This window comes from Pantoea sp. AN62 (genome assembly GCF_050432985.1).
Taxonomy (GTDB): domain Bacteria; phylum Pseudomonadota; class Gammaproteobacteria; order Enterobacterales; family Enterobacteriaceae; genus Pantoea; species Pantoea brenneri.
On the sequence record NZ_JBNPYB010000018.1, the window covers coordinates 56713 to 114383 of the forward strand.

At 55.3% G+C, this 57671-nt stretch carries 54 protein-coding genes (1 of these 54 running past the window's edge); 27 read left to right on the top strand and 27 right to left on the bottom strand.

Features of this window, described 5'->3' with window-relative positions; genetic code table 11:
• The first annotated feature begins 187 nt into the window (after nt 1–187).
• Nucleotides 188–1384 carry a glycine C-acetyltransferase gene (locus FHW04_RS19705; protein WP_031375591.1) on the top strand — a complete coding sequence of 399 codons (1197 nt, stop codon included), beginning with the start codon at nt 188–190 and terminating at the stop codon, nt 1382–1384.
• Nucleotides 1385–1394: 10 nt separating this feature from the next.
• Nucleotides 1395–2423, top strand: coding sequence for an L-threonine 3-dehydrogenase (gene tdh / locus FHW04_RS19710; RefSeq protein WP_069729266.1), 1029 nt, complete (start codon nt 1395–1397; stop codon nt 2421–2423).
• A 30-nt stretch (nt 2424–2453) separates the two neighbouring features.
• Here the strand turns inward: tdh and FHW04_RS19715 are convergent, their stop codons facing one another.
• The 4 genes from FHW04_RS19715 to envC form a co-directional block, all read right to left on the bottom strand.
• Nucleotides 2454–3365 carry a hypothetical protein gene (locus FHW04_RS19715; protein ID WP_089562339.1) on the bottom strand — a complete coding sequence of 304 codons (912 nt, stop codon included), beginning with the start codon at nt 3363–3365 and terminating at the stop codon, nt 2454–2456.
• A complete protein-coding gene (locus FHW04_RS19720; RefSeq protein WP_069729268.1) occupies nt 3358–4587 on the bottom strand; it encodes a glycosyltransferase in 1230 nt (409 codons plus the stop codon). Before FHW04_RS19720 ends, FHW04_RS19715 begins: the two co-directional genes overlap by 8 nt.
• Before the next feature lie 103 nt (nt 4588–4690).
• Nucleotides 4691–5602 (bottom strand): divergent polysaccharide deacetylase family protein, encoded by a 912-nt coding sequence (locus FHW04_RS19725; RefSeq protein ID WP_031375595.1) that lies wholly within the window; start codon nt 5600–5602, stop codon nt 4691–4693.
• Nucleotides 5603–5605: 3 nt separating this feature from the next.
• Nucleotides 5606–6907 carry a murein hydrolase activator EnvC gene (envC, locus tag FHW04_RS19730; protein WP_089562338.1) on the bottom strand — a complete coding sequence of 434 codons (1302 nt, stop codon included), beginning with the start codon at nt 6905–6907 and terminating at the stop codon, nt 5606–5608.
• 253 nt (nt 6908–7160) lie between these two features.
• Here envC and FHW04_RS19735 point away from each other — a divergent pair, with 253 nt between their 5' ends.
• From FHW04_RS19735 to cysE, 5 genes are all read left to right on the top strand, one after another.
• A complete protein-coding gene (locus FHW04_RS19735; RefSeq protein WP_031375596.1) occupies nt 7161–7592 on the top strand; it encodes a rhodanese-like domain-containing protein in 432 nt (143 codons plus the stop codon).
• A gap of 20 nt (nt 7593–7612) precedes the next feature.
• Complete coding sequence (gene grxC / locus FHW04_RS19740; RefSeq protein WP_008926942.1) at nt 7613–7867, top strand: glutaredoxin 3; 255 nt, start codon at nt 7613–7615, stop codon at nt 7865–7867.
• A 38-nt stretch (nt 7868–7905) separates the two neighbouring features.
• Nucleotides 7906–8376: a protein-export chaperone SecB gene (gene secB, locus FHW04_RS19745; protein ID WP_031375597.1), complete on the top strand. Its 471-nt coding sequence runs from the start codon at nt 7906–7908 to the stop codon at nt 8374–8376.
• Nucleotides 8376–9392, top strand: a complete 1017-nt coding sequence (gene gpsA, locus FHW04_RS19750; protein WP_179420101.1) for an NAD(P)H-dependent glycerol-3-phosphate dehydrogenase — start codon at nt 8376–8378, stop codon at nt 9390–9392. Before secB ends, gpsA begins: the two co-directional genes overlap by 1 nt.
• Before the next feature lie 68 nt (nt 9393–9460).
• Nucleotides 9461–10282, top strand: coding sequence for a serine O-acetyltransferase (gene cysE, locus FHW04_RS19755; protein WP_046289519.1), 822 nt, complete (start codon nt 9461–9463; stop codon nt 10280–10282).
• Here the strand turns inward: cysE and trmL are convergent.
• The 3 genes from trmL to cpxR are packed head-to-tail and all read right to left on the bottom strand — an operon-like array spanning nt 10279 to nt 12862.
• Nucleotides 10279–10752, bottom strand: coding sequence for a tRNA (uridine(34)/cytosine(34)/5-carboxymethylaminomethyluridine(34)-2'-O)-methyltransferase TrmL (gene trmL / locus FHW04_RS19760; RefSeq protein WP_031375599.1), 474 nt, complete (start codon nt 10750–10752; stop codon nt 10279–10281). The genes cysE and trmL overlap by 4 nt on opposite strands.
• 35 nt (nt 10753–10787) lie before the next feature.
• Nucleotides 10788–12167, bottom strand: coding sequence for an envelope stress sensor histidine kinase CpxA (gene cpxA / locus FHW04_RS19765; protein ID WP_031375600.1), 1380 nt, complete (start codon nt 12165–12167; stop codon nt 10788–10790).
• Complete coding sequence (cpxR, locus tag FHW04_RS19770) at nt 12164–12862, bottom strand: envelope stress response regulator transcription factor CpxR (RefSeq protein ID WP_031375601.1); 699 nt, start codon at nt 12860–12862, stop codon at nt 12164–12166. The genes cpxA and cpxR overlap by 4 nt, the downstream gene beginning before the upstream one ends.
• Nucleotides 12863–13010: 148 nt before the next feature.
• On the opposite strand from cpxR, the gene cpxP reads away from it, so the two are divergent.
• The 6 genes from cpxP to FHW04_RS19800 all read left to right on the top strand — a co-directional run bounded on the left by cpxP (nt 13011) and on the right by FHW04_RS19800 (nt 18491).
• Nucleotides 13011–13520 (top strand): cell-envelope stress modulator CpxP, encoded by a 510-nt coding sequence (gene cpxP / locus FHW04_RS19775; protein WP_031375602.1) that lies wholly within the window; start codon nt 13011–13013, stop codon nt 13518–13520.
• 452 nt (nt 13521–13972) lie between these two features.
• Nucleotides 13973–14128, top strand: coding sequence for a general stress protein (locus tag FHW04_RS19780; protein WP_031375603.1), 156 nt, complete (start codon nt 13973–13975; stop codon nt 14126–14128).
• A gap of 234 nt (nt 14129–14362) precedes the next feature.
• Nucleotides 14363–15265 carry a CDF family cation-efflux transporter FieF gene (gene fieF / locus FHW04_RS19785; protein ID WP_031375604.1) on the top strand — a complete coding sequence of 301 codons (903 nt, stop codon included), beginning with the start codon at nt 14363–14365 and terminating at the stop codon, nt 15263–15265.
• A 208-nt stretch (nt 15266–15473) separates the two neighbouring features.
• On the top strand, nt 15474–16436 hold the full coding sequence (pfkA, locus tag FHW04_RS19790; protein WP_046289520.1) for a 6-phosphofructokinase: 963 nt from the start codon (nt 15474–15476) through the stop codon (nt 16434–16436).
• 143 nt (nt 16437–16579) lie between these two features.
• Nucleotides 16580–17569, top strand: coding sequence for a sulfate ABC transporter substrate-binding protein (locus FHW04_RS19795; RefSeq protein WP_031375606.1), 990 nt, complete (start codon nt 16580–16582; stop codon nt 17567–17569).
• A gap of 148 nt (nt 17570–17717) precedes the next feature.
• Nucleotides 17718–18491 carry a CDP-diacylglycerol diphosphatase gene (locus tag FHW04_RS19800; RefSeq protein WP_094106103.1) on the top strand — a complete coding sequence of 258 codons (774 nt, stop codon included), beginning with the start codon at nt 17718–17720 and terminating at the stop codon, nt 18489–18491.
• Nucleotides 18492–18520: 29 nt separating this feature from the next.
• On the opposite strand, the gene tpiA is transcribed toward FHW04_RS19800, so the two are convergent.
• Together tpiA and FHW04_RS19810 are read right to left on the bottom strand one after the other, a co-directional pair.
• Nucleotides 18521–19288, bottom strand: a complete 768-nt coding sequence (gene tpiA, locus FHW04_RS19805) for a triose-phosphate isomerase (protein WP_031375607.1) — start codon at nt 19286–19288, stop codon at nt 18521–18523.
• Between the two features lie 120 nt (nt 19289–19408).
• Nucleotides 19409–19999: a DUF1454 family protein gene (locus FHW04_RS19810; RefSeq protein ID WP_031375608.1), complete on the bottom strand. Its 591-nt coding sequence runs from the start codon at nt 19997–19999 to the stop codon at nt 19409–19411.
• A gap of 100 nt (nt 20000–20099) precedes the next feature.
• Here FHW04_RS19810 and FHW04_RS19815 point away from each other — a divergent pair, with 100 nt between their 5' ends.
• On the top strand, nt 20100–20534 hold the full coding sequence (locus FHW04_RS19815; RefSeq protein WP_089562336.1) for a DUF805 domain-containing protein: 435 nt from the start codon (nt 20100–20102) through the stop codon (nt 20532–20534).
• Here FHW04_RS19815 and fpr read toward each other — a convergent pair.
• Complete coding sequence (gene fpr, locus FHW04_RS19820; RefSeq protein ID WP_031375610.1) at nt 20525–21271, bottom strand: ferredoxin--NADP(+) reductase; 747 nt, start codon at nt 21269–21271, stop codon at nt 20525–20527. The two genes, FHW04_RS19815 and fpr, sit on opposite strands and share 10 nt — an antisense overlap.
• A gap of 273 nt (nt 21272–21544) precedes the next feature.
• Here fpr and emrD point away from each other — a divergent pair, with 273 nt between their 5' ends.
• The gene (emrD, locus tag FHW04_RS19825; RefSeq protein ID WP_089562335.1) at nt 21545–22738 is read left to right on the top strand and encodes a multidrug efflux MFS transporter EmrD; all 1194 of its coding nucleotides are present in this window, start codon (nt 21545–21547) and stop codon (nt 22736–22738) included.
• Here emrD and glpX read toward each other — a convergent pair.
• The 3 genes from glpX to FHW04_RS19840 all read right to left on the bottom strand — a co-directional run bounded on the left by glpX (nt 22728) and on the right by FHW04_RS19840 (nt 26231).
• Nucleotides 22728–23738, bottom strand: coding sequence for a class II fructose-bisphosphatase (gene glpX, locus FHW04_RS19830; protein WP_031375612.1), 1011 nt, complete (start codon nt 23736–23738; stop codon nt 22728–22730). The genes emrD and glpX overlap by 11 nt on opposite strands.
• Nucleotides 23739–23834: 96 nt before the next feature.
• Nucleotides 23835–25346 carry a glycerol kinase GlpK gene (glpK, locus tag FHW04_RS19835; protein ID WP_046289522.1) on the bottom strand — a complete coding sequence of 504 codons (1512 nt, stop codon included), beginning with the start codon at nt 25344–25346 and terminating at the stop codon, nt 23835–23837.
• Between the two features lie 30 nt (nt 25347–25376).
• On the bottom strand, nt 25377–26231 hold the full coding sequence (locus tag FHW04_RS19840) for an MIP/aquaporin family protein (RefSeq protein ID WP_031375613.1): 855 nt from the start codon (nt 26229–26231) through the stop codon (nt 25377–25379).
• 405 nt (nt 26232–26636) lie between these two features.
• On the opposite strand from FHW04_RS19840, the gene zapB reads away from it, so the two are divergent.
• A complete protein-coding gene (gene zapB / locus FHW04_RS19845) occupies nt 26637–26876 on the top strand; it encodes a cell division protein ZapB (RefSeq protein WP_031375614.1) in 240 nt (79 codons plus the stop codon).
• A gap of 54 nt (nt 26877–26930) precedes the next feature.
• On the opposite strand, the gene rraA is transcribed toward zapB, so the two are convergent.
• The 6 genes from rraA to priA all read right to left on the bottom strand — a co-directional run bounded on the left by rraA (nt 26931) and on the right by priA (nt 34049).
• Entirely contained in the window at nt 26931–27416 is a 486-nt protein-coding gene (gene rraA / locus FHW04_RS19850; protein WP_009088032.1) for a ribonuclease E activity regulator RraA, read from the bottom strand.
• A gap of 156 nt (nt 27417–27572) precedes the next feature.
• Nucleotides 27573–28910, bottom strand: a complete 1338-nt coding sequence (gene hslU / locus FHW04_RS19855; RefSeq protein ID WP_031377652.1) for an HslU--HslV peptidase ATPase subunit — start codon at nt 28908–28910, stop codon at nt 27573–27575.
• Nucleotides 28911–28920: 10 nt separating this feature from the next.
• A complete protein-coding gene (gene hslV, locus FHW04_RS19860) occupies nt 28921–29451 on the bottom strand; it encodes an ATP-dependent protease subunit HslV (RefSeq protein WP_031377651.1) in 531 nt (176 codons plus the stop codon).
• 89 nt (nt 29452–29540) lie between these two features.
• Entirely contained in the window at nt 29541–30500 is a 960-nt protein-coding gene (ftsN, locus tag FHW04_RS19865; RefSeq protein ID WP_089562541.1) for a cell division protein FtsN, read from the bottom strand.
• A 153-nt stretch (nt 30501–30653) separates the two neighbouring features.
• Nucleotides 30654–31691, bottom strand: a complete 1038-nt coding sequence (gene cytR / locus FHW04_RS19870; protein ID WP_031377649.1) for a DNA-binding transcriptional regulator CytR — start codon at nt 31689–31691, stop codon at nt 30654–30656.
• 162 nt (nt 31692–31853) lie between these two features.
• Nucleotides 31854–34049: a primosomal protein N' gene (gene priA, locus FHW04_RS19875; protein WP_031377648.1), complete on the bottom strand. Its 2196-nt coding sequence runs from the start codon at nt 34047–34049 to the stop codon at nt 31854–31856.
• 225 nt (nt 34050–34274) lie between these two features.
• Here priA and rpmE point away from each other — a divergent pair, with 225 nt between their 5' ends.
• Nucleotides 34275–34490, top strand: coding sequence for a 50S ribosomal protein L31 (gene rpmE, locus FHW04_RS19880; RefSeq protein WP_003851227.1), 216 nt, complete (start codon nt 34275–34277; stop codon nt 34488–34490).
• Between the two features lie 96 nt (nt 34491–34586).
• Here the strand turns inward: rpmE and FHW04_RS19885 are convergent, their stop codons facing one another.
• From FHW04_RS19885 to metJ, 3 genes are all read right to left on the bottom strand, one after another.
• Nucleotides 34587–36191 (bottom strand): filamentous hemagglutinin N-terminal domain-containing protein, encoded by a 1605-nt coding sequence (locus FHW04_RS19885; protein ID WP_089562540.1) that lies wholly within the window; start codon nt 36189–36191, stop codon nt 34587–34589.
• Nucleotides 36192–36263: 72 nt separating this feature from the next.
• Complete coding sequence (locus FHW04_RS19890) at nt 36264–37985, bottom strand: ShlB/FhaC/HecB family hemolysin secretion/activation protein (protein WP_227021975.1); 1722 nt, start codon at nt 37983–37985, stop codon at nt 36264–36266.
• Nucleotides 37986–38285: 300 nt separating this feature from the next.
• Nucleotides 38286–38603 (bottom strand): met regulon transcriptional regulator MetJ, encoded by a 318-nt coding sequence (metJ, locus tag FHW04_RS19895; RefSeq protein WP_003851225.1) that lies wholly within the window; start codon nt 38601–38603, stop codon nt 38286–38288.
• Between the two features lie 270 nt (nt 38604–38873).
• On the opposite strand from metJ, the gene metB reads away from it, so the two are divergent.
• From metB to metF, 3 genes are all read left to right on the top strand, one after another.
• Nucleotides 38874–40034, top strand: coding sequence for a cystathionine gamma-synthase (gene metB / locus FHW04_RS19900; RefSeq protein ID WP_089562538.1), 1161 nt, complete (start codon nt 38874–38876; stop codon nt 40032–40034).
• A 2-nt stretch (nt 40035–40036) separates the two neighbouring features.
• Nucleotides 40037–42472 carry a bifunctional aspartate kinase/homoserine dehydrogenase II gene (locus FHW04_RS19905; protein WP_089562537.1) on the top strand — a complete coding sequence of 812 codons (2436 nt, stop codon included), beginning with the start codon at nt 40037–40039 and terminating at the stop codon, nt 42470–42472.
• A 211-nt stretch (nt 42473–42683) separates the two neighbouring features.
• Complete coding sequence (gene metF / locus FHW04_RS19910; protein ID WP_089562536.1) at nt 42684–43583, top strand: methylenetetrahydrofolate reductase; 900 nt, start codon at nt 42684–42686, stop codon at nt 43581–43583.
• Nucleotides 43584–43670: 87 nt separating this feature from the next.
• Here metF and ppc read toward each other — a convergent pair whose 3' ends face one another.
• A complete protein-coding gene (gene ppc / locus FHW04_RS19915; RefSeq protein ID WP_046289526.1) occupies nt 43671–46322 on the bottom strand; it encodes a phosphoenolpyruvate carboxylase in 2652 nt (883 codons plus the stop codon).
• A 355-nt stretch (nt 46323–46677) separates the two neighbouring features.
• The gene (argE, locus tag FHW04_RS19920; RefSeq protein ID WP_089562535.1) at nt 46678–47826 is read right to left on the bottom strand and encodes an acetylornithine deacetylase; all 1149 of its coding nucleotides are present in this window, start codon (nt 47824–47826) and stop codon (nt 46678–46680) included.
• 167 nt (nt 47827–47993) lie between these two features.
• On the opposite strand from argE, the gene argC reads away from it, so the two are divergent.
• The 4 genes from argC to argH all read left to right on the top strand — a co-directional run bounded on the left by argC (nt 47994) and on the right by argH (nt 52495).
• A complete protein-coding gene (gene argC / locus FHW04_RS19925; RefSeq protein WP_031377642.1) occupies nt 47994–48998 on the top strand; it encodes an N-acetyl-gamma-glutamyl-phosphate reductase in 1005 nt (334 codons plus the stop codon).
• Nucleotides 48999–49012: 14 nt separating this feature from the next.
• Complete coding sequence (gene argB / locus FHW04_RS19930) at nt 49013–49789, top strand: acetylglutamate kinase (RefSeq protein ID WP_031377641.1); 777 nt, start codon at nt 49013–49015, stop codon at nt 49787–49789.
• A 24-nt stretch (nt 49790–49813) separates the two neighbouring features.
• A complete protein-coding gene (locus FHW04_RS19935) occupies nt 49814–51031 on the top strand; it encodes an argininosuccinate synthase (protein ID WP_031377640.1) in 1218 nt (405 codons plus the stop codon).
• 90 nt (nt 51032–51121) lie between these two features.
• Nucleotides 51122–52495: an argininosuccinate lyase gene (gene argH / locus FHW04_RS19940; protein ID WP_089562534.1), complete on the top strand. Its 1374-nt coding sequence runs from the start codon at nt 51122–51124 to the stop codon at nt 52493–52495.
• A gap of 119 nt (nt 52496–52614) precedes the next feature.
• Here the strand turns inward: argH and FHW04_RS19945 are convergent, their stop codons facing one another.
• Nucleotides 52615–53349 carry a glutathione peroxidase gene (locus tag FHW04_RS19945; RefSeq protein WP_089562533.1) on the bottom strand — a complete coding sequence of 245 codons (735 nt, stop codon included), beginning with the start codon at nt 53347–53349 and terminating at the stop codon, nt 52615–52617.
• Nucleotides 53350–53474: 125 nt separating this feature from the next.
• On the opposite strand from FHW04_RS19945, the gene oxyR reads away from it, so the two are divergent.
• A complete protein-coding gene (oxyR, locus tag FHW04_RS19950; RefSeq protein WP_031377635.1) occupies nt 53475–54392 on the top strand; it encodes a DNA-binding transcriptional regulator OxyR in 918 nt (305 codons plus the stop codon).
• Here the strand turns inward: oxyR and sthA are convergent.
• Nucleotides 54375–55775 (bottom strand): Si-specific NAD(P)(+) transhydrogenase, encoded by a 1401-nt coding sequence (gene sthA, locus FHW04_RS19955; protein WP_031377634.1) that lies wholly within the window; start codon nt 55773–55775, stop codon nt 54375–54377. The two genes, oxyR and sthA, sit on opposite strands and share 18 nt — an antisense overlap.
• Before the next feature lie 192 nt (nt 55776–55967).
• Here sthA and fabR point away from each other — a divergent pair, with 192 nt between their 5' ends.
• Together fabR and FHW04_RS19965 are read left to right on the top strand one after the other, a co-directional pair.
• Nucleotides 55968–56615 (top strand): HTH-type transcriptional repressor FabR, encoded by a 648-nt coding sequence (fabR, locus tag FHW04_RS19960; protein WP_003851200.1) that lies wholly within the window; start codon nt 55968–55970, stop codon nt 56613–56615.
• A gap of 14 nt (nt 56616–56629) precedes the next feature.
• On the top strand, nt 56630–56983 hold the full coding sequence (locus FHW04_RS19965; protein ID WP_031377633.1) for a YijD family membrane protein: 354 nt from the start codon (nt 56630–56632) through the stop codon (nt 56981–56983).
• Nucleotides 56984–57028: 45 nt separating this feature from the next.
• On the opposite strand, the gene trmA is transcribed toward FHW04_RS19965, so the two are convergent.
• Nucleotides 57029–57671: the 3' portion of a tRNA (uridine(54)-C5)-methyltransferase TrmA gene (trmA, locus tag FHW04_RS19970; RefSeq protein ID WP_089562532.1), read on the bottom strand. The gene runs 461 nt beyond the window's last position; only the last 643 of its 1104 coding nucleotides appear in the window; the start codon falls outside the window, past its right edge; it ends in the stop codon at nt 57029–57031.

A 57671-nucleotide genomic window follows, 5' to 3' on the forward strand; every position in this document is an offset into this window, starting at 1 on the left:
CACGAATACTTCACATCATAACATTTCATCAGGGTGCAGACAGCCAGATGACTCTGTAACGATTTGTGCGGTATCCGCCATGGCGTGAACTATGCTGCAAAAATGACATTCTGTTGGGTGATTTATCGTGGTCAGGCTCGCTGTTCAGTAAGATGTGCCAAATTTTTGCCATCTGAGGAGAGCAATAATGCCCGCGCAATTTTATCAACAACTTCGTCAGCAACTCGATACTGCCCGTCAGGAAGGCCTGTTTAAACAGGAGCGGATTATCACATCTGCCCAGCAGACGGAAATCGCCGTCGGCAGCGATCCGGCGGTGATCAACTTCTGCGCCAACAACTATCTGGGGCTGGCTAACCATCCCGCCCTGATCCAGGCGGCAAAAGAGGGGATGGACTCGCACGGATTTGGCATGGCATCAGTGCGCTTCATCTGCGGCACCCAGGATAGCCATAAGCTGCTGGAAAAACGGCTGGCGGAATTTCTGGGAATGGAAGATGCGATCCTCTACTCCTCCTGTTTCGACGCCAATGGCGGACTGTTTGAAACTCTGTTTGATGCGCAGGACGCCATCATTTCTGACGCCCTGAATCATGCCTCGATCATTGACGGTGTCCGGCTGTGTAAAGCGCAGCGCTATCGTTACGCCAATAACGATATGGAACAGCTGCGGGCGCGTTTACAGGAGGCGCGTGCTAACGGTGCTCGTCACATTGTGATCGCGACCGATGGCGTGTTCTCTATGGATGGCGTGATTGCTAACCTGCCGGCGATCTGCGATCTGGCCGATGAATTCTCCGCGCTGGTAATGGTGGATGATTCGCATGCGGTGGGTTTTGTGGGCAATGCCGGACGCGGGACCCATGAGTATTGTGAGGTGATGGGCCGTGTCGACATCATCACCGGCACGCTGGGAAAAGCACTGGGCGGCGCATCAGGCGGTTACACCGCGGCGAAAGCGGAAGTGGTCGAGTGGCTGCGTCAGCGTTCGCGTCCTTATCTGTTTTCCAACTCACTGGCACCTGCAATCGTTGCCGCCTCTCTGCGGGTGCTTGATCTGCTGAGCGAAGGCGACGGCCTGCGTCAGCGGCTGTGGGATAACGCCCGCTTCTTCCGTGAGCAGATGACCGCGGCAGGCTTTACCCTGGCCGGTGCCGATCACGCCATTATCCCGGTGATGCTGGGCGAAGCCAGCGTGGCGCAGGAGTTTGCCCGCCTGCTGCAGCAGGAAGGCATCTACGTCACCGGCTTCTTCTATCCGGTGGTGCCCAAAGGTCAGGCGCGCATTCGCACCCAGATTTCTGCTGCCCATACTCAGCAGCAACTGGAACGCGCGGTCGCGGCCTTTACCCGAATCGGCAAACAACTGGGCGTTATCGCCTGAGGAAATGACCATGAAAGCACTCGCCAAACTGAAAAAAGAAGCGGGCATCTGGATGGTGACTGATGCGCCTGTTCCTGAGCCGGGCCATAACGACCTGCTGATAAAAATCCGTAAAACGGCCATCTGCGGGACCGACGTACACATCTACAACTGGGATGACTGGTCGCGCAAAACGATCCCGGTGCCGATGATTGTTGGCCATGAATATGTGGGTGAAGTGGTGGCGGTCGGCCAGGAGGTCAAAGGTTTTTCTATTGGCGATCGGGTGTCAGGCGAAGGCCACATCACCTGCGGCCACTGCCGCAACTGCCGTGCCGGACGCACCCATCTGTGCCGCAATACCATCGGGGTGGGCGTTAACCGTCAGGGCTGTTTTGCCGAATATCTGGTGATCCCGGCATTCAATGCATTCAAAATTCCTGACAACATTTCCGATGAGCTGGCGGCGATTTTTGACCCGTTCGGGAATGCGGTACATACCGCGCTGTCGTTTGATCTGGTCGGTGAGGACGTGCTGATCTCCGGAGCCGGTCCTATCGGCATTATGGCGGCGGCGGTCTGTCGTCACGTTGGCGCGCGCAATGTGGTGATCACCGACATTAATGAATACCGACTGGCGCTGGCGCAGAAAATGGGCGTTACCCGGGCGGTTAATGTGGCAAAAGAAGATCTGCGTGAGGTGATGCATTCGCTGGGGATGACCGAGGGATTTGATGTCGGGCTGGAAATGTCGGGCGCGCCGCCGGCTTTCCGCACGCTGCTTGAGGTGATGAATCACGGTGGGCGGATAGCGCTGCTGGGTATCCCACCGGGTGAGATGGCGATCGACTGGAACCTGGTGATTTTTAAGGGTCTGTTTATTAAGGGGATCTACGGTCGCGAGATGTTTGAAACCTGGTATAAAATGGCGGCGCTGATCCAGTCGGGGCTCGACTTAACGCCGATTATTACCCATCGCTATGCGATTGATGATTTTCAGCAGGGCTTTGATGAGATGCGTTCCGGACGCTCCGGCAAAGTGATCCTCAACTGGGATTAAACATAAAGCGGCCGTTGCGCGGCCGCGTTATTACGCCTGCTTTTTCTCTTCATCGGTCAGGTAGCGCACCTTGCGGGTGTAATCCTGACCTTTGAACATCAGCGGCTGGCGGGGATCGCTAAGGTATTTTTGCCATTCCGACAGTGGGAAGCCGCCGTGTGCGCCCACCACCTCTGCCGGGATGACGGCTGACTGACCGCCCATTTTCTTCGAAACCGGCCAGTTAGCCCATTCACCCAGATTAACGGTCCTGAGATCCAGCATATCCAGCAATACCGCCAGCGGCAGCTGATCGGTCGGCGGCTGGCTGTCATTCATTAAATGCCAGGTATCATTAAACAGCGTCAGCCACAGCGGTGAAATACGCTGCCAGACCGTCCGCGTCGCCGCCAGATAAGCGCCATTGACGTGGTCAACCAGGTAAGGGCGGATGCTGGGCGGGTAATAGGCGGGAATCGCCTCTTTTGGTGCACCTTCCAGTTTGGCAATCATTTTGCCCTGACGGAAGCTGGAGTAGAGATGGCCTGGCTTCATTCTGATGTCAGGCATCTTAAGCAGATTGAGGTCAGAATCGATCATCAGAATGCCGTCGCCTTTGGCCTGCAGGGGGGCCTGCAGTTTGATCAACCGGCTGCGATAGATCTGCTTATAGCGATAGTTTTCCTCGCGATGCGGAACGTCCAGCGTCGCAACCCGGGTTTTAGCCGGCAGTTCACCAAAGGCCGCCGCGGGTTGATCGCTGACGATAACAATCTCTTCTATCTGCGTCGCAAAGCGCGCGGCAAACGTGGCGCTGAGCAAGGCTTCTTCAATGTAATCCGCGCCGGTGCAAGGGATCACCACCGAGGTCACCGTCACCTCACCCTGTACGCCCGCCTGATCGTAGGGCAGGTTATGGCGCGCCCGGATATGGCGATAGCGAGGATTTAAAAAATTAAGCATGGGGTTTTTCTCTGACGACGCTCTGAAGAATATTTTCGACGCCGCTGACGTAGGTTTCAATAGCGTATTGTTCGCGCACGCGCTTGCCTGCCGCATTGATCAGTCGCTGACGTAAATCCGCATCCTGCCATAACGCAGTAAGATGCTGGGTCAGTTGCACCACATTGCCGTAATCAAACAGCAACCCGGTTTCATCATGACTGATCAATTCGGCAGTACCGACCACGCGCGAACCGACGACGGCGGTGTTCACCAGCATCGCTTCCAGCACCACCCGTGGCAGACCTTCACTGCGCGACGCGAGAATAAACGCATCGAAGGCGGTGAGATAATCCAGCGCGTTATTCTGGAAGCCGGTAAACACCACGTGGTTCTGAATATTTTCCGCCGTCGCCAGCTGCAGCAGGTGCTGTAATTCAGGCCCGGCACCCACAATAACCATTTTCCAGTCGGCATCCGGATTGGCACGTTTGAAGCGGCCCAGCGCCTGCAACGTATGATGATTGGATTTACGCAGGATCAGCGAGCCGATGGAGCCAAACACAAAGGTGCCAGGAGCCAGTTTAAAGCGCTGACGCACCTCAAGGCGGTCAGGCAGCGGCTGGTGAATATCGATGGCGTTACTGACGGTAAAACAGCGATCTGCATTCACGCCGTGCTTACGTAACGTGGCGTTCACGCCCTCGGAGACCGCAATCACCGCCTGGCAATCCTGATTGACCATTTTTACCAGCCGCGGCTCCAGCAACGGATCAATACGACAGTGCTGGACCACAGCCACATTCAGGCCTCGCGCCGCCAGATACCCTTCAATATTGGTGCTGGGCTGGTTATTCATGTACAGGGTGTCGTACTTGCCGAGCTGTAACAACGAGTTAATTTTGCTGGCGTTGGGGATGATACGCCAGCGCTCATCAATCAGATCGATGGCGCGCTTCTTGAGTTTTTTATTGAAAAACAGCAGCGCGCGCGCCACTTCTTTGACGATTTTGGCCCAGCGCGGTTGTTTGATTTGTGGAATAAAGAATACCGGAATATCCAGTGCAAGCAGCGCGGACTCGATGGTTTCGCCGTTGCCGCGACCGTAGTTGTGGTAGAAGCAGCAGGTGATATCAAATTTTTGACGATCAATACGCTTCAGCAGCTCCAGCATGCTGTTGGTGCCGCCTCCCCATTCTCTGCCGTTATCCAGCAGCAGAATTTTTTGTTTATTAATCGTCATCCGTCTCAATATTCCACACAGCACCTCATGGCCCGACCCGGGATTATAGTAATTTCTGCGTAGAATTGAACGCTAAGCTGCATACTTAGCATTCATAGCAAATTCAGAACAGACTTTTTACCTGCTTAAACAGCGGACTCTGGCTCACGCTTTCGCCTACCACTTCCAGTGCTCGGGTCGCCGGAACCGGTGTCAGCGGCCGTTTCGGCTTACACAGCCCTGGCGGCTGGAAGCGCGGAGAAGCGGGCTTGGTTGGCGCTACCGATGTGGCTGGCGGGCGAGTGCCATTATGCAGCGGCTCGTTCAGCAACTGGCTGGGACGGACTAAGGTAATCTCAGCCGGCAGCGTGGGTAACATCTGCTGCAGCACCCGGACCGTGTTGGGATGCGGATGACCAATTGCGATGGCGTAGCCATCACGCTGCGCCAGCTTTACCGCGCGGCTAAACTGCTGGCGAATGGCGTTAATATCCTGGCTGTCATCCAGAAAAACTCTGCGCTTCAGCACTTTGACCTGGGTACCCTGCGCCGCCGGCACTGCCTGGCTGTTGGCGATGGTCATGCTATCCAGGAAGTAGAGGTTGTAGTGGTTCAGCGCCTGCATCACTTTTTGCATGCCGGGCAGGCTGGAGGTCATTCTGCTGCCCATATGGTTATTGAGACCCACCGCATAAGGCACGTTGCTGACGGCATTACGCATGATGCGTGCTACCTCTTCACTGCTCATCTCCGGCGTTAAGGTATCTTTCTCCAGCGGCTGCTTGCTGAGCGGTGCCATCGGCAGATGGATCAATACCTCGTGGCCACTCTGATGCGCTTTGGTGGCCATTTCACGCGCGTGCGGCGCATTGGGCAGCACGGCAACCGAGATCGCCTGCGGCATCTGCAGAACCTTGTTCTCTTCGGTCGGACGATAACCGACATCATCAATCACAATCGCGAGTTTGCCGGCGTGGGCAGCGTAGCTGAGCAGCAAACTGCTCAGCAGTACGGAGATTTTTCGAAGTTGTAGCAAAACTTATTTTCCTAACCACGGGAGTGGGTTGACGGCCTGTCCCTGACGTCGAATTTCAAAATAGAGCGACGGTGTGCCACGGCCGCCGCTGGTACCGACCAGCGCAATAGGCTGACCGGCTTTCACCTGTGCACCGACGGTCACCAGAGCGCTTTGGTTGTAGCCATACAGGCTCATATCGCCTTTACCATGCTCCAGTACCACCACCAGACCATAGCCCTGTAACCAGTCGGCCATCAGTACGCGACCGTCGGCGATGGCTTTCACCTCGGTGCCTTCGCGCGCATCAATCACCAGCCCTTTCCAGCGCAGCTCACCCTGTAGCTGTTCGCCAAAGCGATGCTCAATACGTCCGCGTACCGGCCACAAGGCCTGACCGCCCGCGCGACCCAGGCCGCCGGTTCGGGCGACCAGCTCGCGTTCACTCTGGGTCGGCTGATAGCTTGATCCTTTGGCTTTCGCCTGCGCCTGACGCTGACGCACTTTTTCCGCTTCACGCGCTTCGCGGGCAGCACGTTCCCGTGCTTCACGCTCTGCCCGGGCGATTTTGTCCTGCAGGCGGGTTTCGTTCTGGCGCATCTCCACCAGATCGGCCTGATCTTTTTCCAGCGCGCTTTCCAGTACCGACAAGGTTTTCTTACGTGCTGCGCTCGCCTGCTGCAGTTTCTGCTGCTGGCTTTGCTGCTGGGCTAACAGGCCTTTCTGCTGCTGTTGCTTCTGCTCCAGCGAGGCCCGCTGCTGGTTCAAATCCTGTCGTGTCTGCTGCAGCGCCTCAATGCTCTTCTGGCGCGCGGCATTCAGGTAACCGAAATAGGCCAGAATGCGCTCGCTGCGCTGACTTTCTTCGCCACCCAGCAGCAGTTGCAGGCCATTATGCTGGCCCTGGCGAAACGCGGCGTCGAGCTGCTGTGAAAGCAGCTTTTCCTGTTGCGTCTGCTGCTTTTCAAGCCGGACGATCGAGCTGGCGAGCTGGCTGATGTCATTGTTCAATGCTGTCAGGCTATTCCGGGTTTCGCGCAGCTGACGGCTGGCCTGAGCGATGATTTTTTCCTGACTCTGCAACTGATCCAGCAGTTTGCTGCGCTGTAGTTTTTGCGCTTTAACGCTTTTCTCTTTTTCGGCGATGTTTTGCTGAATAGATTGCAGTTGAGATTTGCTGTCTTCCGCACTGCGCGCGGCGGTTGGCAATAACAGTACGCCCGCACAAAGCAGGCTAAGGGAGAGGGTGGACAGATGTGTGGACAACGGCAGGTTATCGCCGTTGCGACGGGTCCTTGTGTGCGAAACGGTTGTTTTTCCCTTCATAGGCCAATGATTATTCCACGATGAACCGCCGCTTACCAGTAAACCGCACCGGCATTTGCTTTTCCAGTTATGTCCGGTTTTTACAGGACATCGCCTAAGCGTTACGCCATTTTTGTGCTTTAGCCAGATTTTTTTGGAAAATGCTACTCAAATTGCCACTCTGGCCGCTTAGCATCTGTACATGAGAAGTGGCGCAGGTATACTCAGAACCCTTGTTTTAGCTTATTAGCCCGGTCTGGAGTCGTTACCCCTCATGCAAGAAATTATGCAGTTTGCAAGCAATCACCCCATCCTCAGTCTGGCATGGGTTGTTTTACTCATTCTGGTGATTGTGACTACCGTTAAAGGAATGTTCTCTAAGGTAAAAACCATCAGCCGCGGTGAAGCAACCCGCCTGATTAACAAAGAGGACGCGGTAGTTGTAGACGTGCGTTCGCGCGACGATTTTCGCAGAGGGCATATCTCAGGCGCGCTGAATGTGGCAGCCGCAGAGATTAAAAAAGGCAACTTAGGCGAACTGGAAAAACATAAAGCACAGCCGATCATCGTGGTGTGTGCGACCGGACAAAGCGCGGCCGATCCTGCTGCCCATCTGAGTGCTGCTGGCTTTACTCAGGTATCGGTGCTGAAAGACGGCATCAGCGGCTGGAGCGGTGAAAATCTGCCGTTAATTCGCGGTAAATAATCTTACTGAGGTGCTAAATCATGGCAAATGTTGAGATGTATACCAAAGCGACCTGCCCTTACTGCCATCGGGCGAAGGCGCTGTTAACGCAAAAAGGCGTATCGTTCCAGGAGATTCCCATTGATGGGGACATGGCGAAACGTGAAGAGATGATTAAGCGCAGCGGTCGTACTACCGTGCCTCAGATTTTCATTGATGCGCAGCACATTGGCGGCTGCGACGACTTATTTGCACTCGATAATCGCGAAGGTTTAGATCCTTTACTGCAGGCGTAATTTTACGCCGGACATTCTCACTTATAGGACCTGGTCACATGTCAGAACACAACACTAACGAAATGCAATTCCAGATTCAGCGCGTATACACCAAAGATATCTCATTTGAAGCGCCTAACGCGCCGCAGGTTTTCCAGAAAGAGTGGGAGCCGGACGTAAAACTGGATCTGGATACTGCATCTTCCCAACTGGCTGACGAAGTTTATGAAGTCGTGCTGCGTGTGACTGTAACCGCAACCGTGGGTGAAGAGACCGCTTTCCTGTGTGAAGTTCAGCAGGCTGGTATTTTCACTATCAGCGGTATCGAAGGCACGCAGATGGCCCATTGCCTGGGTGCTTACTGCCCGAACATCCTGTTCCCGTATGCCCGCGAATGCATTACCAGCCTGGTTTCACGTGGTACTTTCCCGCAGCTGAACCTGGCGCCGGTTAACTTTGATGCGCTGTTCATGAACTACCTGCAGCAGCAGCAAGGTGAAGAAGGCGCCGAACCACATCAGGATGCCTGATGACTACTCACGCTTCGATTAGCGTCATCGGTGCCGGCTCGTACGGCACCGCTTTGGCGATTACCCTGGCCCGTAACGGCCATCCGGTGCTGCTGTGGGGACATAACCCGGCGCACCTGGCGCAACTTCAGTCTGACCGCTGTAATACCGCCTTCCTGCCCGATGTGCCGTTCCCTGATAATCTCTCCCTTGAGCCGGACCTGGCGAAAGCCATTGCGGCCAGCCGCGATCTGTTGATTGTGGTGCCGAGTCACGTCTTTGGTGATGTGCTGCAGCAGATCAAGCCGGAATTGCGTGCCGATTCGCGTATTGTCTGGGCGACCAAAGGGCTGGAAAAAGAGACCGGACGTCTGCTGCAGGATGTGGCGCGTGCGATCGTTGGCGAGGCGATTCCGCTGGCAGTGATCTCTGGCCCGACCTTTGCGAAAGAGCTGGCGGCAGGTTTACCGACCGCGATTGCACTGGCGGCGACCGATGCGCAGTTTGCTGACGATCTGCAGCAGAAGCTGCACTGTGGTAAAAGTTTTCGCGTTTACAACAACCCTGACTTTATCGGCGTACAGCTGGGCGGGGCGGTGAAAAACGTGATTGCTATCGGTGCCGGTATTTCGGATGGCATCGGTTTTGGTGCCAATGCACGTACCGCATTAATTACGCGCGGGCTGGCGGAAATGAGCCGTCTTGGCGCGGCGCTGGGTGCCGATCCCACTACCTTTATGGGCATGGCGGGATTGGGCGATCTGGTACTGACCTGTACCGATAATCAGTCGCGCAACCGTCGTTTTGGCATGATGCTGGGACAAGGTGAGGATGTAGATAGCGCGCAACGCATTATCGGACAAGTTGTAGAAGGCTACCGAAACACCAAAGAAGTCAGAGCGTTAGCTGCGCGTGTCGGCGTCGAAATGCCGATCACCGAGCAGATTTATCAGGTGTTGTATTGCGAAAAACCCGCGCGGGATGCAGCATTAAGCCTGCTGGGGCGGACAAGGAAGGACGAAAACAGCAATAGCTAAAGCAGGAAGCGTAGCGTCATCACCTGTAGCGCCCATTCAGGCGCTTTTTTTATCGGGAGAAAACAGCAATGTCGTCTGATGAGTTAGAACTGGTCTGGAATAATATCAAAGCAGAAGCGCGAGCCCTGGCTGATTGTGAGCCGATGCTGGCCAGCTTTTACCACGCGACATTGCTTAAGCATGAGAATCTCGGTAGTGCCTTGAGTTATATGCTGGCTAATAAGCTGGCCAATCCGATTATGCCCGCGATCGCCATCCGTGAAATTGTCGAAGAAGCGTATCGCGAAGACCCCACGATGATTCTGTCAGCCGCCTATGATATTCAGGCGGTCCGTCAGCGCGATCCGGCGGTGGACAAATATTCCACGCCGCTGCTCTATCTTAAGGGCTTCCACGCCTTACAGGCCTACCGTATCGGCCACTGGTTGTGGAACGAGGGACGCCGTGCGCTGGCGGTTTATCTGCAGAATGAAATTTCCGTCTCATTTGCGGTTGATATCCATCCTGCCGCTAACATTGGTCACGGCATCATGCTCGACCATGCGACCGGCATTGTGATTGGTGAAACGGCAGTGGTTGAGAATGATGTCTCGATCCTGCAGTCAGTTACGCTCGGCGGGACCGGCAAAACCAGCGGCGATCGTCATCCAAAAATCCGTGAAGGGGTGATGATTGGTGCCGGGGCGAAAATCCTTGGCAACATTGAGGTCGGACGCGGAGCAAAAATCGGCGCGGGTTCCGTGGTCCTGCAGCCTGTGCCACCGCACACCACCGCCGCAGGCGTGCCTGCGCGCATCGTGGGTAAACCCGGCAGTGATAAGCCGTCAATGGATATGGATCAGCACTTCAACGGCAGCCTGGCGGGCTTTCAGTTTGGCGACGGCATCTAGCCTTTAATCAGTGCGCCAGCGTAATCGAGCTGGCGCCACGCTTCATACACCACCACCGAGACCGCATTCGACAGATTCATACTGCGGCTTTCGGCCTGCATCGGTATACGAATCTTCTGCTGTGCCGGTAAGGCCTGCAAAATCTCAGCCGGCAATCCGCGGCTCTCCGGACCAAACAGTAAATAATCCCCGGCCTGATACTGCACTGCGCTGTGCGCTGGCGTGCCTTTGGTGGTCAGGGCAAACAGCCGCGCGGGCGATTCTGCCGCCAGAAATGCCGCATAGTCTGCGTGGAATTTGATGGCGGTAAATTCGTGATAATCCAGACCGGCACGACGTAAGCGTTTGTCATCCCAGGCAAAGCCGAGTGGCTCAATCAGGTGGAGCTGAAAGCCGGTATTGGCGCACAGGCGAATGATATTGCCGGTATTAGGCGGGATTTCTGGTTCAAACAACACAATGTTAAGCATAAGGCCCCCGATAACGAGGGCCGAAGCATAGCAAATTATTGTCGACCGGAGGAGTAGAGCGGTAACCAGATCGTCAGGCGCAGGCCGCCAAGCGGGCTGTCATCGGCCTTAACCCAGCCGCGATGTTGCTGCACGGCGGTTTCGACGATGGCCAGACCGAGGCCGGTGCCGCCCGATTCGCGATCGCGCGCTTCATCAGTACGGTAAAACGGTCGGAAAATCTGTTCGCGATCTTCCGGGCTGACGCCAGGACCATCATCATCGACATGTACCGTGATACCGGCGATATCGACCGAGAAGCTGACGCTGATGTGGCTGTTTGAATAACGCAGCGCGTTACGCACGATATTCTCCAGCGCACTCTCCAGCGCGTGCGGATTGCCGTAAAGCGGCCATGGACCCGGCGGATAAGGTATGTCCATCTTCTTGCCCATCTGCTCGGCTTCGAAGCGGGCATCTTCCAGCACCCCGTTCCACAGCTGATTCGCCTTCATCGCCTCACTGACCAGCGCATTTTTATGCTGGGTGCGCGACAGCACCAGTAGGTCGTTAATCATGCCATCCAGACGCTGCGCTTCCATCTCAATGCGCTCCAGCTCTTTGCCCTCGCCCTGACGACGACGCAGCAGCGCCGTTGCCAGCTGCAGTCGGGTAAGCGGCGTACGGAGCTCATGGCTGATGTCTGACAGCAGACGTTGCTGACCGGTCATCATCCGTTCCAGCGCACTGACCATCTGATTAAAGCTGGAGCCGGCAGCCAGGAACTCCTGCGGGCCCGATTCCAGTTCCGGATGCTGACGCAGGTTACCGCTGGCGACTTCATCGGCAGCATATTTCAGCTTACGGGCCGGACGTGCCAGGCTCCAGGCCAGCCACAACAACAGCGGCGAACTGATCAGCATTGTCACGATCAGCAGCAATAAGGGGCGATCAAACAGGAGATTGATGAAATCGAGCTGAGAACTGTTGGCTGGACGAATCATGTAGAGCTGATAGTTATCTTCACCGTCCCGAACCGCAAACGGCCCCACCAGTTCAACCCGACCATACTTCTTTTTCTGCGGATGATCCGCATTATCGGACTGGCCGATAAAATTGCGGATAACCTGCATTTCATTATGCTGCGCGCCGATTACCCGGCCTTCGCTGGTCACTAACAGCAGCCGCTGACCCGGCGGCGCCCATTTTTCTACTGCACGGAATAACCGGCGCCACCACATCAGATCGTTAGGCGGATCCTGTGACAACTCGGCTTCAACGTGCTGCTCAATCATGATGCCCTGCCGCTGTTCACTTTCAAGCAGCGAGGTCATCTGGCGGGAATCGAGTTTGGGCACCATTAGCACCAGCATCAATACCAACGCCAGGGTTAACCAGAAGATGGCAAAGATGCGGGTGGTCAGACTGCCAATCATGATGCCGAAACCATCAGGTAGCCCCGGCCGCGTAAGGTTTTAAACCATGGATGACCATCACGACGCTCAGGAAGCTTACGGCGCAGGTTGGAGATGTGCATATCAATCGCCCGGTCAAACGGCGTCAGGCGTTTACCCAGCACTTCCTGACTCAGATGTTCACGCGACACCACCTGACCCAGATGCTGTGCCAGCAGATAGAGCAGGGTGAATTCGGTGCCGGTCAGATCCAGCGTCACATCATCAAAGCTGGCCTCCTGGCGACCCGGATTAAGCCGCAGGCAGTCGACTTCCAGCGTCGGTGAGCTGTTGTCCTGCTGCTGTTGCTGTTCACTCCAGTTAGAGCGGCGCAGAATAGCGCGGATACGGGCCACCAGCTCACGATCGTTAAACGGTTTAGGCAGATAGTCATCCGCGCCCAGTTCGAGGCCCAGTACGCGATCCAGCTCGCTACCGCGCGCGGTCAGCATGATGACCGGAGTCTGATGTTGCTGTCGCAGTTCTTTCAGGGTGTCGATACCGTTCTTCTTCGGCATCATCACATCCAGTAACAGCAGATCAACGGAGTTATCAAGCAGGTTCAGCGCTTGTTCACCGTCGCTGGCTACCACCACCTCAAACCCTTCCATTTCTAACAGTTCTTTTAAAAGCGAAGTTAATTCGCGGTCATCATCTACCAACAGGATTTTATTCATTTTTGTAGCCCTCCGCAGGCAAAATACCGTGTTCCTGGCGCACCTATCCATCGCTTTACGTAGTTTTACACCCCCTGACGGATGTTTGCAGCTATCGCCGTACACTGGCTCTCGTTGAATCGCAAAACGGAACGAACTGGAGTAAACGATGCGCACATTAACCGCCGTCGTCCTTGCCTCAGCGATGGCTCTCAGTCTCGCCAGCGCAGGTGCAAAAGATACGACGACGATTGACGAGATGCATCATGGCGGATTGCCGACAGGCAGTATGACGCAAAATCCGCAAAGCCACATGTTCGAGGGCATCGAGTTGACCGAACAGCAGCGTCAGCAGATGCGTGACCTGATGCAACAGGCCCGACACGAACGCCCGGCGGTCCGTCTTGATGATATCGCCGCTCTGCATGAGTTAGTGACTGCAGACAAATTTAACGAAACGGCCATCCGCGAGAAGGCGGAAACCATCGCCAGAGTTCAGGTTGAACAACAGGTCGAGATGGCGCGTGTACAGAATCAAATGTTTCATCTGCTAACGCCGGCCCAGCAGGCCACGTTGCAGAAGAACTACCAGCAGCGACTGAATGAGCTGCGTCATTTATCGAATTTGCAGTCAGCATCATCACTGCAAGCAGTGAGTAGTACCAGCAGTAACCAGTAACATAGTATCCCTGTTTTCCTTGCCATAGACACCATCCCTGTCTTCCCCCGCATGATGCGGGGGTTTTTTTTATCTTTTTACTGGTTTTTTTGCTTTGACAGTAATCATCACTCCGCAATAAAAACGCCATTTGATTAGCGCTTAGTCAGCCTGCGCTACCGATCACCGCCGTTTAACTCTGTTTACGCACGATGACTGCGCTTAAGCGCACCGGGAGTATTTGCCGCTGCAGGTAATTTATTAACTCATTGATATATATGAACTTATGCGCGGAAGTCATCAGATTAACCTGGGTTTTCAACGGCCTGCATTCCCCGCGTTGCGCTTGCTGGATCAGGTCCAGCTTCTACACTTAATCCTGTCACTGCAGGGAAGTGAAGTGTCTTCGCGAAGTCTCAGGGAGCAACAACCACATTATGTCGTCCTGAATGAATCTATTAACGGAGTAAGTTATGGCAGAGCATCGTGGTGGTTCAGGTAATTTCGCAGAAAATCCGCAGAAAGCATCTGAAGCTGGTAAAAAAGGCGGCCAGAACAGCGGCGGCGGAAATTTCAAAAACGATCGTGAAAAAGCATCAGAAGCAGGAAAAAAAGGCGGCAAAAAGTAATTGCTGTCTCACGCCCTGACGCGGCTGGCAGATGAAATAATGCTGGCCCTGATGTGTTAAGCACTGTGCCCCGTCCTCCTGCTGTGGTCGGGGCTTGTTTTTATTATCGCGTTCTCCCCGGCCGACATCCCTCTCTTTGATCACAATTAAGCGGCCTTCTGACAGCAGTGTTAAACTTTAGCCATTCTTTCATTTGGGTGCGCATCTCCCTTGATGCTGCATACGGAACCTGGCATGCAACCCTCTTATGGTCGACTGGTAAAGCGTGCTGCTCTGGCCGCGACTATCCTTGCGTCTGTGCTGTTAATCGTAAAGATTTTCGCCTGGTGGTACACCGGTTCAGTGAGCTTGCTGGCTGCGCTGGTCGATTCACTGGTCGATATCGCCGCCTCGCTGACCAACCTGCTGGTGGTGCGATATGCGCTGCAACCGGCGGATGAAAACCACACCTTCGGACACGGCAAAGCGGAATCGCTGGCGGCGCTGGCGCAAAGCATGTTTATCTCGGGCTCCGCACTGTTCCTGTTTCTGACCGGCCTGCAACATCTCGCTTCACCAAACGTACTCCGTGCGCCTGGCGTCGGCATCGTGGTAACCGTGGTGGCACTGGCCTCGACCCTGATACTGGTGGCCTTTCAACGCTGGGTGGTGCGCAAAACCCGCAGCCAGGCGATCCGGGCCGATATGCTGCACTATCAGTCAGATGTAATTATGAATGGTGCCATCCTGATCGCGCTGGTGCTGAGCGGTTACGGCTTCGCCCGCGCGGACGCGCTGTTTGCGCTGGGCATTGGCGTGTTCATTCTCTACAGCGCGCTGCGGATGGGATATGAGGCGGTACAGGCGCTGCTGGATCGCGCGTTACCGGAAGAGGAACGGCAGCGGATTCTGACGATAGCGACGCAGTGGCCGCGGGTTCAGGGGGTACACGATCTGCGTACCCGCCAGTCCGGACCCACCAAATTTATTCAGCTACACCTGGAGCTGGAAGATCAGCTGCCGCTGGTGCAGGCACACCGTGTTGCCGACCAGGTTGAGAAAGCATTACGCAAAGAATTTCCCGGTTCGGACGTAATTATCCATCAGGATCCCTGTTCTGTGGTACCGTTCGAGAGAGAAGATTCTTTAGGTTTTTAACTTAAATGAATCAAGCTGATACGAAAGGCATGACGTAACGCTAACATTGCTGCAAAAAATAGTGAAAAGTTGTCTGACCTGAATCAATTCAGCAGCAAGCCTTTGATATACTATCTGCCATCACGTGTCGCGCTAATCGCAAGAATGATGCTCAGCAGCGATCGACAGGCAGGATTAACCCTTAGTTTTGAACAATCCAGAGGTTGTCATGATCAAAAAAATTGGTGTATTGACCAGCGGCGGCGACGCCCCAGGCATGAACGCAGCTATTCGTGGAGTGGTACGTTCCGCGCTGAGTGAAGGACTGGAAGTTTTTGGGATCTATGACGGTTATCTGGGTTTGTATGAAGATCGCATGATCAACCTCGATCGCTATAGCGTCTCCGATATGATCAACCGCGGCGGCACCTTCCTCGGTTCTGCACGCTTTCCTGAATTCCGTAATGAAGATGTGCGTCAGGTCGCGATTGAAAACATGAAAAAGCGTGGCATCGATGCGCTGGTGGTTATTGGCGGTGACGGTTCTTATATGGGCGCCAAACGCCTGACTGAGATGGGCTTTCCCTGCATCGGTTTACCCGGCACCATCGATAACGACGTAGCCGGTACCGATTACACCATTGGCTATTTCACCGCGCTGGAAACCGTGGTCGAGGCGATTGACCGTCTGCGCGATACCTCTTCTTCGCATCAGCGTATTTCGATTGTTGAAGTGATGGGCCGCTATTGCGGTGACCTGACGCTGGCGGCGGCGATTGCGGGCGGCTGCGAATTTATCGTGTTGCCGGAAATCCCTTACACCCGCGAAGAGCTGGTGGCGGAGATCAAAGCCGGCATCGCCAAAGGTAAAAAGCACGCTATTGTGGCGATCACCGAACATATCTGCGATATCGACGATCTGGCACGCTTCATCGAAACCGAAACCAAACGCGAAACCCGTTCAACCGTGCTGGGTCATATTCAGCGTGGCGGCGCACCCTGTGCTTACGACCGTATTCTGGCGTCACGCATGGGAGCCTACTCCATTGAACTGCTGATGCAGGGTTACGGCGGACGTTGCGTCGGCATCCAGAACGAGAAGATGGTGCATCACGACATCATCGACGCGATTGAAAATATGAAGCGTCCGTTCAAGCGCGACTGGCTGGATACCGCTAAACAGCTTTACTGATCCCTTCTGCGGGCGTGCAGCACAGCACGCCCGATCTGCTCGCCTGTATATTCCGCACGGTTATAACAGCTTATTTTTAATTCTTTTAGCTCTGTAATGGTTTATGTCACGCTTAGCCCATAACGATATTGGGAGAGTGCGTAATGAACAAGTGGAGTATCGGAATTACCCTGTTGCTGGCCTCAACCAGCGTGCTGGCGAAAGACATCCAGTTATTAAACGTTTCCTACGATCCGACACGCGAGTTGTATGAGCAATACAACAAAGCGTTCAGTGCGCACTACAAACAGGAAACCGGCGATAACGTCGTGGTCCGTCAGTCTCATGGCGGTTCCGGTAAGCAGGCTACCTCGGTCATCAACGGCATTCGTGCCGATGTGGTCACCCTGGCGTTGCAATCCGACGTAGATGCGATTGCCGAGCGTGGTCGTATCGACAAAAACTGGCTTCAGCGCCTGCCCGACAACTCCGCACCGTACACCTCGACCATCGTCTTCCTGGTACGCAAAGGCAACCCCAAAGGGATCCATGACTGGAGCGATCTGATCAAGCCGGGCGTATCGGTGATTACCCCGAACCCGAAAACGTCTGGCGGCGCACGCTGGAACTATCTGGCCGCCTGGGGCTGGGCACTGGATCACAATAACGGCGATCAGGCTAAAGCGCTGGCCTACGTCCGGGCGCTGTTTAAAAACGTTGAAGTGCAGGATTCCGGCGCGCGTGGCGCAACCAATACCTTTGTTGAGCGCGGTATCGGTGATGTGCTGATCGCCTGGGAAAACGAAGCGTATCTGGCGGTTAACAAGCTGGGTAAAGACAAGTTCGAGATTGTTACGCCGAGTGAATCTATTCTGGCCGAACCCACCGTATCGGTAGTCGACAAAGTGGTGGATGAGAAGGGCACTCGCAAGGTGGCGGATGCGTACCTCAAATATCTCTACTCGCCAGAAGGCCAGACCATCGCTGCGCAGAACTACTATCGCCCGCGTGATGCTGAAGTAGCGAAAAAATTCGCCAGCACCTTTGCGCCAGTGAAGCTGTTTACCATTCAGGATAAATTTGGCGGCTGGACCCAGGCACAAAAAGCGCACTTCGCCGATGGCGGCAGCTACGACCAGGTAATGAAACCGTAATCGGGTGCGGCCAGCGCGCCCTGCGCTGGCCGCGTCTCTGTGCTCTCCCGTTCATCGCCATTTGCTGGCCCGCCCAAACAATTCTCCGTGACATTAGCGTATCGCCAGGCGAGGATGCAGGCTGCTGAATCCCACAGGAAGCATTGTTATGCGGCCACGTCGTCGCGCAGTCGGTCTGATTGCGTTTCTGCTGATACTGGTGATTGCGGGCATGCTGGCCGCCGCCCTTCATTTCAAAAAAAACGCCGATGCGCTGTGGCAAATCGTCAGCGAAAAGTGCTTGCCCAATCAGCTGCGGCATGGCGAGCCGGCTCCCTGCCAGCGGGTTGATCTGCAGCATCGCTACGCCACGCTGAAAGATATTCACGGCCCGCTGCAATATCTGCTGATCCCGCTCGATAAAATTACTGGCATTGAAAGCCCGCAGCTGTTGAAGACCACCACGCCCAACTATTTTGCTTTCGCCTGGCATGAACGCCAGTTACTGGCGCAACGGCGCGGCTCACCGATCGACGATCGGGTGCTTTCGCTGGCGATCAACGCACAGTACGGCCGCACCCAGAACCAGCTCCATATTCATCTCTCCTGTTTACGGCCGGATGTGCGTCAGCAGCTTGATCAGCTGATGCCGCAGCTTACGGCGCGGTGGCAGGCGACCACGCTGCGCAATCATCGCTACTGGCTGCGCACGCTGACGCCCGCAGAGCTGGCACAGCAAAGCGTTTTCATCCGTCTGGCGGATGAGGTGCCACAGGCACGTACGGCGATGGGAAAATATGGTCTGGCGCTGGCGGGTTTATCTGACGGACGGCTGGTGTTGATGGCGATTGAGCGTAACTGGCTGCTGCTGAACCGTGGTTCAGCGGAAGAGGTGCAGGATCATCGCTGTCAGCTGATCTCGCCAATAAAAAAGGCGGCTTAATTAGCCGCCTTCAGGGTGCGCATTAGCGTTTAGGCATTTTTCGCCGCTGCTGCCGCTTTAACAATCACGGCAAACGCATCGGCTTTCAGTGACGCACCGCCAACCAGCGCGCCATCAATGTCGGGCTGGGTAAACAGCTCAGCAGCATTTTTATCGTTGACCGAACCGCCGTACTGAATGATGACCTGTTCAGCGATCGCCGCATCTTTCTTCGCGATATGATCACGAATAAATTTATGCACCGCCTGCGCCTGCGCAGGGGTCGCTGATTTACCGGTACCGATAGCCCAGACTGGCTCGTAAGCGATGACCGCGTCTTTAAACGCTTCGGCGCCCTGCGTTTCCAGCACGGCATCCAGCTGACGCGCGCAGACTTCTTCGGTTTTACCCGCTTCGTTTTCTGCTTCGGTTTCGCCAATGCACAGCACCGGTACCAGACCCACTGACTTCAGCACTGCGTATTTCTTCGCAATGAATTCGTCGCTTTCTTTATGGTAGGTGCGGCGTTCGGAGTGACCGATGATGATGTATTTCGCACCGATATCTTTCAGCATCTCGGCAGAAACTTCACCGGTGAAGGCGCCAGACAGGTTAACGTCTACGTTCTGCGCACCCAGTGCGATGTGGCTACCAGAGATGGCATGTTTCGCCTGCTCGAGATAGACGGTTGGCGGTGCAATGGCAACGCCACACCCATCAACGCCGGACAGTTCCTTGCGCAGACCGTCGATCAGTTCGGCTGTCATCTGCTTGCTGCCATTCAACTTCCAGTTACCCATAACCAGTGGATGTCGCATTCTATCCTCCGCATAACGCGATACATGAAAAATCACTGCCAGCTGGCAGCGTTGTCTGCCAGACAGTATAGAGATCAAATGTGGCGATGGCTTTGCTTTTCGTCATTTTTGCCCACATCATCAGGGGGTCGCGAGCGCCAGTTTGACCGGTTCAATCGCAAAGGTTAATCCCTTGTCGCCATTGTCAGCCACCACAAAACGCAACGCGCCTTCGACGTGAGCATAGTAGGGCGATCCCTTACCTTCTTTCAGCAATCCATCCAGCTTTTTACGCCCCTCTTCAGCGCTTAAACCCGGGACGAAGAAGCGCAGCGAAGCGGTCATATAGGCCAGCGCTTTCTCCTGTGACGCACTCTGATCCGGACCGGGCAGCGGCAGCCAGGTAATCTGCAGCGTTTTGATTTTGCCGGTTCCCGGCTCCAGCGCCGTCGAGGCATACAGGGTTTCGTTAATCTTGCTGGCGGCGCGCGTCAGGTTGCTTTTGTCACCGCGATTATCGATGGCGCGATACTCCAGCAGCGGCAATGCCGGGTTAGCCAGATTGTACTTTTCGCGAAACTGGCCGATCGTCATATCAAAGGTGGGCGCACCCGCCAGCAGATAAGGCGCAGCGGGCAGCGCGTCGGCCCGATCCTGCGGTTGCGGATCGGCGGCAAATGCCGGAACCGTCAGCGCAAGCGATAACAGCAGTGCGCCAGGCAAATTCTTCATTTTGTCGACCCTAACCAGTAAACTCAGGCCCAAATTAGAACGGTTTTTATCCGCGAGGTCAAAAGCGCGGCGGCTTTAATTTCTGCTGGGACAATAATGCATGACGTTACAACAATGGTGTTTTTCTTATCGTGGCCGGCTGGGGCGACGTGACTTCTGGATCTGGCAGGCGGTCTGGCTGTTGACGACCACCTTATTATTCGTTTTAGCGGCGAATGAGTGGCTGGATACGCAAATGGCCGCATTCGGCGTGGTATGCCTGCTGTGGCCCGCCAGCGCGGTGCTGGTAAAGCGTCTGCACGATCGTAATCGTCGCGGCTACTGGGGATTTTTACTGATTGCAGCCTGGCTGTTGGTGGCGGGAAACTGGAGCATGTTAGACGGCATCCTGCCGTGGCTGGTGGGACGGGCCATTCCATTTGTGATACTGGCTGGACTGCTACTCGTTCTCGGCGTGTTTCGCGGCACCCCCGGCGATAACCGGTTTGGTGCCGCGGCGCAGCCTGTGCGTTACTGGCAGGCGGCTCACCAGTAATGTTCGCTGGTGATGTGGCCCGGTTTGCGTTTCAGGTGTTTGCGCATCTCGCGCGTCTCCTTAAGCAATTGCTGGGTATCACGCACCATCTGTGGGTTGCCGCACAGCATTACGTGGCTGCTGTCGGCATCGAGCGGTAATCCTACTGCGCGTTCCAGTTCGCCATTTTCAATCAGCGCAGGCACCCGGCCGGTGAGTGAACCGGCGATCTGTTCGCGGCTGACTACCGTCTGGATATGCAGCTTGCCGTGATAAACCTGCTGTAACTGCTGCATCAGCGGCAAAAAACTCAGGTCAGCAGCGTAACGCGCCGCATGAACCAGCACGATATTTTCAAACCGGTCCAGACCTTCGCCCTGCTGGAGCATAGAAAGATAAGGACCGATGGCGGTGCCGGTCGCCAGCATCCACAAGGTCCGGCAGTCCGGTACCTCATCCAGCACAAAGAAACCGGCCGCCTCTTTGGTCACCATTACCTGATCGCCAGGACGCAGCGCGTGTAAATGCGGGCTGAGCTTGCCGTCCGGAACGGTGACCAGATAGAACTCCAGCAGGTCATCTTTAGGCGCATTGACGTAGGAGTAAGCACGCTGGACACGTTCGCCATCAATTTCTAACGCCAGCTTGGCAAACTGGCCGGCGATAAACGGATCGACTGGCGCCTGAACCCGAAGGCTGAACAGCGCATCCGTCCAGTTTTTAACTTCCTTCACTTGAGCATTGACCCACTCGGCCATAATCACTCCCTGGTTGTTGATTATTCAGGCAGATGGCTATTTTCGCGACTGTGCCGCGAGATTGCTACCCTGCGTCCGGACAAAGGCTCTAATCGACAAACTGTTGCGTTACCTTTACAAGCTGGTGCATAAACTTGACGGGCGCAAGTCCGACCCTTTTTCGCTGCCTCTCGCTTTGTCATTTAATCCTGATATTTTTCACGCCATAACGAAACACTCAGCTGGTTAACGGCTGTTTTAACCTCTTTTCTCAGACAGATATGTTACTCAATCATGATGAATAAACTGGAAAATCGCCGCTTGCTGGTGATGCTGATTGTGCTGGTGGCAGTCGGGCAGATGGCGCAGACCATCTATGTACCGGCGATGGCCGCCATGGCTGACGCGCTAAACATACGCGATGGTGCGCTGCAACGGGTGATGGCAGCCTATCTGATGACCTACGGTGGATCGCAGCTGATCTACGGTCCCCTGTCGGACAGTGTCGGACGCCGGCCGGTGATCCTGGCGGGCATGATGATCTTTATGATCGGCGCGATCACCGCATTGATGGCCACGTCGCTTAATATGCTGGTGCTTGGCAGCGCGGTGCAGGGACTGGGAACCGGCGTAGCGGGCGTAATGGCCCGTACCATGCCGCGCGATCTCTACGAGGGACACGCGCTACGCCGGGCCAACAGCCTGCTTAATATGGGGATTCTGGTCAGCCCGCTGCTGGCACCGGTGATTGGCGCTCTGCTGACTCAGCTGTTTGGCTGGCATGCCTGTTTCGCCTTCCTGCTGCTGCTCTGCCTGGCCGTCACCGCCTCTATGGCGCGCTGGCTGCCGGAAACCCGTCCCTACAGTGCGGAAGTCACGCCGTTCTTTAAGCGCTATGTCCGTTTGCTGAGTGACGCCAATTTCGTTCGCTATATTGTGCTGCTGATTGGCGCGCTGGCGGGGATTGCGGTGTTTGAGTCGAGCTGTGGCGTACTGCTGGGCGGCGTGCTCGGCCTGAACAGCCTGACCGTCAGCATTCTGTTTATCCTGCCGATTCCGGCGGCCTTTTTTGGTGCCTGGTTCGCCGGACGCGAGCAGGGCTCCTGGCACAGCCTGATGTGGTGGGGCGTTAATAGCTGCCTGTTGGCTGGAGTGCTGATGTGGGTGCCGGCCTGGTTTGGCGTGATGAATATCTGGACGCTGCTGGTGCCGGCGGCGCTGTTTTTCTTTGGTGCCGGCATGCTGTTCCCGCTGGCAACCTCGGGCGCAATGGAACCTTACGCCTGGCTGGCTGGCAGCGCGGGCGCACTGATTGGCGGGATGCAGAATCTCGGATCCGGTCTGGTGGCGTGGCTGTCGGCGCTGATGCCGCAGCACGATCAGTTCAGCCTCGGAATGCTGATGTTCTTGACTGCGCTGGTGATGCTGCTGTGTTGGTTGCCGCTCTCACGTCAGCCGGAGCGCGGCAACCAGCCGGTTACAGGATAAACGGATGGAGCGCCGGATCTTTACGGTCGAGGTAGTGAATCGACTGGATGCGGCGAATGGTGCGTGACTTACCGCGAATCAGCAGGGTTTCACTGGTGGCGATATTGCCCTGACGCGTGATGCCCTTCAGCAGGTCGCCGCTGGTAATGCCGGTGGCGGCAAACACCACATTGTCGTTGCGCGCCATCTCATCCAGCGGCAGCACTTTACCCGCTTCAATACCCATCTCAGCACAGCGCTGTAGCTCCTGTTCGCCCAGCCGCCGGTTCTCTTCGCTGTCACCTTTAACCTGATGACGCGGCAGTAACCGGCCCTGCATATCGCCGTCCAGCGCGCGGATCACCGCCGCTGAAACCACCCCTTCCGGTGCGCCGCCGATGCCATACATCACATCCACTTCGCTGTCCGGCATGCAGGTCAGGATTGAGGCCGCGACGTCGCCATCCGGGAAGGTAAATACCCGCACGCCAAGCTGTTGCAGCTCGCTGATGACCGCGTCATGGCGCGGCTTCGCCAGAATCGACACGGTTAACTGTGCCAGCGGTTTATTCATCGCCGCGGCAATATTTCGCAGGTTAGTTTCCAGCGGCAGGTCGAGATTGATCTGCCCACGCGCAGCCGGACCCACAATCAGCTTTTCCATGTACATATCGGGTGCATGAAGAAAGCTGCCCTTGTCGCCGACGGCCATTACCGCCAAAGCGTTTGCCTGGCCGAGGGCGGTCATCCGGGTGCCCTCGATCGGATCGACCGCGATATCGACCGCATCGCCGCGCCCGGTACCGACTTTCTCACCGATGTAGAGCATCGGCGCTTCATCGATTTCGCCTTCACCGATCACAATCTGACCGTCGATTTCAATCGAGTTCAGTACGTGGCGCATAGCATGGACAGCGGCACCGTCGGCCGCATTTTTGTCGCCGCGTCCTAACCAGTGATAGCCTGCCAGCGCGGCAGCCTCGGTTACGCGGGAAAATTCAATCGCAAGTTCTCGTTTCATGGCATCTACCTGACAAAAAACAGGCAGGCAGTGTAACACAGCGGGGGAGAGCGGCGGGGAAAAGGCCCGCGACAGCAACGGTCGCGGGCGTTGATCTTATTCTTGATCTTCCCATGCCTGAGCACGGGCGACGGCTTTCTTCCAGCCGGCATAACGGAAGTTACGCTCGGTGGTTTCCAGGCTTGGACGGAACTCACGTTCAATCACCGCTTTAGAGCGGACTTCATCCAGATCCTGCCAGAAGCCGACTGCCAGACCTGCCAGGTAGGCAGAGCCCAGCGCCGTGACTTCACGCACTTCCGGGCGCTCAACGCGGGTGCCGAGAATGTCAGACTGGAACTGCATCAGGAAGTTGTTGGCGACCGCACCGCCATCCACACGCAGCGCCTGCAGACGGGTGTTGGCATCGTTCTGCATCGCTTCCAGCACATCGCGGGTCTGATAGGCGATAGACTCCAGCGTCGCACGGATGATGTGGTTGGCATTGGCGCCACGCGTCAGGCCGAAGATGGCACCGCGGGCATACGGGTCCCAGTAAGGCGCGCCCAGGCCGGTAAAGGCCGGGACCATGTAAACGCCGTTGGTATCTTTCACCTTCATGGCGAAGTATTCAGAGTCAGCCGCATCGCTGATCAGCTTCATCTCATCACGCAGCCACTGAATGGAGGCACCACCGATAAACACTGCGCCTTCCAGCGCATAGTTCACTTCACCGCGTGGACCGCAGGCGATGGTGGTCAGCAGGCCGTGCGTGGAGGTGACCGCTTCGGTGCCGGTGTTCATCAGCATAAAGCAGCCGGTACCGTAGGTGTTTTTCGCCATGCCAGGCTGAACGCACAGCTGGCCATACAGCGCGGCCTGCTGGTCACCGGCAATCCCGGCGATAGGAATACGCGTACCGCCTTTACCCCCGATGTTGGTCTGGCCGTAAACTTCTGACGATGATTTCACTTCCGGCAGCATTTCACGCGGGATATCCAGGATATCCAGCATGCGCTGATCCCACTCCAGCTTGTGGATATTGAACATCATGGTACGTGAGGCGTTGGTGTAATCGGTGATATGCACCCGACCCTGCGTCATTTTCCATACCAGCCAGGTATCAACGGTACCGAACAGCAGCTCGCCACGTTTTGCACGCTCACGCGCGCCTTCCACATGGTCGAGGATCCACTTCACTTTGGTGCCGGAGAAGTACGGGTTAATCACCAGGCCGGTGGTGTGCTGGATATACTCTTCCAGCCCCTCTTTCTTCAGCTTGTGGCAATAATCAGCGGTACGTGGATCCTGCCAGACGATGGCGTTATAGATTGGCTTGCCGGTCTCTTTGTCCCAGACGATGGCGGTTTCACGCTGGTTGGTGATACCAATGGCTGCGATCTCATCAGAGCGAATGTCGGCGTGCGCCAGCACTTCAACCAGCGTCGAGCTTTGTGACGCCCAGATATCCATCGGGTCATGCTCAACCCAGCCTGCTTTCGGGTAGATTTGGGTAAATTCACGCTGCGATACCGCTACAATGTTGGCGTCGTGATCGAGGATCACCGCACGTGAACTGGTTGTGCCCTGATCGAGCGCGACAATATATTTTTTATCGGTGGTAGTCATAAATTCTGTCCTGATGATAAAAGGTGAAACTTACGCTTTACGCTGCTGAGCGCGCGCAACCGGTTTTTCTGCTGGAACGCTGGCCGGTTCCTGAGCTGTGCCTGGCAGGTAACGGGCAATCAGTACGCGATAAGCGACTGCACCCAGGCAAGCACCAACCAGCGGGCCAAAAATCGGCACGAGGAAGTAAGGGATGTCACGACCGCCGGTAAAGGCAACGTTACCCCAGCCTGCCAGCCATGCGAAGATCTTCGGTCCGAAATCACGTGCCGGGTTCAGGGCGAAGCCGGTCAGGGGACCCATCGCGCCGCCGATAATCGCTACCAGCAGGCCGATCAACAGGGGTGCCAGCGGACCCCGTGGAATGCCGTTGCCGTCATCCGTCAGGCCCATAATGACCGCCATTAATACTGCAGTGATCACCATCTCAACCAGGAAAGCCTGACCAACACCGATGTGCGGGTTAGGGTAGGTAGAGAAGATGCCCGCCAGGTCGAGACTTTCAACCGTGCCGCGCACCATCTGATGGCTCTGCTCGTAGTCGATAAACAGGCTGTAGTAGAGACCGTACACCAGCGCGGCAGCACAGAAAGCGCCGGCAACCTGCGCCACGATGTAGGGAACGACTTTACGCCCTTCAAAATTGGCGAACAGGCAAAGCGCAACGGTAATAGCCGGATTCAGATGCGCACCTGAAATACCGGCAGTAAGGTAGGCGGCCATGGAAACACCCAGGCCCCAGATAATACAGATTTCCCACTGACCGAAGGCGGCGCCGGCGAGTTTCAGCGCAGCTACACAGCCTGCACCAAAGAAAATGATCAAGCCGGTCCCCAGAAATTCGGCAATACACTGACCTTTGAGCGTGTTAGTTGTCTGACTCATAATAATTGTTCCTGAAGCGAGGTTAAATTTTATCAGTTTTTGTTCTCAGTCCATGAGTCACCCAGCTTTATTGTAGGGCTGATGTAAATTTATCGTTAACGAACATAAACGAGAAATAGCGAAATCGTTTTTTGTGTACTGCGTCATAAAAATGCGCGTTTTCGCGTATTCTGGCTTTCTTAAATCATCATTCAGCACTTACTGCCGCGGCCGGTGCAGGCGGCAAAAGTGCAGCCGCGCTAAGCGCAGCGGAATCTTAGGGATTGGCTGAAAAGTGTTACAGACTGCGCCCGGCGCGCCCGCGTTGCTGGACTTGCGGGGTGAGGCTACATACAATCGGGACAACGTTGCTGGCTTACGCTGGCATCATCAACGCCTTGCAGGAATTTAGGAGAGGTCAGAAAGATGTCATTTGAAGTGTTTGAGAAACTGGAAGCGAAAGTACAGCAGGCGATTGATACCATCACCCTGTTGCAGATGGAAATCGAAGAGCTGAAAGAGCAGAACAACGCACTGCGTAACGATGCGCAACAAGTCGCGGGCAACCACGATGCGCTGATGCGTGAAAATCAGCACCTGAAAGAAGAGCAACACGTATGGCAGGAACGTCTGCGCGCATTGCTGGGAAAAATGGAAGAGGTTTGAAGCCTCAGCTGACGTGAAAACGGGTGCTCAGGCACCCGTTTTTCATGGCTGGCGTTATTCGAGGTCCAGCGCGTCTTCTGACAGAATGATACCGGTGTTATCGGCATAGAGATGGTCGCCGGAAAAGAAGGTGACGCCGCCAAAATTGACGCGCACATCGCTTTCACCAATCCCTTCACCGGCTGCGCCAGCCGGGATCGCCGCGATCGCCTGAATGCCAATCTCCAGCTCTTCCAGCTCATCAACCTGACGAACTGAACCGTAAATCACCAGGCCTTCCCACTCGTTAGTGGCCGCCAGGCGCGCCAGCTGGGCATCGACCAGCGCCCGACGCACTGAGCCGCCGCCGTCAATCACCAGCACCCGACCCCGGCCATTTTCTTCCAGCAGGTCGTAAAGTAAGCCGTTGTCTTCAAAGCATTTCACTGTGGTAATCTGACCACCGAATGAAGTGCGCCCACCAAAGTTTGAAAAAAGCGGTTCAACAACATTCACTTCTTCATGGTAGATATCGCAGAGTTCAGATGTATCGTATTTCATAAGGGTTTCGTCTGTTTGCCACAGGAGCGGTAAGTATATCGCTTTATGCTGATTGTTGGCAAAATCATCAGTGGAAAAAAGCAGCGTTGCATCAAGAGCATGCATAAAAAAGCCCAACCGGATGGCTGGGCTTCAGAAAAGTGCTGATCGCGCCGATTAGAGGATAAAGCGGCTCAGGTCTTCGTCGGCCACCAGTTCATCCAGATGTTTACCGACATAGTCAGCATCAATGGTGACGGATTCGCCGTGACGATCGCTGGCGTCATAAGAGATATCTTCCATCAGACGTTCCAGCACGGTATGCAGACGACGCGCACCGATGTTTTCGGTGGTCTCGTTCACCTGCCAGGCCGCTTCAGCGATACGACGAATACCGTCGGCGGTGAAGTCGATGTTAACGCCTTCAGTGTTCATCAACGCTTTATACTGCACGGTTACCGACGCGTTCGGTTCAGTCAGAATGCGCTCGAAATCGTTCACGGTCAGCGCCTGCAGTTCAACGCGAATCGGCAGACGACCCTGCAGTTCCGGAATCAGATCGGACGGACTGGCCACCTGGAAAGCGCCGGAGGCGATAAACAGAATGTGGTCAGTTTTCACCATGCCGTGCTTGGTTGAAACAGTACAGCCTTCAACCAGCGGCAGCAGGTCGCGCTGAACCCCTTCACGTGACACATCCGGGCCGCCGGCATTCTGGCCGCCGCGCTTACAGATTTTGTCGATCTCATCGATAAACACGATACCGTGCTGCTCGACCGCCTCAATGGCTTCCTGCTTCAGCTCTTCCGGATTGACCAGTTTGGCCGCTTCTTCTTCTACCAGCAGCTTCATTGCTTCTTTGATCTTCAGCTTGCGTGGCTTCTGTTTCTGGCCGCCGAGGTTCTGGAACATCGACTGCAGCTGGCTGGTCATCTCTTCCATGCCCGGAGGTGCCATGATCTCAACGCCCGGACCGCTGGCGGCCAGGTCGATCTCAATCTCTTTGTCATCCAGCTGACCTTCGCGCAGTTTTTTACGGAAAGACTGGCGGGCGGCTGACGGCTCAGGTGCCTGCTCTGGCTGGCCCCAGTTATTTTTCGCCGGTGGGATCAGCACATCAAGGATGCGCTCTTCCGCCATCTCTTCGGCGCGGTATTTGTTCTTTTCAATCGCCTGACTGCGGACCATTTTGATGGCGGAGTCAGTCAGGTCGCGGATGATCGAGTCCACTTCTTTACCGACATAACCTACTTCGGTGAATTTGGTCGCTTCGACTTTAATAAACGGCGCGTTCGCCAGTTTAGCCAGTCGACGGGCGATCTCGGTTTTACCGACACCGGTCGGACCGATCATCAGAATGTTTTTCGGTGTTACTTCATGACGCAGTTCTTCGTCAAGCTGCATGCGGCGCCAGCGGTTACGCAGCGCAATGGCCACGGCGCGCTTAGCGCTGTCCTGGCCGATGATAAAACGGTTCAGCTCGCTGACGATTTCGCGCGGAGTCATCTCAGACATGTTTTAATCCTTACGCCTTGGACGGTAATTCTTCGAAATTAACGTTATGGTTAGTGTAGATGCAGATATCACCCGCGATGTTCAGCGATTTTTCGACGATGTCGCGTGCACCCATCTCAGTATTTTCCAGCAGCGCACGGGCGGCTGCCTGGGCGAAAGGACCACCGGAACCGATGGCGATCAGATCATTTTCAGGCTGGATGACATCACCGTTGCCGCTGATGATCAGCGACGCTGACTCATCGGCGACCGCCAGTAATGCTTCAAGGCGGCGCAGCATGCGGTCAGTACGCCAGTCTTTGGCCAGCTCAACCGCGGCTTTCACCAGGTGGCCCTGATGCATTTCCAGTTTACGTTCGAAGAGTTCAAACAGGGTGAAGGCATCTGCAGTGCCGCCAGCGAACCCGGCGATCACTTTATCGTTGTATAAACGACGCACTTTTTTAACGTTGCCTTTCATCACGGTATTGCCGAGCGTAGCCTGGCCATCACCGCCAATCACTACCTGGCCGTTGCGTCGTACACTTACTATTGTTGTCACGGGCAGACCCCTTGTTGCATTCGGAAAAAGGCTCCGCGCACCAGGCGCGGAGGATCATGCAAACAGATATGGGGCGGGTTTGTCGGGTTTCAACCCCCGACGGCGAGCGGAATACAGCTGGAGTGACCGGAACTGCGCAGGCGTTTCAGGGTGCTATCGGCGGTGGCGCGGTCTTTATAAGGCCCGATAACCACACGATTCCAGCCGCCGCCGGTAGTAATCCGGCTTTCAAAACCTTCGAAGGCTAAGCCAGCACGTACCGATTCCGCCTGGTCAGTGCCTTTGAAGGAGCCACACTGCACCATCCAGCGCTGAGAAGAGGCTTTCTCGGCGGGCTTGGCCTTCGCCGTTTCCTGCGGTTTCGGTTGTGACACCGGCTCACGCGTAATCGGTGCAGGCTGCGTCTGGCGCTGTACATTTTGCTGCTGCTGCTGCTGCTGCTGCTGCTGCTGCTGCTGACGCTGTTGTTGCTGCTGCAATTGTTGCTGACGTTGCTGCTGCTGTTGCGCCTGCAACTGCTGGCGTTGTTGTTGTTGCTGTACCTGCTGCTGTTGACGTTGCAGTTGCTGCAACTGCTGCTGATGTTGCAGCGTTTGCTGACGCTGAGCCGGTGTCTGTTCGTTCCACGGCACTTCGTTCAGCTGCGTTGGCTGCTGACGCATGTCGGCCTGCATCTGCTCCAGCAACTGGCGCTGCTCGTCGGTCAGCTGCGTCTGCGACTTCACTTCACCGCCTGATGAGGGCTCGATAGGCGTCGGCACGGTGACCTGGCGATTTTCCAGCTCTTTGATGTACTTCCAGCGCTCTTCTGGCTTAGGCGGTAAGCCATTACCGTTGGCTTTATGATCCGTAATGACCGGCACGTCCTCTTTCTTGTGATGCGCCAGGAACCATAAACCACCGGCAAAGGTCACCAACACCGCAACCGCCAGTACAATCATCAATTTTGATGTTCCCGAACCGCCCTTACTCTTCTTGCCACGGCTGGGGCTTTTTTTGCGACGCGTCCCTGTTGAACGCCCGCGGCCTACATAATCTTTTTGTGCCACTCTCGTTCTGATACCCTTCAAAAAATAGTGCCAAATGGGCGAATCGATAGTTTTTACGCGCCCGGCAAGGAGTCCGCCATGTTACTTAAGGGCCGGAACTTTGACCAGCAGTGTTCGCCTTAAGAATCTACTGAAAAAAGTGCCAGATTTCGCTTATTTTTCACGCTTTTTTGCTGGCGCTGTGCTGCCACGAATGGTCAGCCCGGCATCCAGCAGCCGCGATCCACTGCTGACGCGTTTGCCCTGCAACTCATCCAGCAGCAGCAACATCGCTTCCCGGCCGATCTGATAACGCGGCTGCGTCACGGTGGTCAGCGGTGGCTCGCAGTAACGCGATAGCTCAATATCATCAAACCCGACGACCGACAGATCGTCCGGTATCCGCAGTCCGCTGCGTCTGGCCTGATTCATCGCCCCGAGCGCCATGATATCACTGTGGCAGAACAGGGCGCGTGGCGGTTGTGGCAGCGACAGCAGTTGTTTCATCGCCGCCACGCCCGCTTCAAAGGTAAAATCGCCCCGTACAATATAGGTGGGATCGACGGTTAAGCCGCTGCGGCGCATCGCCTGGACGTAACCCTGCAGGCGATACTGACAGAGCGGCATCTCTTCCGGTCCGGCGATACAGGCGATTTGCCGGTGTCCCAACTGCAGCAGATGATTGACCGCTTCAAACGCGGCGGTCAGGTTATCGATGTGTACGGTGGGCAGTGACATTTCCGGCGCAAACTCATTTGCCATCACCATCGGTGGCAAATTGCGCTGTTCATCGACGCTGGCATCAAAGGGGAGCTGTGAACCCAGCAGCACCATGCCATCGATCTGCCGCGTCAGCATCAGGTTCAGAAAGGTTCTTTCCTGCTGATTCTGGTGCGCGCAGTCGCCAATCAGGACCAGATAGCCCTCTGCGGCCGCCGTGACTTCGACGCCGCGAATGATTTCGCTGAAGAAGGGATCGCAGATGTCGGGAACAATCACCAGAATGGTCTGGGTATCGTTACGGCGCGCGTTGCGGGTCAGCCCATGCGGCGCATATCCCACCGCCGCAACCGCCTGCTCAACTTTCTGCCGGGTGGCGGCAGAGACTTTCTCCGGGTTCATCAGCGCACGCGAAACGGTGGCGGTTGAGACGCCCGCTTTTTCCGCTACGTCTTTCATGGTGGCGGCGGGCGGTTGTTGATTCTGCTCCAACACATGCTCCTGACGCGTTATGGCGCGTTCGATTCTGTTTTGCCTGATCTAAAAGCAAGCCGGGCAACATTGTTAACGATTGCCCGGCTGGTTGTTACTTAATTTGCATAAAAATTGTGACTTATGCGACTTTTTTCGATCTGGCTCGCAGTGTCAGCCGCATCAGCTCTCGGTGGGATCGATATCCAGCGTCCATTTTACTTTGCGCGCGGCGGGCAGGGTCGAAACCAGCGGCAATGAGCTGCTCAGTAACTGTTGCAGACGCTGGCGTGAAGGATGCTGCACCAGCAACTGCCAGCGCCAGCGGCCGCTGCGTTTTGGCTGCAGGGCGGGTAGTGGTCCCATAAACCACATCGCGCTGTCATTCAGCGGGCTCGATTCCAGCAGATTTCGCAGCTGCTGCAGAAATTCCGCCGCCTGTTGGTTATCCATATCTTCCGCCCGGAACAGTGCGTGGCGGCTCCATGGCGGCAGGAACACCGCCTGGCGCTCCAGCAGCGCCTGCTGGGCAAAGGCAAAATAACCTTTATGCAGCAGGGTCTGCAGCAACGGGTGTTCCGGATGGTGGGTCTGCAGCAGCACTTCGCCCTGTTTACCGGCCCGGCCGGCGCGACCGGCAACCTGCGTGTAGAGCTGGGCAAACCGTTCTGCCGCGCGGAAATCAGCCGAGAAAAGGGCACCATCCACATCCAGCAGCGAGACCAGTGTGACGTCGGGGAAATGGTGGCCTTTTGCCAGCATCTGGGTACCGACCAGGATGCGGGCGCCGCCGCGATGAACATCGGCCAGATGCTGCTCCAGCGCACCTTTGCGGCTGGTGGTATCACGATCGATGCGCGATACCGGGATGCCGGGAAACAGCGTGCCGAGCTGCTGTTCCAGCTGCTCGGTGCCGACGCCCACCGGCAGCAAATGGGTCGAGCCACATTGCGGACATTGATTAGGCAGCGGTCGCTGGCTGTCGCAATGGTGGCAGCGTAGCTGGCGGTGATGCTGATGCAATGTGTAGTAGCGGTCACAGCGCGAACATTCGGCAATCCAGCCACAATCGTGACACAACAGGGCCGGTGAAAAGCCGCGGCGGTTCAGAAATAGCAGGACCTGATTGTCGGCCTGCAAATGATGACGCATTTTGCCGATCAGCGCCGGTGCCAGGCCGCCAGTCAGCTGCACGCCTTTCAGATCGATCAACTGTTGCAGGGCCGGTCGGGCATTGCCGGCGCGTTTCGTCAGGTCGAGCTGACGATATTTACCGCTGCGTACGTTGTGCAGCGTCTCCAGCGCCGGTGTCGCCGATCCCATCACTATCGGGATGTTCTCTTCATGCGCGCGGAATACTGCCAGATCGCGTGCCTGGTACCGCCAGCCTTCCTGCTGTTTATAGGAGCTGTCGTGCTCTTCATCAATGATGATTACCCCAGGACGCGCCAGTGGAGTAAACAGGGCCGAGCGGGTGCCGATCACGATAGCCGTTTCGCCCCGTCGCGCGCGCAGCCATACCGCCAGCCGTTCACTGTCATTTAAGGCAGAGTGGAGCACATCGATCGGCGCATCAAAGCGCTCACGGAAACGGGCAATGGTTTGCGGGGTTAGGCCAATTTCGGGTACCAGCACCAGCGCCTGCTTGCCGCGTGACAGCACATTCTCCAGCACGCTGAGATAAACCTCGGTTTTGCCGGAGCCGGTGATGCCCGCCAGCAGCCACGCGGCATACTGTTCATCTTCTGCCCGGATTGCGCCGACCGCCATCGCCTGATCGGTATTCAGCCGCAGGCGTTCGCCTTTGATCGCGAAGGTGGTGCGCCAGTCATGCATCTGCGGCTGATGTTCATGCAGATCGCACAGACCTTTAGCCCGCAGCGCCTGCATTGCCGCATCCGTCAGATCGTGTTCGCTGACCTGATGACGATAGAGCGGCCGCTGACGTAAGGCGGCCAGCGCCTGCTGCTGTTTCGGCGCGCGTTTTAAGCTTTCGGGTGCTGTAGCGCGACCCTGCTCGGTGATCACCCATTGCCATAATGGATTGTCCTGCGCCGGTTTACCCTGACGCAGCAGCACCGGTATCGCATGGCTCAGCACTTCGCCAGTCGGCGAATGGTAGTAGCTGGCCGCCCAGTTGAGAATGCGCCACAACGACGGCGGATAGAGTGATTCGCTGTCCAGCACCTCCGCAACGCGCTTCAGTTGCGCTTCCGGCAGATCGCTGTTGTCACGCAGCGCAACGACAATGCCGATCATTTTGCGATTGCCGAAGGGCACGCTCACACGACCGCCAATTACCGGCTGCGCACCCACAGGAGGCAGATAGTCAAACAGGCGGGGCAAGGGGACGGGCAGGGCAACCTGAACAACGGGCATAGCAATCTCTTTCCGGCTCAATCATCGGGGAAGATAGTGTACACGCTGGCCCCGATGGCGGGTATCTCAGCAGAGATTTGCAGCAATCAGAAGTTAGCTGTATAATGTTGCGCCTTCGGTGAGAAAGATCTTGCCGGAGTCCACCCTTTATTGTTCAACCGCGTGTGGTGCTGTGCGGGTTACGACCTGGCACGGAGAGCGACACGGCCTTATCTGAGGTTTCCCATGAAACAAGGTATTCACCCGAAATACGAAGCAGTTACTATCAAATGTACCTGCGGCAACGAGATTCACACCCGTTCAACACTGACTCACGAACTGAACCTGGACGTTTGTGGTAAATGCCACCCGTTCTATACCGGTAAGCAGCGTGAAGTGGCAACTGGTGGCCGTGTTGACCGCTTTAACAAGCGTTTCAGCGTGCCAGGCGCTAAAAAATAAGATTAAAAGGCACCTGAACCTGCGGGTTCGGCGGCAAGAAAAACCCAGCTTCGGCTGGGTTTTTTTATAGCGTTTTTTTACTGACGGGTAGGTTTATTACAAACTGGTGCCCGGTTCTGATGGTGCTACAGGCTTATTCAGTTCAAGGGTCTGCGTCGTATAGTTGCCATCCAGCTCACGCAGACTCGCGATCTTAGGCGCAGTAATGGTGATTTTATCCGCCTTCATGGTGCCTTTGGTGCAAAATACCCACCATACGCAGGATGAATTACTGATTTTCTCATCGGTAATCAGCGCCAGCGTTCCCGCTTCCATGCTGCCGGTATTATATATCCCGTTTTTGCCAAATACACTTAACATTCCGGTAGCTTGCAGACTCCCTTCGTTGCGAACTTCATTTGCAACAACAAAAACATGCTGACCCGTCAGGCTGGCGGCGTTAGAAAATGTTGGCGCAGAAAGATAGGCTGAACCCTGAGTGGTGACATCGCCGCCTGATAAAAGGTTGATTTCATTAACGGCATCTACACTGAGTGTACCGGCCTTTAATGAACCTGAGTTGAGCACACTGGTTTTGTAGAGAGCTTTGATTGATCCATCAACCGGGCCATAACCTGTCTCCATTATCAGATTATTCCCTGCTATGATTTTTCCTGTATTTTCAATATTATCGGCCAAAGAAGCGATCTTTATATCTCCCGCCGCACTGATTTTCGCATTTTCGCTATTATAAAATTTTCCCACTGTCGCAATGGTGGCTCTATCTAATGTTTCAATCGTACCATCATTGGTAAATGAACCCTTTATCTGCAATACTGCCTGGCCAGAAGATAAATAGCCTTTATTGACCATTTCGTGACTGGCAGACGCACTAATGAGGCCGCTTTTAATAGTGCCATTGTTAATTAATGCGCCATTCGATGCGATAAAAAGGCCACTAGCGTCTAGTATGCCGTTATTATTTACCCCAGCACCCGCCTCAGTAGTTTTCAGTTGAATAATTCCTGCCGTTACGCCACCCAACGCGCTGACATCAATACTGTTAGCGTAACGCACGCTGTTTTCCGCTGCCGTTACCAGGCCGGAAGCGATATCGTAATCATAGCTACCGGCGATAGCGTTCAACTGGCTGGTCTCTACCTGACCGCGGATGTTAATTTGCTGCGCCAGCAGGTCGGTATAATCTGCCCCTTTCAGGCCATCACCGCTGACAGCAATCGAACCCTGTGCCACTTTAAAGCCGGTTAATGCACCATCGCTGAAGGTTGGCGTGCCGGTGGTGAGGGTGGCTCGTCCGGTATTAATAAAGCCGCAGCCAGAACAGCTAATGCCGTTAGGGTTAGCGATAATCACATCAGCCTTCTGACCAGCAACTTCTATATAACCGTTAAGATAAGAGGGGTTTTTCGAAATTACCTCATTAAGAATCAGGCTAGCAGGGCCGTCCAGATTACTATTATGCGCGATATTACCTCTTTCACGGATTAAATCTGTTGTGCTGTTATTAATGATCATGCCCTGAGAAGGGACATTAAAATTCTGATACATATTATGCGAAAGACCATTCGCATCGGCTTTATTGATATTAACCACCGTTGAACCATTTGCATGGGTGTAAAGATCAAGTGCAGCAAAGGAAGACTGACTGCTGAGCGTAGCTAACGTCGCCAGAAATAATAAATTAATTTTAAGACTTTTCATTTTTATCCCTTTAAGTAATGATGTTTTTAAACTCTGTTTAACGGTAGTGATGGTAAAACTTTTCTCCTTTTCTCAGTATTTCCATTGCAGAGAGAAACCCAGCGTAAGGGGATCCGTGTGTAAGCCCTGTGGCTTTTTAAGAGGCGTGCCGGAAAAAAGATCAAGGTAGGTTTGCTGATATTTACCTCGCAAGCCGACGACGCTGCCGATAACCGTTTTCCCGTTGTAATATTGTTGACTCTGATGGCCATAAACCTGACCTGCATCAACGCCGATATAAGGTTGTATGGCCTTGTCGGGAAATATCCAGCTGATGTCGTTGCGCCAGTACCATCCCTTATTATCCTGAAGCGAATTTTCACCATCGAATCCGCGTACCGTCCAGCGATTTGCCAGTGAAAAACGACTCAGCGAAGAAACATTATCGGGTGAATATTGCAGGCTAAAATGGGGAGAATAGTTCAGCCAGTTACCGTAAAAAAGGAAGTTCACGGAGCCTTGCAGATCTAAGGTAACAATCCTGCCTTCTTTATCGATGAGTTTATATTCCTGCTCAACAGTCTGATGACTATTAAACCATGGCATCTTTTTTTGGTAACTCAGGCTGGCTGCCAGACCGGCATTATCGTAACTGAGCTGATGTTGCAGTACGGCTTTCCATCCCGCATTTTTCTTATGCATGCTGACGAGATTGAAACCATTGAGCGCATAGCGGGATTCGGTATTGAATATTTGCAGGCCAGCCGTCGTAGTCTGATGTTCGGTACGCGAGAGCAGGCGATTAAGTTGCGCGCTGTAGTAGCTGTTTTTGTTATTCAGCCGCCAGTTGGTCCAGTTACCGATCATATATTGTTGATACTGGCTCTGGCTGGCGTACAGATCGAGCCACCAGTAACCCCATGGAACAGAATAGCCAATCGATTTATTACTGTTACCTTTTACGGTATGTTTTGGCGCGATGTCGTGGCCATAGGAAGCATATAGCGTGTCACTCAGTGAGGTGATGTTATTTAAATAGAGTGCTGCGCCTCCCTGATAACGCCCGGTTGAGACCGAACCCGCATCATTGATCCACGCCCCCACCTGCCAGTATTTATCTTGTTCGCGCTGGATATAAAGATCACTTTTATTTTTCTCACGGCCAGGTGATACATTGATCCTGACCTGCGAACCCGGTACGCGCTGCAGATTAAAACTGCCCTGTTCGAGATCGCTTAGTTCGAGGATGTCGCCCGCTTTCAGCGGCAGGGTATTACGCAGACTGATATAATCGCCGCTGGCTTTATTAACCACGATATTGCCAATTTTACCGGCATTGATTTCAAAGGTTAACGCATGATCCGATAAATTCTGATTGGGTAAGTTAACCCGTGTGGTGATATAGCCCAGCCTGATAATTTCGTTTTGCAGGGTTTTTGCCAGCAGATTTATGCCCGCAATACCCAGACATTGACCTTCGGCCTGAGAGGTAAAATAACGTAATTTTTCAAGGTGAAGTTTTTTGCTATCCTGACGTAAATAAACCTTATCAATTTGGTAGCAATTCGATTCGTGTGGAAAACGGATCGCCTGACGTTCAATACCCCTTTTCTCAGATACGCTTTTTTGTGGTTTGGGGATTAACTGTTGTTTGCGAATCTGGTCCTGTAAAAGTGCATTAGCTTCGCTGTTTTTTTCTGCCACCGGCAGCACTGCATTTGCCAGGCCGGAAAAGGAAAAGGCCGAAAGGGTAAACAGATTAATAATTAAAAATAAGCGCTTTTGTTTTTTTGTTATAGATTTCAGTGCCATCATGCTTCCTGCAGACTCATTGCTTTGGCGGAAATCTTACGGAGTCAGCTAATCAGGAACAATAGTAATTCCTCCATTCAGTAATTGAATATAATCTCATCCTGGAATGAAAATATCCCGATAATATAAAAATGCGATGGATGTTATTACTATACGAATAAATCGTACTGAAAAAAGTCAGAATGGCGGGGCAGGCGGAAAGATAGAAAATGCGTCACCACAGATTAAGGTCAGATGAGCAGCACCCTTGCGGAGACTGCTCATCTGAAACAAAGCGATGTTAAGCGAAACAGGCCTGACGGATTAATATTCCCAGGTATCTGGATCGATACCCATGTCGCGCATGATCTTTTTCGCTTCTTCCGGAATCTCATCGCTGCGCTCTTTACGCAGGTCAACATCATCTGGCAGTGGCTGGCCGGTAAAAGCATGCAAAAACGCTTCACACAGTAGCTCACTGTTGGTGGCGTGACGCAGGTTGTTGACCTGACGACGGGTACGCTCATCCGTTAAAATCTTCAGCACGCTCAATGGGATAGAAACCGTAATCTTCTTGACCTGCTCGCTCTTCTTACCGTGCTCGGCGTACGGGCTGATATATTCGCCGTTCCATTCAGCCATGGGATACCTTAATTAATAAACGTTAAAAGTGAGGAAATCAGCGAATTATGCCTGATTTTTCCCTGCCTGACCCCTGATATGGAGGGTTTTCTTCGCTCACAGCGTCTGAATTATCGGGTGAGCGCCAGGCGATGACGCATAATTTTAGCGGTTATTGCGTTTCTGCTCAATCTATACGCAAAGACATTTAGATGTCCAGATGTATTGACGTCTAATTAGAGGGTGATATCCTGTGCCTCAACATTTCACATTTCAGGAACAATAAGCCCCATGACGCGCAAACAGGCAACCATCGCAGTACGCAGCGGTTTGAATGATGACGAGCAATATGGCTGCGTTGTCCCACCGATTCACCTCTCCAGCACCTATAACTTCCTGGATTTCAACGAGCCACGCGCACATGACTATTCACGTCGCGGTAATCCAACCCGCGATGTGGTGCAACGGACGCTGGCCGAACTGGAAGGCGGGGCAGGCGCGGTATTAACCAATACCGGCATGTCGGCTATTCACCTGGTGACGACGGTGTTCCTGAAGCCTGGCGACCTGTTGGTGGCGCCACACGACTGTTATGGCGGCAGCTACCGGTTGTTTGACAGCCTGAGCAAGCGCGGTGCTTATCGGGTGAAATTTGTCGATCAGGGTGACCTGAATGCGCTGCAGGCGGCGTTGGATGAAAAACCGAAGCTGGTGCTGATCGAAAGCCCCAGCAATCCACTGTTGCGCGTGGTCGATATCAGTGCGATCTGCGGCGCCGCACGCGCTGCTGGCGCCCTCAGCGTAGTGGATAACACCTTTATGAGTCCGGCGTTACAGAATCCGCTGGCACTGGGCGCGGACCTGGTGATCCACTCCTGCACCAAATACCTCAACGGTCATTCTGACGTGGTGGCGGGCGCGGTCATTGCCAAAGATCCTCAGCTGGCGACCGACCTGGCGTGGTGGGCTAACAACATTGGCGTCACCGGTTCGGCGTTTGACAGCTATCTGCTGCTGCGCGGCATCCGTACCTTAGCGCCACGCATGGCTGCGGCGCAACGGAACGCATTAGCAATTGTTGATTACCTGAAGCAACAGAAGCAGGTGAAAAAGTTGTATCATCCTTCGCTGCCGGAAAACGCCGGACACGAATATGCAGTGCGCCAGCAGCGCGGTTTTGGTGCGATGCTGAGCTTCGAGGTCGACGGTGATGAGGCCCTGCTGCGCCGCTTCCTGAAAGCGCTGCGGCTATTTACGCTGGCGGAATCACTGGGCGGGGTGGAGAGTCTGATTTCCCACACCGCGACCATGACGCATGCGGGAATGTCGGCAGAAGCACGGGCCGCAGCCGGCATCTCCGACACGCTGCTGCGTGTTTCTGTCGGCATCGAAGATCACGAAGATTTAATTGCCGATCTGGATAATGCATTCCGGATCGCAGCCGAGGGTTAAGCATGACGATTTCAGCAGGCGCGGGAACGCCGGATATCAGGCAGTTGCATAAATTTGGCGGCAGTAGCCTGGCGGATGCACGCTGCTATCAGCGTGTGGCCAGTATTATGGCGGACTACAGCCAGCCGGGCGACATGATGGTGGTGTCGGCGGCAGGCTCGACCACCAACCAGCTGATTAGCTGGCTGAAGCTCAGCCAGAGCGATCGGTTGTCTGCGCACCAGGTGCAACAGGCTTTACGGCGTTATCAAAGCGAGCTGATTAGCGCGCTGCTGCCTGCTGAGATCGCTGAACCGTTAGTCTCGGCATTCATCCGCGATCTGGAGAAGCTGGCCGCCCTGCTGGATGGCACGCTGACGGACGCGGTGTATGCCGAAGTGGTCGGGCACGGTGAAATCTGGTCGGCCCGCCTGATGGCCGCGGTGCTGAGCCAGCGTGATATGCAGGCCTGCTGGCTGGATGCGCGCGATTTTCTGCGTGCTGAACGGGCCGCGCAACCGCAGGTGGATGAAGGCAAGTCGTGGCCACTGCTGCAAACCCTGCTGGCACAACATCCGCACAAGCGCATCGTGGTGACCGGCTTCATCAGCCGTAACGACGCCGGTGAAACGGTGCTGCTCGGACGTAACGGTTCCGACTATTCCGCGACGCAGATTGGCGCGCTGGCGGGCGTCGGTCGCGTCACCATCTGGAGCGATGTGGCCGGCGTGTACAGTGCCGATCCGCGTAAAGTGTCGGATGCTTGTCTGCTGCCGTTGTTAAGGCTGGATGAAGCCAGTGAACTGGCGCGCCTTGCCGCCCCGGTGTTGCATACCCGCACACTGCAGCCGGTCTCGGGCAGCGACATTGATCTGCAACTGCGCTGCAGCTACCAGCCGGAGCAGGGTTCAACCCGCATTGAGCGCGTACTGGCTTCCGGTACCGGCGCCCGTATCGTGACCAGTCACGATGACGTTTGCCTGATTGAGATTCTGCTGCCGGAACAGCACGATTTCAGCCTGCTGCATAAAGAGATCGATCTGCTGCTGAAGCGCGCTCAGCTACGTCCGCTGGCGGTGGGTGTGCATCCCGACCGCCAACTGCTGCAGCTCTGCTACACCTCAGAAGTGGTCAACAGCGCTTTTTCGCTGCTCCAGGATGCCGGTCTGCCGGGCCATCTGCAACTGCGTGATGGGCTGGCGCTGGTGGCGCTGGTGGGCGCGGGCGTCACCAGCAATCCGCTGCATACCCACCGTTTCTGGCAGCAGTTAAAAGACCAGCCGGTAGAGTTTATCTGGCAGTCAGAAGAGCACATCAGCGTGGTGGCGGTGCTGCGCGTCGGTCCGACCCGTCATCTGATCCAGGGATTGCACCAGTCGCTGTTCCGGGCGGAAAAGCGCATTGGCCTGATGCTGTTCGGTAAAGGTAATATCGGTTCGCGCTGGCTGGAACTGTTTGCCCGTGATCACGAAAACCTGTCGGCTCGTACCGGATTTGAATTTGTGCTGGCCGGTGTGGCCGATAGCCGCCGTAGCCTGCTGAGTTACGACGGACTGGACGCCAGCCGGGCGCTGGCCTTCTTTGATGATGAAGCGGTAGAACGTGATGAAGAATCGCTGTTCCTGTGGATGCGGGCGCACCCGTTTGACGACTTAGTGGTGCTGGACGTCACGGCCAGCACGCCGCTGGCGCAGCAGTACCTCGATTTCGCCAGTCACGGTTTTCACGTCATCAGTGCCAATAAGGTAGCGGGCGCGTCGGACAGCCAGACGTGGCGGCAAATCCGCGATGCCTTTACCAAAACCGGCCGTCACTGGTTATATAACGCCACGGTAGGGGCTGGCCTGCCGATTAACTACACGGTGCGCGATCTGCGCGACAGCGGCGACACTATCCTGGCGATCAGCGGCATCTTCTCTGGCACGCTGTCGTGGCTGTTCCTGCAGTTTGACGGCACGGTGCCGTTCACCGAGCTGGTGGATCAGGCGTGGCAGCAGGGTTTAACCGAGCCCGATCCGCGCGTCGATCTCTCCGGACAGGACGTGATGCGTAAGCTGGTGATTCTGGCGCGTGAAGCGGGATATGACATCGAACCGGATCAGGTTCGGGTTGAATCTCTGGTGCCGGATAACGGCCAGCAGGGTTCGATCGACCATTTCTTTGAAAATGGTGAAGAGCTGAATGAACAGATGCTGCAACGACTGGAAGCTGCGCAGGAGCTGGGCTTAGTGCTGCGCTATGTTGCCCGTTTTGATGGCAACGGCAAAGCCCGGGTCGGCGTCGAAGCCGTGCGACCGGAGCATCCGCTGGCCGCATTGTTGCCGTGCGATAACGTTTTTGCCATTGAAAGCCGCTGGTATCGTGATAATCCGCTGGTGATCCGCGGTCCGGGTGCGGGACGTGATGTCACAGCGGGCGCCATTCAGTCAGATATCAATCGCCTGGCGCAACTGCTGTAATCCTTTCTTCTCAGGCGCTTCGGCGCCTGTTCTCGTCTTTAATCCTCACCCATCATGAATTTCCTTCAGGTTGAATGAAAATTTATCACCGCAGTTGATCATTTTTTAGTTGACGCTGGTGCCGGATTCGGTCATTTTGAACATCTGGACGTCTAAACGTATGGATGTTTACAGATCGACAGTTAACCGATGTGATCGATGAGGATGCAGGATGAGTTTCTTTCATGCCAATCAGCGCGAAGCGCTAAACCAGAGCCTGGCAGAGCTGAACGGGCAAATTAATGTCTCATTTGAATTCTTTCCGCCGCGTACCAGCGAAATGGAAGCGACGCTGTGGACCTCAATCGATCGCCTGAGCAGCCTGAAACCAAAATTCGTCTCTGTCACCTACGGCGCGAACTCTGGCGAGCGCGATCGTACCCACAGCATCATCAAAGGGATTAAAGATCGCACCGGTCTGGAAGCCGCACCGCATCTGACCTGTGTCGATGCCACGCGAGAAGAGTTACGCACCATCGCGCAGGATTACTGGAACAACGGTATCCGCCATATCGTGGCGCTGCGCGGTGACCTGCCGCCAGGCGGCGGTAAGCCAGAAATGTATGGCTGCGATCTGGTCTCGCTGCTGAAAGAAGTTGGTGATTTTGATATATCGGTTGCGGCTTATCCGGAAGTCCACCCGGAAGCCAAAAGCGCGCAGGCCGATCTGATTAACCTGAAGCGCAAAATTGATGCCGGCGCGAACCGGGCGATCACCCAGTTCTTTTTCGACGTCGAAAGCTATTTACGCTTCCGCGATCGCTGTGTGTCGACCGGCATCGACGTAGAGATCGTGCCCGGTATTCTGCCGGTCTCAAACTTTAAACAGCTGCAACGCTTCGCCACGCTGACCAATGTACGCGTGCCGGGCTGGATGAATGCAATGTTTGCCGGGCTGGATGATGATGCTGAGACGCGCAAAATGGTAGGTGCCAACATCGCGATGGATATGGTGAAGATTCTGTCGCGCGAAGGCGTGAAAGATTTCCACTTCTACACGCTGAACCGTGCCGAAATGAGTTATGCCATCTGCCACACTCTGGGGGTGCGTCCCGCCGCCGCGGCCGCCTGATTCGACCGCTCCAGCCAATAAAAAAGTCGGGCTTATCCCGACTTTTTTGTTATCAGTAGCAGGCGCGAATACCGCGCCTGCACCGGCTTAACCGGTATTGCGCATGCCGGCTGCCACACCCGCAATGGTCACCATTAATGCCTGCTCTACGCGTGCATCCGGCTCATCACCACGGGCTTCCTGAGCACGTGAACGATGCAGCAGTTCCGCCTGCAGCACGTTAAGAGGATCGGTATAGACGTTACGCAGCGCAATCGACTCAGCAATCCACGGCTGATCGGCCATCAGGTGAGAGTCGTTAGCAATGGTCAGTACCGCTTTGATATCCGCATCCAGCTGGTCGCGCAGCTGTTTGCCCAGCGGCCAGAGTGATTTTTCGACCAGCCGCTGATCGTAATATTCCGCCAGCCACAGGTCGGCTTTCGAGAACACCATCTCCAGCATGCCGAGGCGAGTGGAAAAGAACGGCCAGTCGCGGCACATCGCTTCCAGCTGATCCTGATGGCCCGCCGCCATCGCCTGTTGCAGCGCCGCACCGGCACCCAGCCAGGCAGGGAGCATCAGACGGTTTTGCGTCCAGGCGAAAATCCATGGAATCGCACGCAGCGACTCTACGCCGCCGGTCGGACGACGCTTGGCCGGACGTGAGCCCAGCGGCAGTTTACCCAGCTCCTGCTCCGGTGTCGCTGAACGGAAGTAAGGCACAAAATCTTCGTTTTCACGCACATAGCCACGATACATCGCACAGGAGTCGGCAGAGAGCTGATCCATGATGTCGCGCCATTCGCGTTTTGGCTCCGGCGGCGGCATCAGGTTCGCTTCGAGAATCGCGCCGGTGTAGAGCGACAGGCTGGCGATGGTGACTTCCGGTAAACCATATTTGAAGCGGATCATCTCGCCCTGTTCGGTGACGCGCAGGCCGCCACGCAGGCTGCCCGGTGGCTGTGACAGCAGAGCCGCATGTGCCGGTGCGCCGCCACGGCCAATGGTGCCGCCGCGTCCGTGGAACAGCGTCAGCGAAATCCCGGCTTTTTCACAGGTTTTGATCAGCGCATCCTGCGCCTGATACTGCGCCCAGCTGGCTGCCATGACGCCGGCATCTTTCGCCGAGTCAGAATAGCCAATCATCACCATCTGTTTGCCCTGAATAAAGCCGCGATACCAGTCAATGCTCAGCAGCTGGCTCATCACATCGTTGGCATTATTCAGGTCATCGAGCGTTTCAAACAGCGGTGCCACCGGCATGGCATAGTTGATGCCCGCTTCTTTCAGTAACAGGTGAACCGCCAGCACGTCAGACGGCGTTTTCGCCATTGAGATAACGTAAGCGGCGATCGAGCCCTGTGGGGCTTCAGCCGCAACGCGGCAGGTTTCCAGCACTTCGCGCGTCTCATCGCTGGGTTCCCAGCTGCGCGGCAGTAGCGGACGTTTTGAATTCAATTCGCGGATCAGGAAGGCCTGTTTGTCCGCTTCGGACCAGCTTTCATAATCGCCGAGGCCGAGATAGCGGGTCACTTCCGCAATGGCTTCGGTATGACGGGTGCTCTCCTGGCGCAGGTCGATACGCACCAGCGGCACGCCAAAGCACTTCACGCGGCGCAGCGTATCCAGCAGCTGGCCGTTGGCGATGATGCCCATGCCGCACTGCTGCAGTGACTGATAAATGGCATACAGCGGATCCCACAATTGGTCGTTGGAGACCAGCAGGTCCGCCGGACGCGGCAGACGTTCGCCTTTCAGTCGACGTTCAAGGAATGCCTGCGTGGTCATCAGCTGACTGCGCAGACGTTTCAGGATCATCCGGTAAGGTTCCAGCGCGTCCGGATCGCCGCTCAGTTCGCGCACTTCTTCGCTGCACTCCGACATCGACAGCTCAGAGATCAGCACGCCAATGTCACGCAGGAACAGATCGGCCGCTTTCCAGCGACTCAGTTGCATCGCGTGGCGGGTAATGGCGGCTGTGACGTTAGGGTTGCCGTCACGATCGCCGCCCATCCATGAGGTGAACTGCACCGGCACGAAATCGACCGGCAGTTTAATCCCGAAGGCTTCTTCGACCTGCTCGTTCAGCTCGCGCAGAAAAGCCGGAACGCCTTCCCATAAGCTGTTCTCGACCACGGCGAAGCCCCATTTGGCTTCATCAATCGGGGTCGGACGATATTTGCGGATCTCGTCGGTATGCCAGGCCTGCGCCACCAGCTGGCGCAGACGGCGCATAATCTGGTTACGTTCGTAATCGGAAATGTCACTGTGATCGAGTTGCTTGAGGCAACTGTTGACCTCCACCAGCTTGTGAATCAGCGTGCGGCGGGTGATTTCGGTCGGGTGCGCAGTCAGCACCAGCTCCAGCGACAGCGACTCAATCGCCTCACGGATCGCGGTTTCGCTGATGTCTTTCTGCTGTTTCAGGGTTTCGAAGGTCTTTTTCAGCAGTTCAGGATGGTTTGCGCCTTCACCGCTGTGCGAGATGGTCTGGTACTGCTCAGCCACGTTGGTGAGGTTCAGAAACTGGCTAAACGCGCGGGCCACCGGCAGTAACTCGTCATTGGAGAGGTTTTGCAGCGTATTAAGCAGTTCCTTACGATGAGTGTCATTACCTGCACGGGATGACTTGGAGAGCTTACGGATGGTTTCCACCCGGTCGAGGATGTTCTCGCCCAGCGCATCCTTAATCGTATCCCCGAGCAGTTTGCCGAGCATACTGACATTACTTCGCATTGCGGAATATTGTTCGTTCATTGGACCCTGACACCCTTATCGTCTTGAAAAACTTCTACACCCGACCCTTTTCAGGCAGCAGAAAAAGCAGCAACTTTATCTTCCCGGTAATGTACGGGGAATTTGCTCAGTTGCCGCCTGTCTGCAATCTGAAAATATCTGGATAGTTACCCGGTGGGCATAACAACGTCTTTTATCTAGCCACGTAAACCTGTCCACGTCAAATGCGTTAAAGTGGGGCGAACGTGCGGCTAACTAACCGAAATTCATGGAATTTATTTGGGACGGAGCGGGATAAGTTATTCTTATTGTTAAATCCCGCAGAATGACCGGGCATTTTACTGATATCACAGTGAAATGCCCCATTTGCTGTTAATCAGTGACAAAAATGCTGCACAACCTGACTGATAAGCGCCCGCGTCGGCTTAATAAATGCGGTATCAATAAATTCGTCTGGCTGATGCGCCTGATTGATCGAGCCCGGACCCAGTACCAGCGTCGGGCAGAGCTGCTGAATAAAGGGTGCCTCGGTGCAGTAGTTCACCACTTCGGTTGGCGTACCGAGTAATTTCTCGACCACGCTGACCAGTTCATGGTTCGCCGGGCATTCGTAACCCGGAATCGGCGGATGCAGCTCTGCGACCGTCACACGGCCAGGCCATCGTGCACTGACCGGGGCCAGCGCGTCGTTCAGCAGTCCATCCAGATCGCTGAGCGATAAGCCCGGCAACGGCCGGATATCCATATGCAGTTCACAGCAGGCGCAGATGCGATTAGCCGCATCGCCACCGTGAATATGCCCGAAGTTCATCGTGGGATAGGGAATAGCGAAACCATCGTGGTGATAGCGCTCTTTTAGCGTATTGCGCAGTTGCATCAGATGGGTAATCGATTCATGCATCAGTTCAATGGCGTTGACGCCGCGCGCCGGCTCGCTGGAGTGGCCCGACTTGCCTTCAATACGGATCACGTTCGACAGGTGCCCTTTGTGCGCGCGAACCGGCTTGAGTGAGGTTGGTTCGCCAATGATGGCGCAATCCGGACGCAGCTGGGTCGATTCAGAAAAGTATTTAGCGCCGGCCATGGTGGTCTCTTCATCGGCGGTGGCGAGGATGTAGAGTGGCTTGCTCAGCGTCGTGACATCCACATCCCGCAGCGTATCGAGAATAAAGGCGAAAAAGCCTTTCATATCTGCGGTGCCGAGGCCGTAGAGTTTGTTGTCGTGCTCGGTCAGGGTAAAGGGATCGCGGGTCCAGCGGCCATCGTCGAACGGCACGGTGTCAGTATGACCGGCTAACAGCAGCCCGCCTGCGCCGTCACCGGTCCGGGCCAGCATATTAAATTTATTGCGGGTGCCGGGCACCGGCTGAACTTCAACGCTGAAGCCGAGGTCGCGAAACCAGCCAGCCAGCAAATTGATTAAAGTTTCATTACTCTGGTCCAGTGCGGCATCGGTTGCGCTGATTGACGGTGTGGCGATCAACTGGCGGTAGAGTTCGATAAAAGGCGGTAATTTTGTCTTCACTGTTGACGGTCCTTGAGTTAGGATGTATCAATATTCATGCATTAATAGTGAATAAAAATACATTAACGTCGTCTGCATGTGAACCTTAAATCGCTGCAAACGACATTGTGGGCAACGGGGCAAGGCCGCGACCCGGAACGTGTGACTGTAAAAAGGGTTACAGCCTGATGTTGAATACGCTGATCGTGGGTGCCAGTGGTTACGCTGGCGTAGAGCTCGCCACCTTCCTGAATCGCCATCCAGATATCAACATAACCGCTTTAGCGGTTTCGGCGCAAAGTCCCGATGCGGGTAAGCGCTTGTCCGATCTGCATCCGCAGCTGAAAGGGGTGGTGGATCTGCCGCTACAGCCGTTGAGCCATGCGGCGGAATGGGCAGATAAAGTGGATGTGGTTTTTCTGGCGACGGCCCATGAAGTCAGCCACGATCTGGCTCCGGAATTTCTCAAGGCCGGTTGTGTGGTATTCGACCTGTCCGGTGCCTTCCGCGTCAATGATCCCGCGTTTTATACCCGCTTCTATGGCTTCACCCATCAGCATGGCGACTGGCTGGATAAAGCGGTCTATGGCCTGGCGGAATATCAGCATCAGCAGATTAAGCAGGCACAGCTGGTGGCCGTGCCGGGTTGTTACCCGACGGCGGCCCAGCTGGCGCTGAAACCGCTGGTGGAGGCGGGCCTGCTGAATACGGCACAGTGGCCGGTGATCAACGCCACCAGCGGCGTGAGCGGCGCAGGGCGTAAAGCCAGCGTCGGCACCAGCTTTTGCGAAGTCAGCCTGCAGCCTTACGGTCTGTTCAACCATCGTCATCACCCGGAAATCGTGGCGCATCTTGGTACGCCGGTGATTTTCACGCCGCATCTGGGCAACTTCCCGCGCGGTATTCTGGCGACGATAACCTGCCGGTTAAATCCGGGCGTGAGCCGCGAAGACGTGGCGGCAGTGTTCCAGCGCGCGTATCACGATAAGCCACTGGTCCGGCTCTACGAGCAGGGCGTTCCGGCACTGAAAGCGGTGGTGGGTCTGCCGTATTGCGACATCGGTTTTGAGGTACAGGATGAGCACCTGATTGTGGTGGCCGCCGAAGATAACCTGCTGAAAGGCGCCGCGTCGCAGGCAGTCCAGTGTCTGAATATCCGCTTCGGCTTCCCTGAAACCACCTCACTGACCTAACGGACGAGTAAACCATGACCAATCCATTGATTATCAAGCTGGGCGGTGTGCTGTTAGACAGCGAAGAAGCGCTGGCCCGTCTGTTTGATGCGCTGCTGACTTATCGCAGTGCCCATCAGCGTCCGCTGATTATTGTTCACGGTGGCGGTTGCCTGGTGGATGAGCTGATGAAAAAGCTGGCGCTGCCGGTGAAGAAAAAGAACGGCCTGCGCGTCACGCCGGCCGATCAGATCGACATTATTACCGGTGCGCTGGCGGGAACTGCCAACAAAACCCTGCTGGCGTGGGCCAAAAAAACCGGCATCAACGCGGTTGGCCTCTGCCTTGGCGATGCCGGCATGGTTAACGTCACCCCGTTTGATGAAGAACTGGGCCACGTGGGTCACGCCATGCCGGGTAACCCGGCGCTGATGAACACCCTGCTGGCCGCTGGTTATATGCCGGTCGTCAGTTCTATCGGCATCACTGACGACGGCGAACTGATGAACGTCAACGCCGACCAGGCTGCGACGGCGCTGGCATCGACCCTTGGCGCTGATTTAGTCTTGCTGTCAGACGTCAGCGGTATTCTCGACGGCAAAGGTCAGCGCATCGAAGAGATGACCGCCGACAAAGCTGAGCAGCTGATTACCCAGGGCATTATTACCGATGGCATGATTGTGAAGGTGCACGCTGCGCTGGATGCGGCGCGTACGCTGGGCCGCCCGGTGGATATCGCCAGCTGGCGTCACGCTGAGCGGTTGCCTGACCTGTTTAACGGCGTGCCGATTGGCACCCGGATTCTCGCTTAACGACTCTGATTCAAGGATTACGAAATGCAAACGCAAGGCATCAAAAAAATCGTTCTGGCTTACTCCGGTGGTCTTGATACTTCCGCCATCATTCCGTGGCTGAAAGAGAACTACGGCGGCTGTGAGGTGGTGGCGTTTGTGGCCGATATCGGTCAGGAGCGCAGCGATCTTGAAGGCGTAGAGAAGAAAGCGCTGCAGTCCGGTGCCTCTGAGTGTCACGTGGTTGATCTGCGTGAAGAGTTCATCAGCGATTACGTTTACCCGGTGCTGCAGACCGGCGCTCTGTATGAAGGCACCTATCTGCTGGGCACCTCGATGGCGCGTCCTATCATCGCGAAAGCTCAGGTTGAGCTGGCGCTGAAAGTGGGTGCGGATGCACTCTGTCACGGTGCAACCGGTAAAGGTAACGATCAGGTGCGTTTCGAAACCACCTACACCGCGCTGGCCCCGCAGCTGAAAGTGGTCGCGCCATGGCGTGAATGGAACCTGCGGTCACGTGAAGCGCTGCTGGACTACCTGAAAGAGCGCAACATTCCGACCACCGCGTCGCTGGAAAAAATCTACAGCCGCGATGAAAACGCCTGGCACATCTCCACCGAAGGCGGCGTGCTGGAAAGCCCGGCTAATGCACCGAATAAAGATTGCTGGGTCTGGACCGTCGATCCTTTAGAAGCGCCGGATCAGCCGGAAGAAGTCACCGTGACCGTTGAAAAGGGTCGGGTAGTGGCAGTGAACGGCGAAAAACTGAGCCCGTTCCAGTGTCTGGAAAAACTCAACGTGATCGGTGCGAAACACGGTGTGGGCCGGATCGATATCGTTGAAAACCGTCTGGTCGGCATCAAGTCCCGTGGATGCTATGAAACCCCAGGCGGCACCATCATGGTTAACGCGCTGCGTGCGGTTGAGCAGCTGGTACTGGATCGCGATAGCTTCAAATGGCGTGAGCAGCTGGGTCAGGAGATGTCTTACGTGGTCTACGACGGCCGCTGGTTCGCACCGCTGCGTAAGTCAATTCAGGCCGCTGCGGAATCACTGGCTGAAGAAGTGAATGGCGAAGTGGTGTTGCAGCTCTACAAAGGTCAGGCCACGGCGACGCAGAAGCGTTCACCGAACAGCCTCTACTCCGAAGAGTTCGCGACCTTCGGCGAAGACGAAGTTTACGACCATCGTCATGCTGGCGGATTTATCCGTCTGTTCTCGCTCTCTTCGCGCATCCGCGCCCTGAACGAGCAGAAGAAGTAATTCTCAGGCGAGGTACGCCTCGCCTCACCGTTTGAGATCAGGGGCGGCATTTATGCCGCCCTTTGTTTAACGATTTGAAGGAGTTTTCCCATGGCACTTTGGGGTGGACGGTTTACCCAGGCAGCAGATCAACGTTTCAAACAGTTCAACGATTCGCTGCGCTTCGATTACCGCCTGGCGGAGCAGGACATCATGGGTTCTGTCGCCTGGTCCAAAGCGCTGGTGACGGTGAATGTCCTGACCCAGGATGAGCAGCAGCAGCTGGAAGCAGCATTGACTGCCTTGCTGGCGGAAGTGCGCGCCAATCCTGAGCAGATTTTGCAGAGCGATGCTGAAGATATCCATAGCTGGGTAGAAGGTCAGCTGATCGACAAAGTCGGTGCGCTGGGCAAAAAACTGCACACCGGCCGTAGCCGTAACGATCAGGTCGCTACCGATCTCAAGCTGTGGTGCAAAATGCAGGTCGACGCGCTGCTGAGCGCAACGCGTGAGCTGCAGCAGGCGCTGGTTGCGACCGCAGAAGCGAACCAGGATGCAGTGATGCCGGGTTACACCCATCTGCAGCGGGCGCAGCCGGTTACGTTTGCGCACTGGTGTCTGGCCTATGTCGAAATGCTGGCGCGTGATGAAAGCCGCCTGCAGGATACCCTGAAACGGCTGGATGTCAGCCCGCTGGGCTGCGGCGCGCTGGCGGGTACCGCCTACGAAATCGATCGTCAGCAACTGGCGGGCTGGTTAGGTTTCGCCTCGGCGACCCGCAACAGTCTGGATACGGTTTCTGACCGCGACCATGTGCTGGAGCTGCTCTCTGACGCCGCGATCGGCATGGTCCATCTGTCACGCTTCGCCGAAGATATGATCTTCTTCAACACCGGTGAAGCGGGCTTTATCGAACTGTCCGACAAGGTGACCTCCGGCTCATCACTGATGCCACAGAAGAAAAATCCGGATGCGCTGGAGCTGATCCGGGGCAAATGCGGCCGGGTACAGGGCGCACTGACCGGCATGATGATGACGCTGAAAGGTTTGCCGCTGGCCTACAACAAGGATATGCAGGAAGACAAAGAGGGATTATTCGACGCGCTCGATACCTGGCTCGACTGCCTGCATATGTCGGTGCTGGTGCTGGATGGCCTGCAGGTGAAGCGTCCACGTTGTCAGGAAGCGGCCGAGCAGGGCTACGCCAACTCGACTGAACTGGCGGATTATCTGGTGGCCAAAGGGGTTCCGTTCCGTGAAGCGCACCACATTGTCGGAGAAGTGGTGGTAGAGGCGATCAAACAGGGCGTGGCGCTGGAAGCGCTGACACTGGCGCAGTTACAGCCGTTCAGTGCAGTCATTGAAGAGGATGTCTATCCGATTCTGGCACTGCAATCCTGCCTGGATAAGCGTAATGCGCAGGGTGGCGTTTCACCGCAGCAGGTTGCTCATGCCCTCAGCGAGGCAAAGCAGCGCCTGGCATAAAAACAGGCAAAAAAAAGCGGGCATGTTACATGCCCGCCAACCTCTAGCTTCAGAATTACTACTTTTTTTATAGGCACATCATCAAAGGGCCAGCACTCCCGGCTGACACAGAGATAGGTTTACGCTGACAGCAGGAACTGCTCCAGGTCATCACTGCCGCCAATATGACGGCCACCGATAAACACCTGCGGCACCGTTGCCCGGCCAGAAACGGCACGCAGGCTGACGGTCGTGGCATCCTGTCCCAGCACGATCTCTTCGTACTGAATTCCGTGGTCCATCAGCAGCTGTTTTGCTTTGGTGCAGAACGGGCAGCCCGGCTTGGTAAAGACCGATACTGACTCCTGCACTTTAAATTCCGGCGCCAGATAACGCAGCATGGTATCGGCATCTGACACTTCAAACGGGTCGCCTGGCTTGTTCGGCTCAACAAACATTTTCTCAACTACGCCGTTACGCACCAGCATCGAGTAACGCCATGAGCGTGGGCCAAAGCCGAGATCGGCTTTCTCAACCAGCATCTCCATGCCGCGGGTGAACTCGCCGTTGCCATCAGGGATAAAGGTAATGTTTTCTGCCCGCTGTTCCGCTTTCCACGCATTCATCACAAAGGTGTCATTAACGGAGACACACAGAATGCTGTCCACGCCGTGCTGTGCAAAAACACCTGACAGCTCGTTGTAACGCGGCAGATGGCTGGATGAGCAGGTAGGAGTAAACGCGCCCGGCAGAGAAAAAACGATCACCGTTTTGTTGTTAAACAGCTCATCGGTGGTTACATCGACCCAGCGATCGCCCTGGCGGGTATGAAAAGTGACCTGCGGAACGGTTTTACCTTCCTGACTTGCAAACATTTTTTCTCCTTAATGGCGAACCGCTTATTTTGATGCGTGCATTATTCCCGCCCACCCTTGATAGGGCTAATCGTTCATTGCTATTCTATCTATCGCCACGGACTATCGTGGTCTGGAGGGTAATAATGAATATTCGTGATCTTGAATATCTGGTTTCGCTTGCTGAACACCGCCATTTCCGCCGCGCTGCGGATGCGTGTCATGTCAGCCAGCCCACGTTAAGCGGGCAGATCCGTAAGCTGGAAGATGAGCTGGGTGTGATGCTGCTGGAGCGTACCAGCCGTAAAGTGCTGTTCACTCAGGCCGGCTTGCTGCTGGTGGATCAGGCACGAACGGTGCTGCGTGAAGTGAAAGTGCTGAAAGAGATGGCCAGTCAGCAAGGGGAAGCGATGTCAGGCCCGCTGCATATCGGCCTTATTCCAACCACCGGTCCTTATCTGCTGCCACAAATTATTCCGATGCTGCACCAGACGTTTCCAAAACTGGAAATGTATCTGCATGAGGCGCAAACCCAGCAGTTGCTGGCACAACTCGACAGCGGCAAGCTGGACTGCGCAATTCTGGCGCTGGTCAAAGAGAGTGAAGCCTTTATCGAGGTGCCGCTGTTTGATGAGCCAATGAAGCTGGCGGTCTATGCCGATCATCCATGGCGCGATCGCGATCGGGTGCCGATGTCCGATCTGGCTGGCGAGAAACTGCTGATGCTGGAAGATGGCCACTGTCTGCGCGACCAGGCGATGGGCTTCTGCTTTGAGGCGGGCGCGGATGAAGATACCCATTTCCGGGCCACCAGTCTGGAAACGCTGCGCAATATGGTGGCGGCAGGCAGCGGCATTACGCTGCTTCCGGCGCTGGCGGTACCGCCAGAACGTATCCGTGATGGCGTGTGCTATCTGCCTTGCTACAAACCGGTCCCTCAGCGCACCATCGCGCTGGTCTACCGGCCGGGTTCACCTCTGCGCAGCCGTTATGAACAGCTGGCAGAGGCAATTAAAACCCACATGCAACATCATTTCGACACGGCGTTAAAACAGGCGGTTTAAGCCGTTTAATGCCGCCACGCGATAGGCTTCGGCCATGGTAGGGTAGTTAAAGGTGGTATTCACGAAGTACTCAATCGTGTTGCCACCGTTCTTCTGCTCCATGATCGCCTGTCCGATGTGGATAATTTCGGCCGCCCGCTCGCCAAAGCAGTGAATACCCAGAATCTCTTTGGTTTCGCGGTGGAACAGAATCTTCAGGCTGCCAACGTTCATACCCACAATCTGCGCCCGCGCCAGATGCTTAAACTGCGCACGACCCACCTCGTAAGGCACTTTCATCGCTGTCAGCTGCTGCTCGGTTTTACCCACGGAGCTGATTTCCGGAATGGTATAAATGCCGGTTGGGATATCTTCAATCAGGTGCGCGGAGGCTTCCCCTTTGACGATGGCCTGTGCGGCAATCCGGCCCTGATCATAAGCAGCCGACGCCAGGCTCGGATACCCAATCACATCACCGACCGCATAGATATGCGGCTGTGCAGTCTGGTACATGCTATTCACTTTCAGCAGGCCACGGCCATCCGCTTCCAGTCCGACATTTTCCAGTGACAGCGAATCGGTGTTACCGGTACGGCCGTTGGCGTACAGCAGACAGTCAGCTTTGACCTTTTTGCCCGATTTCAGATGGATAATCACGCCATCTTCCACTCCTTCAATCTTCTCGAACTCTTCGTTGTGACGAATCACCACGCCGCTGTTCCAGAAGTGATAAGAGAGGGAGTCAGACATCTCCTGATCCAGGAACGCCAGCAGACGATCGCGGGTGTTGATCAGGTCAACCTTGACGTTCAGGCCGCGGAAAATCGACGCATACTCACAGCCAATCACCCCGGCACCATAAATGATTACGTGGCCCGGTTCGTGATGCAGGTTAAGGATTGAATCTGAGTCGTAGACACGCGGATGGGTAAAGTCGACGTCATCTGGATGATAAGGACGCGAACCACAAGCGATGACAAACTTCTCCGCAGTCAGCCGTTCACGCGTGCCGTCAGGTTGTTCAATCTCAATGGTGTTGGCGTCAACAAAACGGGCATCCCCCTGATAAAGCTCACAGCGGTTACGCTCATAAAAACCCTGACGCATCGCCGTTTGCTGGCTGATCACGTTTTCAGTGTGATTAAGAATGTCAGCGAAGGAGGAGCGGAGCAGTCGGGTGTGGTCGCTGTAGAGCGGATTCTGGTTGAATTCGATGATGCGACTGACGGCGTGGCGAAGTGCTTTAGAAGGAATGGTGCCCCAGTGCGTACAACCGCCGCCGATGTTGTGGTAGCGTTCGATCACTGCGATGCGCGCTCCCTGCTTCACCAGCCCCATCGCCGCACCTTCACCGCCGGGTCCTGAGCCAATCACAATGGCATCGTAATCGTAAGACTTTTGCATACCGATACGTCCTATTATTTATACATTTTTACAACGAGATTCTAACATCTCGCCGCGCACTTCTGAATTCTATCAGCGATTTTCATCACAGTTTGGCAAAGAGTGAGGTTCACAGGCGGTGACAAAGTTTGCTGCTCTGTACGCTGAAAATTTTGTTATAGTGCCCCCTCAACACCGCAAAAGGCTGAGAGAATGGGCGTCAGAGCGCAACAAAAAGAACGTACACGACGTACACTGATTGAAGCAGCTTTCAGTCAGCTCAGCGCCGAACGCAGTTTTGCCAGCCTGAGTTTGCGAGAGGTTGCCCGTGAAGCGGGCATCGCCCCGACCTCGTTTTATCGTCATTTTAAGGATGTTGATGAACTGGGTCTGACTATGGTGGATGAAAGCGGGCTGATGTTGCGACAGCTGATGCGCCAGGCGCGCCAGCGTATCGCCAAGGGCGGCAGCATCATCAAAACCTCGGTTTCCACCTTTATGGAATTCATCGGCAATAACCCCAATGCCTTTCGCCTGTTACTGCGTGAACGCTCCGGCACCTCTGCCGCTTTCCGTGCTGCGGTCGCGCGTGAAATTCAGCATTTTATCGCTGAACTGGCGGATTATCTTGAGGTCGAAAATCGCATGCCGCGCAGTTTTACCGAAGCGCAGGCCGAAGCGATGGTGACTATCGTCTTCAGCGCCGGGGCAGAAGCGCTGGATGTCGATGCCGAACAGCGCCGTAAGCTGGAAGATCGTCTGGTGCTGCAACTCCGCATGATCGCCAAAGGCGCCTATTACTGGTACCGCCGGGAACAAGAAAGACTGGCGGTCACCCTGGAAAAACCCGAAGAGCAATGAATAAGGATCAGGCCATGACCCACCCGAGTTCCCGCGATAAAGGCACATTGTTACTGGCTTTTATTACCGGTTTAGCGATTAACGGCTCGTTTTCCGTGCTGTTCAGCGCTTTTGTTCCGTTTTCGATTTTTCCGCTGATCGCGCTCGGCCTGGCTGCCTGGTGTCTGCATCAGCGTTATCTGAACACCAACATGCCTGACGGTATGCCGGGACTGGCGGCGGCGTTTTTCCTGCTGGGGATCCTGGTTTATAGCGCACTGGTGCGGGCAGAATATCCGGATATCGGCTCGAACTTCATTCCGACCATTTTGATGGTGGCGCTGGTGTTCTGGATTGCGACGCGCTTCAAGCGCAAACGCAATCAGTAAAGGCGAGAGATGAAACAACGGGAACCTCAGGGTTCCCGTTTTTTTTCAGGCTTTGCGCGTCAGAAGTACGCCGCATTCCATATGGTGGGTATAAGGGAACTGATCGAACAGCGCCAGCCGTGTCACCTCATGCGTCTGCGACAGCGTCTCTAAGTTGTCGCTCAGCGTTTGCGGATTGCAGGAGATATAAAGGATGCGCGGGTAACCCTGCACCATCTTCACCGTCTCGTCATCCAGTCCACTGCGCGGCGGATCGACAAAAATGGTTTCACATTCATAACTGGTCAGATCAATCCCTTCCAGCCGATTAAAACGGCGTACGCCGGTCATCGCCTGGGTGAACTCTTCGGCAGCCATACGGATGATCTGCACATTATCGATCTGATTAGCGGCGATGTTGTACTGCGCCGACGCTACCGACGGTTTGGCAATTTCAGTCGCCAGCACCCGGCGAAAATTACGCGCCAGCGCCAGTGAGAAGTTGCCGTTGCCGCAGTAAAGTTCCAGCAGGTCACCCTGCGAACCCTGAGTGACATCCAGCGCCCACTCCAGCATCTGAATATTCATCGCTGCGTTTGGCTGGGTAAAGCTGTTCTCAACCTGACGATAGATCATCTCACGTCCCGCCACCGGCAAACGTTCATCCACATAATCCCGATCGAGGCAGATTTTGGTTTTGGTGGCGCGG

Bases quoted from the DNA above. Each gene is read 5' to 3' on its own strand.
- pfkA (WP_046289520.1), top strand. From the start codon at position 15,474: ATGATCAAAAAAATTGGTGTATTGACCAGCGGCGGCGACGCCCCAGGC.
- glpK (WP_046289522.1), bottom strand. From the start codon at position 25,346: ATGACTACCACCGATAAAAAATATATTGTCGCGCTCGATCAGGGCACA.
- envC (WP_089562338.1), bottom strand. From the start codon at position 6,907: ATGAAGGGAAAAACAACCGTTTCGCACACAAGGACCCGTCGCAACGGC.
- FHW04_RS19705 (WP_031375591.1), top strand. From the start codon at position 188: ATGCCCGCGCAATTTTATCAACAACTTCGTCAGCAACTCGATACTGCC.
- priA (WP_031377648.1), bottom strand. From the start codon at position 34,049: ATGCCCGTTGTTCAGGTTGCCCTGCCCGTCCCCTTGCCCCGCCTGTTT.
- cpxA (WP_031375600.1), bottom strand. From the start codon at position 12,167: ATGATTGGCAGTCTGACCACCCGCATCTTTGCCATCTTCTGGTTAACC.
- trmL (WP_031375599.1), bottom strand. From the start codon at position 10,752: ATGCTTAACATTGTGTTGTTTGAACCAGAAATCCCGCCTAATACCGGC.
- fieF (WP_031375604.1), top strand. From the start codon at position 14,363: ATGCAACCCTCTTATGGTCGACTGGTAAAGCGTGCTGCTCTGGCCGCG.
- FHW04_RS19720 (WP_069729268.1), bottom strand. From the start codon at position 4,587: ATGACGATTAATAAACAAAAAATTCTGCTGCTGGATAACGGCAGAGAA.
- ppc (WP_046289526.1), bottom strand. From the start codon at position 46,322: ATGAACGAACAATATTCCGCAATGCGAAGTAATGTCAGTATGCTCGGC.
- fabR (WP_003851200.1), top strand. From the start codon at position 55,968: ATGGGCGTCAGAGCGCAACAAAAAGAACGTACACGACGTACACTGATT.
- tpiA (WP_031375607.1), bottom strand. From the start codon at position 19,288: ATGCGACATCCACTGGTTATGGGTAACTGGAAGTTGAATGGCAGCAAG.
- FHW04_RS19795 (WP_031375606.1), top strand. From the start codon at position 16,580: ATGAACAAGTGGAGTATCGGAATTACCCTGTTGCTGGCCTCAACCAGC.
- FHW04_RS19800 (WP_094106103.1), top strand. From the start codon at position 17,718: ATGCGGCCACGTCGTCGCGCAGTCGGTCTGATTGCGTTTCTGCTGATA.
- cpxR (WP_031375601.1), bottom strand. From the start codon at position 12,862: ATGAATAAAATCCTGTTGGTAGATGATGACCGCGAATTAACTTCGCTT.
- FHW04_RS19935 (WP_031377640.1), top strand. From the start codon at position 49,814: ATGCAAACGCAAGGCATCAAAAAAATCGTTCTGGCTTACTCCGGTGGT.
- FHW04_RS19945 (WP_089562533.1), bottom strand. From the start codon at position 53,349: ATGTTTGCAAGTCAGGAAGGTAAAACCGTTCCGCAGGTCACTTTTCAT.
- emrD (WP_089562335.1), top strand. From the start codon at position 21,545: ATGATGAATAAACTGGAAAATCGCCGCTTGCTGGTGATGCTGATTGTG.
- FHW04_RS19780 (WP_031375603.1), top strand. From the start codon at position 13,973: ATGGCAGAGCATCGTGGTGGTTCAGGTAATTTCGCAGAAAATCCGCAG.
- hslU (WP_031377652.1), bottom strand. From the start codon at position 28,910: ATGTCTGAGATGACTCCGCGCGAAATCGTCAGCGAGCTGAACCGTTTT.
- FHW04_RS19905 (WP_089562537.1), top strand. From the start codon at position 40,037: ATGACGATTTCAGCAGGCGCGGGAACGCCGGATATCAGGCAGTTGCAT.
- metJ (WP_003851225.1), bottom strand. From the start codon at position 38,603: ATGGCTGAATGGAACGGCGAATATATCAGCCCGTACGCCGAGCACGGT.
- cpxP (WP_031375602.1), top strand. From the start codon at position 13,011: ATGCGCACATTAACCGCCGTCGTCCTTGCCTCAGCGATGGCTCTCAGT.
- FHW04_RS19810 (WP_031375608.1), bottom strand. From the start codon at position 19,999: ATGAAGAATTTGCCTGGCGCACTGCTGTTATCGCTTGCGCTGACGGTT.
- oxyR (WP_031377635.1), top strand. From the start codon at position 53,475: ATGAATATTCGTGATCTTGAATATCTGGTTTCGCTTGCTGAACACCGC.
- argH (WP_089562534.1), top strand. From the start codon at position 51,122: ATGGCACTTTGGGGTGGACGGTTTACCCAGGCAGCAGATCAACGTTTC.
- sthA (WP_031377634.1), bottom strand. From the start codon at position 55,775: ATGCAAAAGTCTTACGATTACGATGCCATTGTGATTGGCTCAGGACCC.
- FHW04_RS19885 (WP_089562540.1), bottom strand. From the start codon at position 36,191: ATGAAAAGTCTTAAAATTAATTTATTATTTCTGGCGACGTTAGCTACG.
- metF (WP_089562536.1), top strand. From the start codon at position 42,684: ATGAGTTTCTTTCATGCCAATCAGCGCGAAGCGCTAAACCAGAGCCTG.
- secB (WP_031375597.1), top strand. From the start codon at position 7,906: ATGTCAGAACACAACACTAACGAAATGCAATTCCAGATTCAGCGCGTA.
- FHW04_RS19815 (WP_089562336.1), top strand. From the start codon at position 20,100: ATGACGTTACAACAATGGTGTTTTTCTTATCGTGGCCGGCTGGGGCGA.
- FHW04_RS19715 (WP_089562339.1), bottom strand. From the start codon at position 3,365: ATGCTTAATTTTTTAAATCCTCGCTATCGCCATATCCGGGCGCGCCAT.
- FHW04_RS19840 (WP_031375613.1), bottom strand. From the start codon at position 26,231: ATGAGTCAGACAACTAACACGCTCAAAGGTCAGTGTATTGCCGAATTT.
- gpsA (WP_179420101.1), top strand. From the start codon at position 8,376: ATGACTACTCACGCTTCGATTAGCGTCATCGGTGCCGGCTCGTACGGC.
- cysE (WP_046289519.1), top strand. From the start codon at position 9,461: ATGTCGTCTGATGAGTTAGAACTGGTCTGGAATAATATCAAAGCAGAA.
- FHW04_RS19735 (WP_031375596.1), top strand. From the start codon at position 7,161: ATGCAAGAAATTATGCAGTTTGCAAGCAATCACCCCATCCTCAGTCTG.
- metB (WP_089562538.1), top strand. From the start codon at position 38,874: ATGACGCGCAAACAGGCAACCATCGCAGTACGCAGCGGTTTGAATGAT.
- argB (WP_031377641.1), top strand. From the start codon at position 49,013: ATGACCAATCCATTGATTATCAAGCTGGGCGGTGTGCTGTTAGACAGC.
- rpmE (WP_003851227.1), top strand. From the start codon at position 34,275: ATGAAACAAGGTATTCACCCGAAATACGAAGCAGTTACTATCAAATGT.
- tdh (WP_069729266.1), top strand. From the start codon at position 1,395: ATGAAAGCACTCGCCAAACTGAAAAAAGAAGCGGGCATCTGGATGGTG.
- grxC (WP_008926942.1), top strand. From the start codon at position 7,613: ATGGCAAATGTTGAGATGTATACCAAAGCGACCTGCCCTTACTGCCAT.
- glpX (WP_031375612.1), bottom strand. From the start codon at position 23,738: ATGAAACGAGAACTTGCGATTGAATTTTCCCGCGTAACCGAGGCTGCC.
- fpr (WP_031375610.1), bottom strand. From the start codon at position 21,271: ATGGCCGAGTGGGTCAATGCTCAAGTGAAGGAAGTTAAAAACTGGACG.
- zapB (WP_031375614.1), top strand. From the start codon at position 26,637: ATGTCATTTGAAGTGTTTGAGAAACTGGAAGCGAAAGTACAGCAGGCG.
- FHW04_RS19965 (WP_031377633.1), top strand. From the start codon at position 56,630: ATGACCCACCCGAGTTCCCGCGATAAAGGCACATTGTTACTGGCTTTT.
- rraA (WP_009088032.1), bottom strand. From the start codon at position 27,416: ATGAAATACGATACATCTGAACTCTGCGATATCTACCATGAAGAAGTG.
- FHW04_RS19890 (WP_227021975.1), bottom strand. From the start codon at position 37,985: ATGATGGCACTGAAATCTATAACAAAAAAACAAAAGCGCTTATTTTTA.
- argC (WP_031377642.1), top strand. From the start codon at position 47,994: ATGTTGAATACGCTGATCGTGGGTGCCAGTGGTTACGCTGGCGTAGAG.